Source organism: Gaetbulibacter sp. PBL-D1, from assembly GCF_050509525.1.
In the GTDB taxonomy this organism is placed as follows: Bacteria; Bacteroidota; Bacteroidia; order Flavobacteriales; family Flavobacteriaceae; genus Gaetbulibacter_B; species Gaetbulibacter_B jejuensis.
Map to the genome: position 1 here is coordinate 1 of NZ_JBNWKB010000015.1, position 57,671 is coordinate 57,671.

The window sequence follows — 57,671 nt, forward strand, 5'->3', positions numbered from 1 at the left end:
GGTTGTATGTATGAAAACTGCAATTTGGTATAGTCAAAATCGCTACCAAAAACAGTACGATCTCCTTTGCTTAATTGAGCAAATAAACTTGCATAATTATCATTAGCATTTCTGCGTTCTACACCAAAACCTGTCATTTTTCGTTTTGGAAAATACGATACCGAAAGCGTGCTTTCGTATTGTCTTATTTCAGATGAAATTCCTGTAGGAGATTCTTCATCAAAATAATCGAGACTAAAAGTTTCTGAAGCCGACTCTAAGGTTCGATAGTTAGCTCCTAGCCTAAACACAAGGTTTTTTACTGGCTCAATTTCCAGCGAAAGCGTTGTTAAATTAATACTAGATAGCTTATCGTTAGGACTTGTACCAACCACAGCTGATGAGGCAAAACTACGTCCTAAAACATCGGTTGAATTGGTTAAACTCGCTCCTATTTGCTCTACATCTCTTCGGTTTCCACCAGAGAGAATAATACGATTCTTTTTATCTACCAACCATTTTCCTGAGATACCATATTTAAACTTATCGTCTCTAAAACCGTAAGCCAAAAACCCTTCGAGCCTCCAAAGGTCATTTGGTCCAAAATAGGTACGACCTCCTGTTCTTACCCTTACACCTTCTACTTCATTATATCCAAACGTTGAAAAGATAGGTCCATAATCAAAATTAATACTCGGAAACTCAATGTAACCTGAAGCTAACACGCTACCAATATTGTAAAGTCGTTTAAACTTTTTTACGGTTTTTAAAGTGTCTAACATTTTGTAAACCCCTTTTTCGTCTTTGTTGAGCGACTCTAGTCGGTTCTCTTCCCAAAAGGAATCATCACGATTGTAAACGTCTTCATTGTAGTTGTAAACCTCTTCGCTATAGAACTTTTCGTTTTTTGGTTTATCAAACTCGTAATTATCATACAAGGTGGTACGCTTACCGTAAATTCCACGAGATTTTTCTTTTTTGTTCAGCGCAAAATCTGACATAAAATAATCGCGCTTTATCAAAAACAACGAGTCGTTAAGGACTTCAAACTCTTGCTCTATATAAATTTCTTTTACCCAGTTTATGTTAGCACTTTTAGAGGCTTGCAGATTAATTTCTTTGATAGCATAGGTAGTATCAGCAACCCAAAAATCGCCTTTAAAAGTAAGTTCGTTTTTTCTACGTGGATAGTAAATAATGTTGTAGCACCATTTGTTATCAATAAACGAACTATCAGAAAGCACGTAGTTGTAAGTGTTAATTCCTGTTTTAGAAATTGGGCTTACAAAGCTTTTATCAAAAAATTTAAGGTAGTTGTCGTAAATGTTATAATCGGAATACAGGTCGTCTACAAAATCGATAATCACTTGATTGTTGCTAAAACCAGAGTTTTTGTTTCCTTTTAAGTCTTCTTTCTCCTTGTCTAGCACATTATCGCCATATACTCTACTTACGGCTTCATTAATAAATATTGGCAAGTAGGTTTTTCCTGTTACTCTAGAGGTGTCTACTTCTTCAAAAACAAACTCCATACCTCTAAATAGCTTACTTTTTATAAGTGCACTATCAATAGTGTTTAAGTCAAACTCAACCTTTTCGTATTTATCGTACTCGTATTGCTTAAACTGATTGAGTCCGTTTTTACGTTTGTGTTCCCATATTTTCTTTAAAATGGCAATGGCTGGATTTTCTTCGGCTTTTTTAGATTGCTTTCCTGTAACAATTACAACCTCATCAAGTGCATCAGCCTCTTCTTTTAAAACCAAATTGAGTTCGTAGTTTACTCTTTTGGCAAGTGGTAACTCTAAGGTTTCGTAACCTAAAAAAGAAACGATGAGAGCATCCCAAGTAGTTTCAGATTCAAGATAAAATTTACCATTTTCGTTAGTGATTGTACCTTCGGTAGATCCTTTAAAAAGTACATTAGCAAAAGCAACAGGGTCGTTGTTTTCGTCTACTACATGACCGCTAACTTTGGTCTGTGCCAATACGTTAGCAATTCCTAAGCAAAAAAATAGGGCTATTAATTTTATCTTCATAAGCAAAAAACTTCATCAACAATACTGCCAATGAAGTTTATATAACGCAAAAAATTGCGATTTATTTATACATTACCTTTTTTACTGCTTTTATTACATCGTTACTGTTAGGTAACCATTCTTCCAGAAGTACTGGAGAGTAAGGAGCAGGTGTATCGGCTGTGTTAATTTTTACAATTGGAGCATCTAAATAATCAAACGCTTCAGACTGTACTAAATATGTAATTTCAGTAGACACATTACCAAAAGGCCATGCTTCTTCAAGAATTACCAGTCTGTTTGTTTTCTTTACAGAAGTTATAATTGCTGCTCTATCCATTGGACGTACAGTACGTAAATCGATAATTTCACAAGAAATCCCTTCTTTTTCTAATTCGTCAGCAGCTTTGTATGCTTCTTTGATGATTTTTCCGAAAGAAACGATAGTAACATCAGTTCCTTCGCGTTTAATATCTGCAACTCCTAACGGAATTAAATATTCGCCTTCAGGAACTTCACCTTTATCACCATACATTTGCTCACTTTCCATAAAAATTACTGGATCGTCATCACGAATAGCAGATTTCAATAATCCTTTTGCATCATAAGGGTTTGAAGGCACAACAACTTTTAAACCTGGCGTATTTGCAAACCAGCTTTCAAAAGCTTGAGAGTGTGTTGCAGCTAGCTGTCCTGCAGAAGCTGTAGGTCCACGAAATACAATTGGACACTTAAATTGTCCACCAGACATTTGTCTGATTTTTGCTGCGTTGTTTATAATTTGGTCAATACCAACTAAAGAGAAATTGAATGTCATATACTCTACAATTGGTCTATTACCAGTCATTGTTGAGCCTACTGCAATTCCTGCAAAACCAAGCTCAGCAATTGGTGTGTCAATAACACGTTTAGGACCAAACTCGTCCAACATACCTTTTGATGCTTTATATGCACCATTATATTCAGCAACTTCTTCACCCATTAAGTAAACGCTTTCATCACGACGCATTTCTTCGCTCATGGCTTCACAAACTGCTTCTCTAAATTGAATAGTTTTCATGTATTATCTCTTTAAATCGGAAAGCAAAAATAGGAATATTTCATAAAAAATACACCTTATAATAATACATTGTTTCTCATTGGGTCTTCATTTTTAAATTGATGCTATTTTAAAACACTCAAATCGTATTTTGTTTTAAAGAATTTTTAAAATTTGTGCATCTTTTTTCAAAAATTCATCAATCGATCTTGAAATTATCTTTAAAAAGGAAAAAATATTATGCACGCATAGTAAATATTCAAATTAAAATAATTAACTTCGTAACCTCAAAAATTTTTTAGTGTAAAACATAATAATAACGATATGAAAATATTAGTATGTATTAGTCATGTACCTGATACGACTTCAAAAATTAATTTTACGGATGGCGACACAAAATTTGACACAAATGGTGTACAATTCGTAATCAATCCTAATGACGAATTTGGATTAACTCGTGCTATGTGGTTTAAAGAAAAACAAGGTGCTAGCGTAGATGTTGTAAATGTTGGTGGTCCTGAAACTGAGCCTACACTTCGTAAGGCTTTAGCTATTGGAGCAGATACAGCTATAAGAGTTAACACTGAAGCTACAGACGGTTTTGCAGTCGCAAAGCAATTGGCAAATGTTGTAAAAAATGGTGGTTACGATTTAGTAATTGCTGGTCGTGAATCTATTGACTACAATGGTGGTATGGTTCCAGGTATGTTAGCTGGATTAACTAGCGCAAATTTTGTAAACAACTGTATTAGCCTTGAGGTTGATGGAACTTCGGCAAAAGCAGTAAGAGAAATTGATGGAGGAAAAGAAACTGTGTCTACAACTTTACCATTAGTAATTGGTGGTCAAAAAGGACTTGTTGAAGAAAGTGACTTACGTATTCCTAATATGAGAGGTATTATGATGGCTCGTAAAAAACCTCTTAACGTTGTAGAACCTGTTGATGCATCAGCTGAAACAGCTTCAGTTAAGTTTGAAAAACCAGCTCCAAAAGGTGCTGTTACTTTAGTAGATGCAGATAATGTTGGTGAATTAGTAAACCTACTTCACAACGAAGCAAAAGTCATTTAATTAACGTACAAAAAAGAAAAGATGTCAGTTTTAGTATATACAGAATCAGAACAAGGAAAATTTAAAAAAGTAGCGTTTGAAGTTGCTTCTTATGCAAAAGCTGTTGCAGACCAAATGGGAACAACAGTAACTGCAGTTACTATAAATGCCGATGACACATCAGCTTTAGGAAACTATGGTGTTGACAAAGTTTTAAAAGTTAACGATGCTAGTTTAGATAAATTTAATGCCAATGCCTATGCAAGCATTATAAAACAAGCTACAGAAAAAGAAGATGCCAAAGTTGTTATTGTAAGCTCAAGTGCAGACAGCAAGTATTTAGCACCTCTTTTAGCAGTAGATTTAAATGCAGGTTTTGCATCTAACGTGGTTGAAGCGCCTTCTAGCACATCACCATTTACAGTAAAACGTACTGCATTTACAAACAAAGCATTTAATATGACTACAATTAACTCTGATGTTAAATTAGTAGCAGTTTCAAAAAATGCTTTCGGATTAAAAGAAAATACTGCAAGTGCAGCTGCTGAAGATTTTTCAGCTTCAATTCCAGAAATAAAAGTACAAGTTGATGCTGTAGATAAAGTTACAGGTCAAGTTACTATTGCAGATGCTGAAGTTGTAGTATCTGGTGGACGTGGATTAAAAGGTCCAGAAAACTGGGGAATGATAGAAGAATTAGCAGATGTTCTTGGTGCTGCTACAGCATGCTCTAAACCTGTAAGTGATTTAGGTTGGAGACCACACAGTGAGCACGTAGGACAAACAGGAAAACCAGTAGCATCAAACTTATATATTGCGGTTGGAATTTCTGGAGCTATTCAGCATTTAGCAGGTATCAACGCATCAAAAGTAAAAGTAGTTATCAACACAGATCCTGAAGCACCTTTCTTTAAAGCTGCTGATTACGGAATTGTGGGTGACGCCTTTGAAGTTGTACCTAAACTAATAGAGAAATTAAAGGAATTTAAAGCTCAGCAATAAATAATTTTTTTATAAATTGTATTGTTAAAGGACTGTTTGAATTTGGTCTAAATCTCCAAATCTGTTAATTTCAGTTTGGTAAAGTCCTAATTTAAACAGTTCTTTGTGTTTTTAAATTTATGAGCTTAGTTCGTCTTAACATAAAGGGCATATCGTACAGCCAAACTCAAAATGGCGCTTACGCTTTGATTTTAAACGAAGTAGATGGTGACCGAAAACTTCCAATAGTTATTGGTGCTTTTGAAGCACAATCAATTGCCATTGCTTTAGAAAAAGAAATACGACCTCCTAGACCCTTAACACACGACCTTTTTAAAAATTTTGCTGACCGATTTGATATTGTTGTAAAGCAAGTTATCATTCATAAACTGGTTGACGGTGTGTTTTATTCAAGCTTAATTTGTGAACGTGATAAAATAGAGGAAATAATTGATGCAAGAACCAGTGATGCTATCGCTTTAGCTTTACGTTTTAACGCTCCTATTTTTACTTACAAAAACATTTTAGACAAAGCAGGAATTTACTTAAAAGTAAATCCTAAAAAAGACGAAGAAGAAGATAGTATCTTAATGGATGAATTAGTTGCTGAAGAAATTGAAGCTAGCGTTCATGAAAGCTACAAAGATAAATCTATTGAAGAATTACATTCACTTTTAGACGAAGCTGTAAATAATGAAGATTATGAAAAAGCAGCAAATATTCGTGACGAAATCTCAAAACGAGAGTAATACCTATTTTAAATTATGAGAAAGCAGTTTTTGTTTTTTGTTGCCCTATTTTTTCTTTTTACAACCCTAACCGTATCACAAAATCCAGAAACAACTACTCAATTAGATACTATTGAACAAGTTACAGAAATTGTAACAGACTCTATAAATTCAATTAATGAAATTACTGAAGTAGTAGATACTGAAAATACTGTTACTACAACTGAAGACGCTACACCTAAAAGTACAATTATTCCTAGCCAAGGGTTTTCTTTCAATAGTCTTTGGAGAGGTGCATTAGGTATGATAAGCCTAGTTTTTATTGCTTTTTTATTCAGTAGTAATAGAAAAGCTATTAACTGGAGAATCGTAGGCATTGGTCTAGCTTTTCAGCTACTAATTGCTGTTGGAGTATTAAAAGTGGAGTTCATCAAAACTATTTTTGAATTTATAGGCGGAATTTTTGTTCAAGTTCTTGAGTTTACAAGAGCAGGAAGTAAATTTTTATTTGAAGGCTTAGTGGTTGATATGGATACCTTTGGATTTATTTTTGCGTTCCAAGTACTACCAACAATTATTTTCTTTTCGGCACTTACATCGGTTTTATTTTACTTAGGAATTATTCAAAAAGTTGTTAAGGCTATGGCTTGGTTACTTTCAAAAGCTTTAAAAATTTCAGGAGCTGAAAGTTTAAGTGTTGCAGGAAATATCTTTTTAGGACAAACCGAAGCACCTTTATTAATTAAAGCCTACTTAGAAAAAATGAACAAGTCCGAAATGCTACTTGTCATGATTGGTGGTATGGCTACCGTTGCAGGAGCTGTACTTGCAGCTTACATTGGTTTTCTTGGTGGTGATGACCCTGAATTAAGACTATTTTACGCAAAACACCTTTTAGCGGCATCAGTAATGGCTGCTCCAGGTGCTATTGTCATTTCAAAAATACTCTACCCTCAAACTGAAGAGGTAAATACCGATGTTTCTGTATCTCAAGATAAAATTGGTTCAAATATACTAGACGCTATTGCTAATGGAACTACCGAAGGTTTAAAACTTGCCGTTAATGTTGGCGCTATGCTTTTGGTGTTTGTAGCGTTTATAGCTATGATTAACTATGGATTTGGAAAAGTAGGATACTATACTGGCTTAAACTCTTGGATTGTTGAAAATACTAGATATGAAAGTTTATCATTAGAGTTTATCTTGGGCTATATTTTCTCTCCTTTAATGTGGTTAATTGGTGTTGCCAAAGAAGACATGGCACTTATGGGACAGTTGCTAGGTATTAAATTAGCTGCAAGTGAATTTGTTGGATACATTCAATTAGCAGACCTTAAAAACGCAGGAAACTCAATTCATTTAACATACGAAAAATCAATAATCATGGCAACCTACATGCTATGTGGTTTTGCTAATTTTGCATCTATTGGTATTCAAATTGGAGGTATTGGTTCTTTAGCTCCAGGACAGCGTAAAACCTTATCTAAATTTGGGATGAAAGCTTTAATTGGAGGTACAATTGCATCATTGATTTCAGCAACTATTGCTGGTATGATTATAGGTTAAAAACAGTTAATAACTTTTAATATTATTTAAGGGTTGAGTCATCGTGATTTAACCCTTTTTTCTATTTTTATTTTTCGAAAAGTCACAGAAATTATGAAGCAGTATTTAGATTTAGTAAAACATGTTTTAGAACACGGAAACGAAAAAGGAGATAGAACAGGGACAGGAACAAAAAGTGTTTTTGGTTATCAAATGCGTTTTGATTTAAGTGAAGGTTTCCCAATGGTAACAACTAAAAAACTACATCTTAAGTCAATAATTCATGAGCTACTGTGGTTTTTAAAAGGAGATACAAACATTAACTATTTAACCGAAAATGGCGTTCGTATTTGGAACGAATGGGCTGACGAAAATGGAGACTTAGGACCTGTTTACGGTCATCAATGGCGCAACTGGAATAGTGACGAAATTGACCAAATAAAGGAAGTGATTGAAACACTTAAAACCAACCCAAATAGCCGAAGAATGTTAGTTTCAGCTTGGAATCCTTCAGTGCTACCTGACACTTCTAAAAGCTTTAGTGAAAATGTTGCAAACGGTAAAGCTGCATTACCTCCTTGCCATGCGTTTTTTCAATTTTACGTAGCAAACGGAAAGCTATCTTGTCAACTTTATCAACGTAGTGCTGACATATTTTTAGGCGTTCCTTTCAATATTGCGTCTTATGCATTGTTTACCATGATGATGGCTCAAGTGTGTGGTTATGAAGCTGGAGAATTTATACACACTTTTGGTGATGCTCATATTTATAGCAACCACTTCGAGCAACTAGAATTGCAACTTTCTAGAGACCCAAGACCATTACCTAAAATGATCTTGAATCCTGAAGTAAAGGATATTTTTAGCTTTACTTTTGATGATTTCACTTTAGTGGATTATAATCCGCATCCACATATTAAAGGTGCTGTTGCTGTATAAACATGCTTAAAACACTAGTCTTTTTTACTTGCTTTTTATTTTTTACCAGTCTAAGCAATGCTCAAGATTCAATCACTAAACCTGAGAGCGAAAACGAATCTGAAATTATAGTGCTTGATGAAATTCCTATTTATCCTGGTTGTGAGCGAAAACGAAGTAATAAAAAACTAAAAAAATGTATGTCAGATAAAATTTCAAAATTCATCACTAAAAACTACAATCTTGATGTATTTAAAAGCCTTGACCTGCCAGCAAGTGATTATACCGTTTATATTATTTTCAAATTAGATAAAGAAGGGGAAATTATAGAAGCTAAAGCAAGAGGTCCTCACCCAAAACTTGAAAAAGAAGCTGTAAGGGTTATTAATGGTTTACCAAAAATGACTCCTGGTAAAATTAAAGGGAAACCTGTTATTATTCCTTATTCAATACCTGTCTATCTTAGCAATAGATAAAACTATACAAAACAAAAAAAGCTTTCAATTTTTGAAAGCTTTTTTTTTAATCTGTTTTTTCAAAATTATAAATTTAAAACGCTGTTTTCAGCTCCTGCATAGTCATTCCATGCATAGGCATCAGCAGCTTCATCGTTGGTATATGTACCATCTACAATATATCTAAATTCATAAGAGTTGTCTTTTTCTAAATCTACAGTACCTTTAAAAGTCCCGTTCTTTAACTTTTTAAGCTGAAAATCTTTTTTCTCTTTCCACTCGTTAAAGGTTCCTACTACTGTTACTTTTTTAGCTTCTTCAGCAGGTACAGAAAAAGTGACTTTACATACTGGTTTGCTTTTTAAGTATTGTTTTTTAATAGCCATAATTAAATGTATTTAATTCTATTTCAAAGCTATAAAAGAAAATCCTAGCTACAAACTATTCTTTGCGTTTGAGATACGATTTATCATTTCGTTAAAAATGAGTTCATTTTAATTTAAAGTAAGAAAAAAAACATGTTCTTTTTTGGCAGATATTCAACATTGCTATCGTTTGATTTTCAGAGTGTTTACCACTACAACGTTTGCACTTTCAAATAACTCAATCACCTGCACTTATGTTACAACGATTTCGCGACTTTTTACATCAATTAAACTCTATTACTTTAAAAAAACAGACCTATAAAATCTTAAAAACTATATTATAAAAAAGACGTAAATTTACCTTTCAATTATTTCATGATTATGTTCGGAAAGAAAAAACAAAAACCTCAAATAGATAAAGAACAATTGGAGCTTATACAAAACGCTCAAAAACGCATTAAACAAAAAAAGCGCTTATATGCTCACTTTGTTGTGTTTTTAATTGGAGCTGTGTTTTTAATTGTTGCAAACACTGTTTTAGGTATTGGAAAAGACACTACCTTTTTTGGCATAGACTGGTTTGTATATGCAATACTTATTTGGTTGTTTCTTTTTATATATCACCTTTTCAATGTGTTTGTAACCCAAAAATTTATGGGAACAGCTTGGGAACAACAGCAATTGGACAAATTGGTTGCTAAACAACAAGAGCGTATTGAACAACTAAAACAAGGTTTTTTGAAAGAAGAAACACATATGGCAAAAACCCAAGCATATAATGAAGTTCAAAAACTTAAAAAAAGTAACAAGGCTAGTCAACTTACCATAATTGTTGCTGCTGGTGAAGATAATGCTATTGGTAAAGACAATGACCTTATTTGGCATTTAAGTAACGACCTTAAACGTTTTAAAAGTTTAACCTCTGGTCATCATATTATAATGGGTCGTAAGACTTTTGAAAGTTTTCCTAAACCGCTTCCTAACAGAACGCATATTGTAATTACAAGACAAGACAACTACAAAGTGCCTGACGGAGTAATTGTAGTTAATTCTTTAGAAGACGCTATTGATGCTGCTAAAAGTGACACACAACCGTTTATAATTGGTGGCGGAGAAATTTACAAACAATCCATTAATCTTGTTGATAAAATTGAACTTACAAGAGTACATGACACTTTTGAAGGTGCTGATACATTTTTTCCAGAAATAGATACTACCTCTTGGAAAGAAATAGATAGAGAACGCCATGAAAAAGATGAAAAGCACAATCATGCGTTTTCTTTTATAACCTATGTAAGACAGTAAAAAAGTATACCTATCTCAAAAATTAATGCTAATATCTTTTAAAGATATTATTCCTATTTTTGCAACATAAAATTTTAATACATGAAAGCATACATTTTTCCTGGTCAAGGTGCCCAATTTACTGGAATGGGATTAGACTTATATGAAAATTCACCTCTTGCTCAAGAACTTTTTGAACAAGCCAATGATATTCTTGGATTCTCTATAACTGATATAATGTTTGAAGGTTCTGCAGAAGACCTTAAAGAAACAAAAGTTACTCAACCTGCAATATTTTTACACTCAGTAATTTTAGCTAAAACCTTAGGTGATAGTTTTAAACCTGATATGGTTGCAGGACACTCTTTAGGAGAGTTTTCGGCCTTGGTAGCAAATGGCACTTTAACTTTTAAAGATGGTTTAAAACTGGTATCGCAACGTGCTTTGGCAATGCAAAAAGCTTGCGAATTACAACCAAGCACAATGGCTGCAGTATTAGGATTGGATGATGATGTAGTTGAAAAAGTATGTGCAATGACAGAAGGTGTTGTAGTTGCTGCTAATTATAACTGCCCTGGACAATTGGTAATTTCAGGGGAAGTTGAAGCTATTAACAAAGCTTGTGAAACTTTAAAAGAAGAAGGAGCTCGTCGTGCATTAGTATTGCCTGTAGGTGGAGCATTTCACTCACCTTTAATGGAACCAGCAAGAGAAGAACTTGCTGCTGCTATTGAAAATACAATGTTTGGAAAACCAAACTGCCCAATATACCAAAACGTTACAGCAAGTGCAGTAATTGATGAAGCTGCCATTAAAACCAATTTAATCTCTCAATTAACAGCTCCTGTAAGATGGACACAATCGGTACAACAAATGATTACTGATGGTGCAACATTATTTACTGAAGTTGGACCTGGAAAAGTATTACAAGGTTTAGTTAAAAAAATAAATAGAGAAGCTGAAACGGTTTCAGCAACTTTTGAGACTAACTCATAACTTATGAAACTATCTAGAAATTTAGCTATAATACTACTTATTGTAGTAAACATTGCTGTAGATCAAATATCTAAATTGATAGTTGATAGTAAAATGAATTTAGGTGAAACCATTGAAGTTTTTGGTAACACTTTTATTCTTCAATATGTAAAAAACTCAGGCGCCTTTTTAGGAATGGGTAGCGAACTAAACGACACATTACGTATTATACTTTTAATAGTATTACCCGTTTTAGTATTAAGCTATCTTGTTTTTTATATTTTCAAAAACAAACATTTAGATAAATTAGCAATTATTGGTCTAAGTTGTATTGCTGGCGGTGGAATTGCTAATATTTTTGACCGTATTGCTTATGGCAAAGTAATAGATTTTCTTCATTTAGATTTTGGTGGAGTATTTAGAACCGGAATCTTCAATCTTGCCGATGTATCAGTTACATCTGGGATGATATTATTACTTTTAGGAAGTTTTTTTACTAAGAAAAAAACAACAGTAGAATAAAAAAGTAAAAGCCTCTATTAAGAGGCTTTTTTTTACTTAGCTAAAATACAGTCTTCGCAATCTTTTACTTCACCATAGTATGTCTCTCTATATTTGTGAAGGGTTTTAAACGGAATACTTAAAAATTGCTTTTTAATATACGTTACATTTGTTTGTAATAAACCCATTTTTGGAGTGAATCGTGCTTCGGGTTTTGTCTGTCTTTTTATACTTATCAATTTCATTTTATTCATTTATCATTCAAGGCAAAGAAAGGCATCTTATATCCCAATTCAAAATAATTGAGGTTAAATCATTGTTAATCAATTTATTAAATACGAATATGATAATTTAATACGTATATCGTTATGATATTTGTAGGAAAAACCAGCATCTATTGAAAATTCAAAAAATACTGGTCTTTCATAAAAAGCCTCAAGGAAATTACTTAATCTTTCAGATTTTACCTAAAACTTATATTGAGTTAGACATGCTCAATAAAAGAACTTAACTCATTCCTAACTAACAGAAGTCAGGGTTAAGTTGGTACTTTTTCCTTGAGACGTTGATAACTATATTACTATTGAAATAATTAAAAATACAACTGCAAAAAGGTAGGTGATAAATATTTTTAAAGGCTAATTCAAATCTATTTTTTCACAATATGAATACAAAGCTTAATGAAACTATAGAATTTAGTTTTAGTTTGATGCACACAAACTACCTTTGCAATTGCATCATAAATGAAGCTATTTTGTCGTTAAAAAAAGGTAAAGCCTATAATAGTTTACTCATTTTTCATTTACTGATTTCAAAAACTGTGAAGGTGTTAGAGAAGTTTCTTTCTTGAATGCTTTATTAAATGTAACCTTATTATTATAACCAACAGCATAAGCAACATCAATAATTTGAGTATTCTTATCGCTTAGCTTAAGCATTTGGATAGCTTCTTCAACTCTAAATTTATTAACTAGCTCAAAAAAGTTCATGTTAAAATGCTCATTTATAATCTGAGATGTATTGTGACGAGATGTTTCGAGTTTCTCAGAAAGACTTTCTAGGTTCAGACTGTTATCCATAAATATTTTATGATCTACCATAAGCGTAATCAAATTTTGCTTCAATTCATTGGACAACGATTTTGTTAATCCTGATTTTTGATACTTTGAAAAAAACTCAGTATTCTTTAAAATTATTTCTTTACTAAATACTTTAGGTTGCACTTGAGCCATATAGGAAATATAAAGCACCATTAAAGTCATAGCTACCACTACAATTTGATAAATAAAACTATATGCATTAAAAAACAAACCACTAATTGATATACCATATATAAAATAAGACACTACAAAAAGCACATGCATTCTATACACTCCCTTCTTCCAAAAAGCGATTGCTTCTAAATTCTTGTATAGTTTAGACTTTGTACTCTTTAAATGATTTTTACTTATCAAAAATCCGTAGATAATTAACGACACTAACTTTGGGATAAAAACTATATAAAAAAACGAGCTTTCAGTGTACACACTACTTGTCCCTAATTGTATTTTCATTTTTTCTTCTAAAGGCAAACTATACAATGGAAATAAAAAGAAAAGTAATACCACTGTAGGTAAGAGATGTAAAGCATCTAATGCTTTAAACTTATGTTGATTATTAATTCTTTTAAAGTAAAAGTACAGTAATGGACCATAAAGTAAAGCTACAGAAGCAGACATTAAATAAGTATGCGCATATTTAAGCTGATAATTGGTATTATAAAGCACAAAATCCAATATAAAAAAAGCATGAACAAGAATAAAACCACTCATTAAACTTGTACTAACTCTATCAGTATTCTTTGTAAAATTGAGGATTATGGCAACATAAAAACCAATAAGTGCAACGTAGAAATATAAAAAATCTAAAACTCCATACTTTAAATTATAGGAGTCACTTAATTGTGCAACATCAATAGCAGTCATTGAAAAACAATTGGTTATAAACAAAGTAAAACCAATAGATAAAAGCAACCTTTTTATTTTTAAATGAAATTTCATTAGATTGAATTAGCCTTTTTAAAGTTATTCAATTTAATAATGAAATGCTCTTAAAAAATTGTTAATACACTGACTTAGTTACTGTTAAATCTTACAGCAATAACAACACACGTATTACAGGTTTCTTATCTTTTTTTCCCAATTCCATGCAGAACGCATAGCATCGTCTAAAGTTAGTTCAGCTTTCCAACCCAATTCATTATTAGACTTTGACGTGTCAGCATACGCTTTTGTAATATCACCTGCACGCCTTGGAGCAATCTTGTAATTAAGCTTTTCTCCAGACACCTTTTCAAAAGACTTAATAACTTCTAGCACTGAACTGCCTTTACCTGTTCCTATGTTAAAGACTTCGTAGTTAGAAGCATTGGTTTTATCAATTAAGCGTTGCAACGCAATAACATGAGCTTTTGCCAAATCAACCACATGAATATAGTCTCGTATACAGGTACCGTCAGGCGTTGGATAGTCATCTCCAAATACCGAAAGTTGCTCTCTAAGTCCAGCAGCTGTTTGAGTAATAAAAGGCACTAAATTTTGAGGAACACCAAGAGGTAATTCTCCTATTTTAGCACTCTCGTGCGCTCCAACTGGATTAAAATATCGCAAGGAAATTGCATTAAGACCATCATTAACCTTACAGGTATCTTTAATAATCTCCTCTCCTATTTGCTTTGTGTTTCCGTAAGGAGATTCAGCTGGTTTTACTGGTGCATTTTCAAGTATTGGCATAGTATCAGCTTGTCCGTATACTGTACATGAAGAACTAAAAATAAAGTTAGATGCTTGTAAACCTAAAACCGACTTAAGCATGTAAATAAGCGTATTTAAGTTGTTTTCATAATACAACAGAGGTTTCTCAACACTTTCGCCTACCGCTTTACTTGCTGCAAAATGAATTACACCTACAATATCTTTGTGAGCATTAAAAAATGTTTCAACTTTTAATTTATCTTTTAAATCTAGTTTTTCAAAGATTGGTGTTTTACCTGTAATTGCTGTAATGCCTTCAAGCACATCTATTGAGGAATTTGAAAGATCATCAATTATTACAACCTCAAAACCTTTGTTTTGTAATTCAACGACAGTATGTGAGCCTATAAATCCTAGCCCTCCAGTAACTAATACTTTCATTAATTGTTGTTTATGAAATTTATAACTGTATTTGTAATAAAACTTATTTGTTCATCATCAAGCTCAGTGTGCATTGGTAACGAAATCACTTCTTTCACCAATTGATTGGTAACTTTAAAATCAGCTTCATTATATCTAGAATCCTTATACGCTTTTTGTAAATGCAACGGAATTGGATAATACACACCACATGGAATTCCGTTTTCATTCAAATGTTTAACCAAAGCGTCTCTATCAGTATCTAAAACTCTCAATGTATATTGATGAAACACGTGATTATCTTCTGCTCCATCTCTATGAGGAGTAACAATTTTTTCTTGACCTTCAAATGCTTTGTCATAAGCATTAGCTGCCTTTATTCTTGCAGAATTATATGTATCTAAGTTTGGTAATTTAGCATTTAAAACTGCAGCTTGAACAGAGTCTAAACGCGAGTTAACACCTACAACATCATGATGGTAACGCTCATACATACCATGATTTACAATTCCTCTAATAGTATGCGCTAAATCATCGTCATTAGTGAAAATTGCACCTCCATCTCCATAACACCCTAAATTTTTAGATGGAAAAAATGAAGTTGAAGCCACATGACCTATTGTACCAACCTTGGCTTTTTTACCATTACTGTAAGTATAAGTTGCACCAATAGCTTGAGCATTATCTTCTATTACATAAAGGTTATGTTCTTGAGCAATTTCCATAATCGCTTCCATATTTGCACATTGCCCAAACAAATGCACAGGAACAATAGCTTTGGTTTTAGGAGTAATCGCTTTTTTAATAGCTTCAATATCGATATTAAAATTTTTCTCATCAACATCTACCAAAACAGGTGTCAACTGCAATAACGCAATAACCTCAACTGTTGCCGCAAATGTAAAATCAGCTGTTATAACCTCATCTCCTGGTTGTAATCCTAATCCCATCATTGCAATTTGCAAAGCATCTGTTCCATTAGCACAAGGAATTACATGTTTTACGCCTAAATAATTTTCTAAATTACTTTGAAACTCATGAACCTTTGGCCCATTAATATATGCTGTAGAATCTAAAACTTCTAATATAGATTGATCTACTGTAGTTTTAATTTTTTCATATTGACCCTTAAGGTCAACCATTTGTATTTTTTTCATTCGAAATTTGTAATGAGTTGTAGAAAGTGTCAAAAAACATTTGACGAGTAGCGAATTTACAAAATTCAATAACGACAGCCAATGAATTTAGTGTAAAGTAATGTATTTTAGCAAAAACATAATTTACGTGGGAATATTGTACAATCTTGGTATTTATTTTTTAGGTTTTATATTACAAATTGTAGCTTTATTTAATGAAAAAATAAGGCTAGGTGTTAAAGGTCGAAATGAAACATTTAAAAAACTAAACCAACACCTTAAAAAAGAAGACAATACACTTTGGTTTCATTGTGCTTCGTTAGGTGAATTTGAACAAGGCTTACCAGTTTTTAAAGAACTAAGAATACTTTACCCCAACCATAAAATCGTATTATCTTTTTTTTCTCCTTCAGGTTATGAAATAAGAAAAAATACCGACGTTGCTGATCTTGTTGTGTACTTACCTTTAGACACAAAAAGTAATGCAAAACGGTTTATAGATTTAGTAAAACCTGAACTGACCATTTTTGTAAAATACGACATTTGGCCGAATATGTTGAATGCTCTAAACAAACGTAAATTAAGAGCTATTTTAATTTCGGCTACATTTAGAAAAAACCAATCTTACTTTAAGTTTTATGGTTCAAAAACTAAAAAAGCTTTACATACATTTGAACACATTTTTGTTCAAAACAAAAGTTCAAAAACTCTAGCAAACACTCTTGGTTTAAAAAATGTAACAGTTGCAGGTGATACTCGCTTTGATCGTGTTAACAATCAACTTAATCAAGATAACACTTTAGACTTTATCTCAAACTTTAAACAAGACAAACTCTGCGTAGTTATTGGCAGCTCATGGCCAGAAGATGAAGAGTTACTCATTAAGTTCATAAATAACAATCAAAACCTCGATGTTAAATATATTATTGCACCTCATAATATCAAAGCTGCTCAAATTCAAAATATTACTAAAAAACTAAATGTTGAAACCGTTTTATTCTCACAAAAAGAGGGTAAATTACTTTCTAACTATTCAGTATTTGTGATAGACACTATTGGACTATTAAGTAAAATTTATGCTTATGCTGATATTGCTTATGTTGGTGGTGCAATGGGTAACACAGGCCTTCATAATATTTTAGAACCTGCGGTTTTTGGTGTCCCTATAATTATTGGAAGTAACTATAAAAATTTCCCAGAAGCATATGAAATGATTGACAATGGAGGGTTGATTTCTATCAAAAATTTCAATGAATTAGAAGATAAATTACAGTTGCTAATAGAAAATAAAGACAAAAGACTACAACAAGGCACACTAAATCTCAACTTTATTAAAAAAAATAAAGGTGCTGTAATCCAAATAATCAATTACATACGTAAATAGACTAATATTTTGAATAATCTTAATAAAAATGTTAATATTTGTTAAAATTTTTCATTGATTATTCATTATAAGTTATTAATTTCGTGTAACATATTTAACACTTAAAACTATTTTAAACAATGAAAAAATTATTATTACTTGTTTTGGCACTTGGATTGTCATTCACAGCATGTAGAGAAACAAAAGAGAAAGCAGATGAAGCTGGAGATGCAATAGAAAACGCAGCTGAAGCTACAGGTGACGCAGTTGAAGAAGCTGTTGAAGAGGCTGGAGAAGCTATGGACGATGCAGCTGATGCAACAGAAGAAGCTATTGATGATGCTGTTGACGCAGTAGAAGAAGCAGCTGATTCAGTTAAAGAAGGTGCTAAAGACGCTGTGAACGATGCAGCAGACAAAGCAAAAGAAGCAGTTAAAGGACACTAATTCTTTTAATGTCTTTAAAAATAAAAGCCTTACAGAAATGTAAGGCTTTTTTTATTTGTCATTATTTAAAGAACTACTATCAATATAAAATTTACAACTCATATAATTCAATAGGTAAGTTGTCTGGATCATTAAAGAACGTAAATTTCTTGTTGGTAAACGGATCTATTCTAACACCTTCATGTGTAATTTTTTTTGAATCTAAGTATTGTAAACTTTCTTCTAAATTATTTACACCAAAAGCAATATGGCGCAATCCTGTCGCTTCTGGTTGCGATACGCGTTTTGGCGGATTAGGAAACGAAAACAACTCTATTACATATTGATTGTTTAATGCTAAATCTAACTTGTAGGAATCTCGGTCTTTGCGATAGACTTCATTTTTTATGCTAAAACCAAGAATGTCTGTATAAAATGCTTTTGACATTTCGTAATTTGAACAGATTATGGCAATATGATGAACGGACTGTAACTGCATTATTTTATTTGCTTAATATTACCTGTTATAGTACAAACAGCTTTTATTGTATTGTAAATAGTGCCAAATTTTTCAATATTTTTTTTAAGTAAATTTAAGTTTAGATCATCATCTTTACTGTAAATTTTTAGCTCATAAAAAATATTATCCATTCGAGGTGGTTTTTCTAAGCGCGTCGCTGTAATTTCAATTTCGGCTCGTTCATATTTAAAATGCATAAACTGAGAAAAACGTTCTACATTTTTTAAAATGCAAGCAGATAATGATGATAAAAATAATTCTGCCGGATTTGGTAAAGAAAGATCAGTTTCTGAGGTTATCCCAAAATCTATAGATGAAGATTTTACAGCAATAGTAGCTTTTTGATTAGCTATTGATGATGCTTGACTTTTATATTCCATAAGTAAAATTAAAAAACGGTTTAAGAACTTTCTTAAACCGCTATGAAATTAATGTATAAATTCTGGAAGCACAACTTTTTCAATTTTTGAAATCGCCTCATCTAAAGGTGTATCTGATTTTCGTAAATGTAATGCCATGTGGTTTACACCTGCCTCTTCGTAGGTTTTTAATAATTCGGTTAAATGATTAATACCAATTGCACCACCAAATCGATGTGGTTTAAACGTGGCATTATCATCTTGTAACAGATTTAAATGAAATGCCGAAATATAAGGTTTGCAAGCTTGATCTGTGTCGTATAACGCTTCGCACCATCGTTTACGATTTAAATAGGTTTCTTCTGGTGTTCTTGGATAATTAAACCAACCATTAGCATTTTTAGCAATCCACTCGAGACTTTGTCCGGAATGTCCTGCAACAACTAGCGGAATCTGATGTTTTGGTTTTGGGTACACGGCAACACCTTTATTTAAAAATGGATATATGGTAGATAAATCGCTGTTGGTTTTCCAAGCCTCTCGCATAATGTTGAGATGATCTCTAAACAATTTTGGTCGCTCTTGATAATCTATGCCATACATAGGAAACTCAATAGGTCTATCACCCAAACCTAAACCTAAAACAAGCCTGCTATCACTTAGATGTTCTATAGTAGCAGTTGCTTTTGCTAATTTTATAGGTTGATGTAATGGTGAAACTATTGCTGCTGTACCTAACAACACATTTTTAGTTGCGGCAGATAAATATCCTAAATAACTTAAGGTGTCAAATAACTGTGCGCCATCACCAAAATTAGGATCGTAAACGGGTACTTCTCTTATCCAAACTGCAGCAAAACCAGCCTTATCAATTTGTTTAACGTACTGTAAATGTTTGTTTATATCTGGTACGCCAAATGGTCTGTCGTCTTTCTTTCGTTTTTTATCGCCTTCTAAAGACCAATCGTTATCTAAAGGAAACTCAATACCAAGTGTCATTTTACCTGGTGTATATAGTTTATCAAAATTTTTCATAGCAATTTTTTGAATTCAATAACATCAGGTAACTATACAGCTACCTGATGTTGTTTTATTAAGCATTCCAAATACTGTCTGCGGTATACGGACCGTTTTCAACTTCCCAAAATGTACCATCTATAAAACGATGATGTTTATCTAAAGCTTCAATACGTTTCATATCGTCTTCTTTCAATTCAAAATGAATGGTGTCAAAGTTTTCTTGAAGACGTTTTGGGTTAACCGATTTTGGTATGACCGAAACACCACGTTGTATATCCCAAGCTAGAAGTACTTGTGCTGCTGTCATGTTATTAGCGGTTGCGATGTCGTTAATTGTCTTGTTTTTCAACAGATTTAATTCGTCATCATCATTTGCACCAGAACCAATTGGCGCATAAGCCGTCATGTGAATGCGATGTGCTTTAGCGAATTCTAACAGTTCGTTTTGTTGTAAAAATGGATGCACTTCTACCTGAAGCATTTCTGGTAAATGTTTAGCATGATCAATAATATCTGTTAAATCATTTTGGTTGAAATTACTCATCCCAATATGCTTAGTTAAGCCTTGCTCTAAAGCATCTTCCATACCTTTCCAAGTGTCTGTAAGTGGTTTGTCTTCAAGCGGAATAAATTCTTCTGCTGTTTTAGGAAACTCGACACCTTTTTTAAAGGCAACTGGCCAATGAATGAGGTATAAATCTAAATAGTCTAACTGTAAATCATTTAAGCTGTTTTGTAACGCCGGAATAACGTTTGCTCTTCCGTGTGCATCGCTCCAAAGTTTTGAAGTAATCCACAAGTCTTCACGCGTAACAATACCTTCTTTAATGGCATCTGCAATAGCGTTTCCTACTTCTTTTTCGTTACCATACACCGATGCACAATCAATATGTCTGTAACCAATTTTAATAGCTTTGTAAACGGCATTGTACACTTCGTTAGGTGCCGATCTAAAGGTGCCTAAACCTAGTATAGGCATTTTGTCGTTGTTTCTAAATGTTAGTGTTTTCATTGTTTATAATTTTTCTTTTTTAAATAATATTAAGGTGAGTACAAAGCCCACAACCACTAAAATACTACCTACCCAAGGGGTTGCACCTACACCAAATGTAGATTCCACTATAAGTCCGCCAACATAAGCGCCAATTGCAATACCTACATTAAAGGCTGCTATATTTAAAGCAGATGAAACATCTTCGGTACCTGGTAAATATTTTTCAGACATTTTTACCACATACAATTGTAATGCTGGCACGTTAGAAAAGGCTAATATGCCCATAAAAAATAGTGTAACAACCGACCATATTTGACTAGATGCTGTAAAGTAAAGTATAAATAATACTATAGCTTGTAAGGCAAACATCACCATTAAGGCTTTTCCTGGTTTTTTATTAGATACTTTACCACCAATAACATTTCCTAACGCTATTGCGATACCGTAAACTAGTAATAAAATACTTGTCATATTTGCTGAAAAGCCAGTAACTTCTTCTAATAATGGTGCTAAATAAGTAAAGGTTACAAAAGTACCACCATAGCCTAAAGCTGTAATAGCAAGCACCAGTAAAATAGAACGGTTTTTAAGGACTTTTAACTGATCTACAATACGCAGTGGTTTTGATGTTTTAATTGATGCTGGTACCAAAACGTAACTTGCGACTGCACCAATAATTCCTAAGATAGCAACACCTATGAAGGTGGCACGCCATCCAAAATTTTGTCCTATATAGGTTCCTAATGGTACACCAGTAACAATTGCTACAGTTAAACCTGCAAACATTATAGAAATGGCAGAAGCGCGTTTATCTTCTGGCACTAAACTAGCCGCAATTGTTGAGCCTATTGAAAAGAACACACCATGCGCAAAACCAGTTAATATTCTAGCTAAAATTAGTAAGATAAAACTTGGCGCGATAGCTGCTAATCCGTTACCAATTATAAACAATAGCATTATTGCAATTAGCAGTCGTTTTCTTGCGATCTGGCTTGTTAAAGCTGTTAATACTGGCGCACCAATTGCAACACCAACAGCGTACAGACTGACTAATAAACCTGCAGAGGATATTGAGGTGTTTAAATCGTTTGCTACTGTTGGCAGTAAGCCAACAATAACAAACTCTGTAGTTCCTATACCAAATGCACTTATGGTTAATGCCAATAATGCAGCTGGTAAACTTTTACGTTTAGATTTAGTTTTTAGAGTTGCTGTTTGCGTTTCCATTTTTAGTGTTTATCCTCTAAAAGTTCTACAATTTTTTCTGCTGCTAATTTTGCAGAAGCAGGATTTTGACCTGTTACTAAACGCTCATCAACGCTTACTTTTTCTTGCCACATAGCTGCTTTATCTAAAGTTGCACCACGTTCAATAAGTTTGTCTTCTAATGAAAATGGTACCACGTTTTCTAATTTTACATTAGCTTCTTCTTCATTTGTAAATACGCTTACCGTTTTACCATCGACTAAATAATTACCATTAGATAATTTAATATTTACTAAAGCCGAAGGACCATGACAAACAGCTGCTACAACACCGTTATTTTCGTAAATTTTTGCAGCAATTTTCGCTAGCTTTTTATTGTTTGGAAAATCCCACATTGTACCATGTCCACCTGCATAATAAATAGCGTCGTAATCTTTAGCGTTTACTTTTGAAACTTTAAATGTGTTTTTCAGTTTATTCTGAAATGTTGCATCATTCCAATATTTATTATTCACTTCATCTTTAAGATCAAAACCATCTACTGGTGGATTGCCGCCTTCTGGACTTACTAAGGTAATTTCATAATTATTAGCTTCAAAAACCTCGTAAGCATGGGTAACTTCACTTAAATAATAACCTGTGTCTTTACCTGTATCACCTAATTCTTGATGACTAGAAAGCACCATTAATACGCTTGGTTTGTCTTGTTTTGTTTGTGCTATTAAGGCAATGCTAAAAAGCAAAGCGATTGCTGAGAAATAAAATCTTGTTTTCATTGTTTTGTTTTTAGTTTAAAATTCTGGTACAAAATTCAATGAAAAGCACTACTTGTGCGAGGATGTATATCACGATTTTTAAGTGATGTATCTCAACCCAAAAGTGTGATGTATATCACTTTTTTAACCTTTAAAGCGACTTAAGGTTTCTCTGGATACACCTAAATAGGCTGCAATCAGTTTTTTAGGTACACGCTGTACTAATTTTGGAAGTTTAAATAATAAAGCGTCGTAACGTTCTTCGGCAGTTTGTGTTAATAAAGACAGAATACGTTGCTGCAAACCGATAAATCCGTAATTAGATTTTATTCGGAAGAAATTTGCCATAGCGGGAATTTTTTGACAAATGGTTTCACGACTTTCTAAAGACAGACAGAAAAATTCAGAATCTTCAATACAATCTACAAAAATTGTTGCAGGTATTTGATGCTGAAATGCGTAGTAGTCGCTAACCCAATAGTCTTCCATAGCAAACTGAAGAATGTGCTTACTACCTTTTTCATCTACAGCATAAGATTTTATAAGTCCGTTGATAATCCAAAATTCGCAATCTACGGGTTGTCCTGTTTGTATTAAAAACTGATGCTTTTTAAGTTTTTTATGTTCAAAATGAGGTGCAATAATTTTCCACTCTTCATCAGTAAATGTTACAATTTCTTCAAAGTGTTGCCTTAAGAGTTGGTATTTGTCTTGCATGCTGCAAAAATAGAAATTATAAAGTTACAATTCTGCATGCCTCAAACTCTATTTCATTATAGCTGTCTTGAGTCCATTGGCTCAAACTTTTAAGAATTGGTAGTAAAGCTTTGCCTTTTTCAGATAAAGAATATTCTACACGTGGTGGTATTTCGGCATATTTTTTTCTGATAATAATGCCATCTTCTTCAAGCTCTCGTAATTGTTCTGTCAATACTTTTTTTGATATGGTAGGTGTAAACATTAACAACTTACCAAAGCGTAAACTTCCGTTAGCTAATAAGTAAATTAAAATTGGTTTCCACTTATTTCCTATAACATTCATGGCATGAACTAAAGAACATACATTTGGATTATCAATAACCTTTCTTCCCATTAGTTACCGTTTTGTAACCACTTTTTAATGTGGTTTATTTTATATTGGTTTCAAAAATAAACTATTATTAGTTTCTTTGCAATACTAATTTAAAATTTTATAAAAAATGAAAAACATATTAATTATTAATGGTCATCAATATTATCCCTTTGCAGAAGGAAAATTAAATCAATCTTTTGTTGAAAAACTATCAGCTCAATTAAAAGAGGCTAACTTAAATATCAAAACTACCGTAACTCAAAATGAATACAATGTAGATGAGGAAGTAGAAAAATTTCTTTGGGCAGATGTGGTATTTTTACAAACACCTTTAAACTGGATGGGTATTACGTGGTCGTTTAAAAAATATATGGATGATGTATTTACTGCAGGTATGATGGGAAAACTATCGCAAGGTGATGGTCGTACTTCTGAAGCGCCAAAAAAGAATTATGGTTTAGGTGGTTTGTTAAACGGAAAATACATGATGTCTGTAACAGCAAATGCACCAAAAGAGGCTTTTAATAATCCTGACGAAGCTTTTTTTGCTGGTAAAAGTGAAGACGATTTGTTATTACCAATGCACCTTAACTTTAAATGGTTTGGTCTAGAGCCTTTAAAAACTTTTTTTGCTTATGACGTGATGAAAAATCCAGATATTGAAAATGACTTTGCAAGATTTGAAAAACATATAAATGAAGAGTTACTTCAAAAACTATAGTCTACTAAGAGTTTTCACGTTTAATAAATCATAACTAATACATATATAAAATGAACAGACCAACACCAAAACATACAGCACCAAATTTAACTTTTCCAGTATTAGATGGTAACGAATGGCAGATTAACAATCAGCAACCAGAAAATTTTACTTTAGTTGTTTTTTATAGAGGTTTACATTGCCCATTGTGCAAAAAATACCTACAACAGTTAGAAGATTTGTTACCAGAATTTAAAGAAAGAGGTGTCAACGTTATTGCTGTAAGTATGGATTCTGAGTCTAGAGCACGCTTATCACGTCAAAAATGGGAACTATCAGAATTACAATTAGGTTATAACTTAGATTTAGAAACTGCTAAAAACTGGGGATTATATTTAAGTAAAGCTGTAAAAGATGGTGAACCAGACACATTTAGTGAACCAGGACTATTTTTAATAGATAATAACAATCAAGTCTATTATTCTGCCATAAATAGTAATCCTTGGGGAAGACCTTATTTACCGTCATTTGTAAAAGCTGTAGATTATATTGTGTCTTCAGGTTATCCTGCAAGAGGCGAAGTGTTATAAATTTGTAATATGAATTATACCGAAAAAACCTATTATTTCGATTACGATAATCCTGTTATTAAGGACATTGTAAAAGAGGTTGAGCACTTAACTTCTCAACAAGATATTATAGAACAATTATATCTAAAAGTTAGAGATGGTTGGCGGTATTTACCTTTTAATATTGGTTTAACGAAAGCACATTTTAAAGCTAGTAATATTGCAAAAAAGCCAGATGGACATTGCATTGACAAAGCCATTTTATACATTGCTTGTTTACGCGCCTTTAATATTCCTGCAAGATTACATTTAGCTAAAGTATCTAACCACATTGCTACAGAACGTTTAGAAAAAGTGATTGCACTAACGAGCTGGCACCTCACGGTTTGGTTGATGTGTTTTATAATAATAAATGGGTAAAATGTTCACCTGCGTTTAATAAAGAACTATGTGCCATTTACAATGTAGATGTTTTAGATTTTAATGGTACCGAAGATGCAGTGTTGCAAGAATACAATAGAGACGATCATAAATTTATGACCTACATTGAAGATTATGGCCATTTTGAAGATATGCCATTAGAATTTATAAAGGACACATTTAAATCTAATTACCCTAGTCTTTATGAAAGATTTAAAGATCAGGATCATATTACAGTTTAAAAGAAGAACTGTTTTTTAAAATACAAAAAGCCTTACATTTCTGTAAGGCTTTTTTTGTACACTACATTGATCTATTCTCGAACCATACTATCAAATTGTTCCTAGGAATAATTGATTGTTAATAAAAATGTTAACCTATCCATTTTGTTAACACTTATTAGGTTTAACTTATCTCCTTTTAACGTCTTTGTTGAATCTAGGTAATTTATACATGTAACTTTTTAATGAATTTTTTCGTACCTCGATTTCGCCAAAGGGTAAATATTGCCTCCTGTTAGTCGGCGAATCTTTTATTTGACAATGCTCTGCATTGAAGACATTTATTTCGATTTCCATATGCTGGGTTACATAACCATCTCTATTGCTAATATACGAAGAAGATCCTAAATGGTCGCTATGGTACCAATAGGCATCGTAGCAATCGGCATCATGTGCATAGCGTTGCAGGTTGCCTTCGCCATAACCTCCTACATAAGGGCAAGTGCCCAAGCTTATGCTTTGGCTTAAGGCTGTATAGGTAGCTCCAAGCCCTGTGTTGGCTACCTGTACACTAGTATCGGCTTTAGTGCGTATACCCTCAAACAGCCCTTCAATTTTTGGTGGGTACAAGCCCAAGTCCCTTACCGTGCCCAAGGTACTCTGTATGCGCTCTGCTCCTATATAGTAATGCTTGGTATAACTGCTTATGAGGTCTCCTTGCTCTGCCTGTTGGTTAGGGTTGCAATGTATTTACCACACGATACAATCGTGCGGGAGCGAGGAAATTTACAATTCCTGCTCATAATTATAAAGTTACTTATTTTTTCAACAATAGTAATTAATCAAAACTATAAGCAACTCAACATACCTAATTTACCATACTCCCTATTTGATTCATTACCCCTTCAATTAATTTTCTTTTAGGTTTTTTGAGCCATGTGATATGCACTGGCAAAGTCAACTTATTTATTTCTTCGAGTTCATTAGCATTAATATTATTGGATAGAGATGGAATTTCGATAATATCTTTATTACATTCTAAAAACGAACCTGTAACTTCTGTAATATTAATAAAAACATTACTACCATTTTTTAATACAATTCTGATTTCTCTTGATTTATTAGAAATTAAAGTCATAAGATGTTGTCCACTTTTCATTTCATTTAGTTTTTGGCATTGATTAACTACATCATCATATACTAAAAAATCTGGAGTAAAATCAGCAACTTTGTAAAAAGTTTTTATAAAAGAATCATCATCATTTTTTGATATTTTTCTAAAGTCAAGATTTTTCATTAATCCTGCCATAAATATTGGATGATTAGTTTCACTTCTAATATCAATATCTATATAAAACATCGTTCTTTCATTATCAGATAATTTATCTAAACTTTTGTTACTAGAACAACTAAAAATTACTAATAAAAATAAAACTATTTTTTTCATCACTATAACTTTATTTCGGGTAAAAATGGAGTATTAATTAATTGATTTGCATCATTTTGATTTGGTTTTTCGGGAGGATATTTCATTATTCCAGATTTTCCCCCTATACCTTTAGGATGTTCAAATCCGAAAGTGTGAAATATCTCATGTACTCTGTTCATAATATTATCTTCCGATATATTCATTGTAATATCTTTATTATTAGCAGTTACCCCTCCTACTGCAGAAGAACTTGTTGTTCCATCTTTATTTTTTATTTCTTTAGATTTAAACCGTTCATAAATATTTTCATTCCCCCTCGAAATACTATTACCTATAAGATTCCCATCAAACTTTTCATTTCTTGCTTTATCTTCACTTTGCCCAACAGTTCCACCTTCCTTAAATTCTAAATCAAACTTTATGGAATATCCTTTATATTTTCCTTCAGACACATTTAAGTCCAATTTGTTTAATTTATTATTTATTCTGTCATTCATCTTTTGTATTTGCTTAACTGAATACCCTTTTAATTGCCTTACTTTTCCATTACTTGTATAATATTGTCTACTCTTGGTTTGAACATAATATACAGCTTTAATTGTTATTGTTTTATTTTTGCTATCAATAACTCTAACACCCTCTTCTCCATTTGGGTCAATAAAATTCAAGGGACTATTAAAGGTATAATTATATGCTGATCTATCTGGGTATTTCTCCGCCAGCGGGTCAACACTCAACCATACACTCCATTTTGGATTATAATACCTTGCTCCATAATAATAATTACCTGTCTCTTCATCCAGCTCTTTGCCGTTAAACTTAAATGGTGTGTTGTAGGAGTTTTGATGCTCGTCTACAAGGGTCTCACCAAAAGGTAAATATTCTATATGTTGTGTAACTGTACCCACTAAGTTAGTAATATAACTTGAGCTACCCAAATGGTCGCTATGGTACCAGTAGGCATCATAGCTATCGGCATCATGTGCATAGCGTTGCAGGTTGCCTTCGCCATAATCTCCTACATATGGGCAAGTGCCCAAGCTTATGCTTTGGTTTAAGGCTGTATAGGTAGCGCTCAACCCTGTGTTGGCTACCTGTACACTAGTATCGGCTTTAGTGCGTATGCCCTCAAACAGTCCTTCAATTTTTGGTGGGTACAAGCCCAAGTCCCTTACCGTGCCCAAGGTACTCTGTATGCGCTCTGCTCCTATATAGTAATGCTTGGTATAACTGCTTATGAGGTCTCCTTGCTCTGCCTGTTGGTTAGGGTTGCTCAATGCCTTGGCGGTTACCAATGGGCTTGGATAGAGCATAATCTCATCATGGGCGTTTTGGGAGACTGCGTAGGCATTACTACGTACATCTAACCTAGTAGGTACATAGCGTACCACACGCTGCCCAGAGGCATCATAGGTATATACTGCTATAGGGTGTTGTTTTGTATCCTCAGGGTTTAAATCCACAGCGCGCAAGCGGTCTTCTTCATCCCAAAGGTTGCGCTGTAAGGTTGTTATGTCTTGCTCTACAACACCTTCATAAGCAGGTCCTTGTGAGGCCTCGACAATTACTTGTTTAATGCTGGTTTGGTTGCCATTGGCATCGTAGTCTATCAGTTTCTTTTTATACTCTGGGTCGCCAATGGTTAAACTCCCATTATCTGGTGTTTCCACTATTTCCCTTGGGGCATGGGGCTGTACATAGCCATATTCATCTCCTTGTCCTTGTATAACGTTTACTCCTGTAGCATAGCCAGCATAGTCCAGGTGGTAATTGGTCTTTATCATAGTTTCTGGTGTGTCTATGGCACTGCCATATCCTGCAACAGCACCTTGTACGTGAGTTTGGGTTTTGCTAACAATGTTGTGCGCCAAGTCGTAGCTCATATCCAAACTGTACTCCTGCGCCAGCAATGGCGTAGTAAAGTCGTTGGGGCCTGTATAACGTCCGTCGGCATGTACCAATCGGTTATAATCATCATACTTGTAAGTATGGCTTATTGGTCCTCCCAACTGCCCTGTACTAGGAATACTGTTTTGAGGGTTTAGGGTCGCTACACTGGTTACATTACTTAAGGCATCATAGCCATAACTATTGGTAAGTTCAAAACCAGTAAACTGGTGGCTTAGGTCTTTAAGACGCCTTCTATTGTCATAGGTATAGCTAGTAATAGTTTCGTTACCATAGGTAATTTGAGTACGCTCTCCTAAGGCATTGTACTGTATGTTGCTTACTATTTGGTCGTTGGCAACACCGCCATCAATGGTTCGATTAATATGGTCTAGTGCGCCTCCCAAATTATAATTGTAGTCCACACGTTCACCATCAGGGTAGATAATACTTTTTACTCGATTGTGGCTGTCATAGGTCCATTGGGTGTTGTACCAATAGGTATGTCGTCCTGCTACTGCTACACCACGTAAATGGTGGTTAAGGTTACCTAGTTTATCATAGCCAAAACCTTGCACTCCAGAGGCATCTTCTTGCATGTACAATCGGCCTACGACATTTCTTAATTCAACATCTGTATCAGTACCAGGATCAAGATCTGGGTAACCATAAGTATAGGTAATATTATTTTCGGGGTGTTGTGGGTATTTTACTTTTATAAGTCTATTTTTTAAATCATACTCATAGGCTATGGGTAGCTGCTGTCCATTTGCCAATAGGTTGGAGGTATAGCGTTCTTTTAGGTTACCCATAACATCATAAGTAAAGGTTTGCAACCCGTGGTCTGGGTGGCGTTCTTCAGTACGTCGTCCTGCCAAATCATACTTGTAAAATGTTTCATACCCTTGGTGGTTTTTAACCTTTATCTTTTCGCCTATTACATTGTAATAAAACTGAGTGGTCAATTCACCATTTTGTACGGTTTTTCGTTGTCTGCCTCTTACATCGGTATGGGTTTCAAAAGTTTGGTCCAGCTCATTGGTTACGGTGGTTAAAAACATTCCATCGGCAATACTGTACACAGTGGTTGTAGTATCATTTGGACTAGGGTCTTGATTGTCATCTTCTTCAGGCTGTTTAATACTAATAGTTCGGTCTCTACTATCATAGGTCATTTCGGTAGGAGAAATTGTGTTTTGGTCTGTAACATAATCGGCAATACTCCCTAGGTAATTAGCACTAGTAAAGGTAGGCAAATAAGCTGCAACTACACGACCATAAGCGTCCTTGTGTTCTTTACCGCTTACTAGCCAACCTAACTGGTTGGTACCATTATCATTAACAAGCTGTGTTTTTTTAAGCTGTATGGCACTCCCCATACCATCTACCAAACTCACGGTCAACAATTGGTCGTTTTGGGCATCGTCCACAAAATGTCTGGTTACCGCATGATGTTTGGCTGCTCCAGTTGGCGTAGTTCCAGGTTCAAAACTTCCTATAGCTTGGTAGTAGTCGCCATTAAGCTGTGGTTGGGCAACCTCACCTTCATACTGCATGCGCAGGGTCCAGCCGTTAGGCATTTCGTTGGGTGCAGTCACCTCAACAAGGCGTCCCCTATTATCAATACGTGTGCGTAGCTGTTGGCCATTTATATCTGTAGCCAATAAAGGTACTCCAAAACGATACTCATAACTACTTGTGGACACCTCGTTATATGAATTTGATACCTGTGTAGGGTAGGTGTGTACCGCTGGGTCATAGGCTATATTGGTAACAAAGCCATTTTGCTGGGTATAGCTTATTGGATTACCATAAAGATCATCATAGCCTATGGTAACGGTATTGGTTTCAGTAGCATTAAGCGTAGTGATCACTTTAATTAGTTTCCCTTTGTTATTGTATTCGGCATTACGCTGGCGAAACAACTGTCCGTCACTATCGCGTTTCACTTTAATACTTTTAACAAATCCGATACTGTTTCTATTGTACATACCTACTAAATAGTCATAATATTCCATTTCGGCACGATAGGCATCCTCACCAAGTTGTTTGTAAGTTAATAGATTACCTCTGCCATCATAAGCCATAAAGTGTTGCTCTATACTTAGCCCTACAGCGTTCTCAAAAGTGGTAGCCACGGTTTTTACAGGTGCCACAAAAAGTCGTGAATAATCCAACAAGTCTGTACTCAATCCTGATTGTAAATAGTGTTGCGTTGGCGAAGCACTAACATTAACCTGTGGAACTACAGGATCCATAATGTTGTACAATGTAGTCTGCTCACTTAAGAGTTCTTCATTGGCATCAAATACTTGAGTACGTTTCGTCAAACCTTTTAAATACACATTATCAGTATGGTACTCAGCTACTGAATAACGAAAAGTACTATCGGTATCTGGGTCTAGTTGCGAGGTAGTGACCTTACCAAAACCTAAAAACTCACGTTCCCTACGGTCGTGCTTGGGGTGTTCATAGCTTACACTTGTTAATGTTTCGTCAGTTGCTGTAAACCCTTGTTCAGTATCATTAACAAATCCATCGTTAGTGCTTATGGTGTGCATCACCCACTTGTTATGTGGCAAATCATAGGTGTTTCCTGCCCTGGCATAGTCTATTGTCCAACTACCTCCTAATGGAGTGTTAACCGTTTTAAGCAAATTGGTTTTACCAATTTTGTTTAATTTGGCAATGACATCACCGTTATTACTACCTGCTTGCAACACATCAGGATAGCCATCGCCATCTATATCCTGAACCGTAATGCGTTTTTGGTTAACGCCTCCACTTACACCACCTGTAGCAGTGCCTGTTATTTTTAAGGGAATGGTAATGAACCCTAAGGGTATTGGGATAACAACACCACCTGTAGCTGAACCATAAAGGTTTCCTGTAGTTGAGCGGTTTTGGTCAATAGTCGTGTTATTGTAAAAATCAAGGGCATCAGCCTCATCAGCCTCAAAACTAGCTCCAGTGTTTAGATACACTTTAAAGTGTGTTTCTGTTTTCTTGACTAAGTCAGGTAATCCATCGGCATTAACATCCAATAGTGTGGTAGTAACATTTGCAGTACTTGTACCTACCCCAAAGCCACCACCAAAGGATGAGGTTACCACGCCAGTATCGGTTAAAATGCTCACTTCCGATCCAGTTCCACCACCACCTGAAGCATTACTACGTTTGCTAACGTTTAAATCTGTAAGGTTAAGACCTGTACTCCAGTTCACAGTATTGGCGCTAAACTCATACCCCAAATTAAGGCGGACACTAACTCCTGAGTCTTCAGTAATCGTAACTTGGTCAGCCAACCCATCACCATTAATGTCAACCCACATTTTAGAGTTGCGTGTTGTACCACTACTGGCATTTATACCAGAATTGATGTTTGTTCTGGTAGGGTTTGAAGTGCTTGGGTTATCAGCAGAAGTAGAATTGGGGAGTACACCCACAATGGTTACACCTGCGGTGTTATCTTCATTTTCAGCACCAGATACAAAAGTGTTTTCTAGCGTATGTTCTATTAAGCCACCCTTCATTGAGGTAAACTGTATATTGCCATCGGTAATCATATCTGGGTAACGGTCTCCATTCACATCTATATATTGGTTCAACACCTTGGACCAGCCATCGCTCTTTGTGCCTGAGCCTCCTATTTCACCAGATCCTTCATTAAGTGAAATAGATACTTCATGGTCAGTTGCGGTTCCTTTTGAAAACGACCGTTGCCTAAGACCTATAAAGTTTGAGGTACTACCACCTACATCGGTCAACTCACCTTCACTAATATGGATATCTTGTAAATTAGGCTCGCCAAAACGCCCCAACTTACTAACCAAGGTTGTATTGTCAAATCCATATGTGGCTGGTGCCCTTTCGCCTGTAGTATCATCCACATCCACTATAATTGCCATTGCATCATAGCTCAAATCGGCATTGTCCTGATGGTATAACAAATATCGTATGGCTTCAATAGCAGTAGAGCTTGCTTCCTCATTCTCTACCTGATCATTTAAATCTTGAGCATTGGCACTATTAGAAGCAAATACTGACATGTCTATATTGCCATCAAATACATCCATAACAATGTTGTCATTAACAACTATAAGATCACCATTTTCCTGATTATAATGATAATTAATACCTCCATTGTATAAAAATTGTCCCCAACCTCTATAAGTCATTCCAAAAAAAGTGGATTGTTGTGTAAAAAATGGCTTGCTGAGTGTTTTTGGGGTAAAAGAAGGATAGTTATTTTGTTCGCCAGAAATCAATTCAAAAGTTATAGACGTAGGGTTATTTAAAGCAAAATCCTGATGTTCCATATAAAATGCCGAATATAGCATTCCATCAGGCGCATTAACTATAGCTTCTACCTCTCCTTTTGTTAATGTAAAATTATCAAAAGAGTTAGATCCGTTTAAATTGGCTGAGTTAGGATTGGCTCCAATCTTAAAAACATAGTTATAAAGAATCCCAGGGTTGCCATTAGGTTCTCTATGCACATAAAACGTATCATGGTCTATAGTTGTAGCTACTCCATTTATCCTTGTTTTACTTACCCAATTGATTTTTATAGGAAAAGCATTTTCATGTATATTGTCAAACTGTGAGTAATCAAGGTTTTGGTCAAACATATTATGGCTTACCTTTAATAAATCGTTATGACTATCATTTGCAGTATTTGGGTCTATTATTGGTGTAGGTAAATCAGTACCCGCAACAGCATATTGTGTTTCATTAACATTGTTATCGTAAGTAAAATAGCTCACCCCTGGATAATGGAATTCAGTGCCGTTTACAAATATTATAGGTTGCCAGCCAATGGTATTCCACTGCACATTGGAGTCGCTTTCTACATAAAATCTAAAAGCATAACTATACGCTCCTGCATTAGCAAACTGGTTAGGGATAGCTGCTATTTGAGATATTGATGCCCCACTTGGTGTAACCGATTGGTCATCATGACTATAAGTATACACTATAGTATCAACTTGAATGTTGGTTTCATCTATTTGTCCATAATTTGGATTTGGTTCCCCACCAATTGTTTCATCAGTATCATGTTGATAGGTCGTTTTTTCAATAACAAACCGTGTATCATCCGATAGGGTCAATCCGTTTAGAAAACCCAAATTGGTGTTAAAAGAAATGGTGTTATCTTCAGGACTAGGGCTCCAACTCCCTCCGTTGTTTATCATATAATCTGTGGTTGCATCAAACTCTAAAAAATTTGTATTATGCTCGTCATTAGTGGTGTTGAATGTAGTAGCACTTGTACTACTATAGCTTATCGCTGGATTCCATGCTACTGTGCCTCCACAACCGTATTCTTCATTATGAATCCTAAAAAACAACTTATCCCTTTTTTCAATCTGCAACCCCAATTTATTGATGTTTTCAGAACTATTTGATGAAGACAAGTACCACGAATTATCAGCTCCAATTGCAATGCTTTGAGTGTTTCCCGTGTCTTGGTTAGAGCTGGCTTTTTCTATAGTAAGCCTAAAACTATTGGTGTAATCATCACAAGTATTGGATTGTAACAAAGTAGCTACACTTGCTATATTTATAGAACCACTATAGGGTGCTACCCATACTTTTACATGGTCAAATTGCGAATAGTCTGAACGCAACTGCTCAATAGATTCAAGTTCTAAAGAGTTAATCACTTCTTGGGTTAAAGTTCCTGTAGTGATTTCATTTGCAGTTAACGAAGAATTGGTATTAAAACTTACTGTTGGGCTATCACTATCCCAAGGAGTTGTATTGTTAAAGTTGACTATGTTGTTAGAGGCTATGTCTATAAGTCCATCTCCATTAAAATCGGTAAAATACTCGTCTGTTTCAGTTCTTGTTCTACTAGTGCTTCTCCCTGCACCAACACCCAACGGGCCAACACCTAGGTTAGCATCAAACCCAAAGGTATTAGTTCTAGACTTTGTGTTGTCAAGTTCAGTTATATTTGCAATAGAGGTTTCAGTTCCAAAACCATTAAGCGCACCAAGGTTAGGTTGGTATTTAAGTCCTAAATCTGTTTTATAAACCTTATCAGGAAGTCCATCTCCATTAATATCTATAAAACTAATCTTGGTATTTTCTTTGCTTTGGCTGTAATTATAAGATGAGCCTATAGTACTGGTAACCGTTGTAGGGTTGGTTCCTATTCCAGCACCACCTCTTACCCCTAAAGAAAAACCCGAAGTAGTCCCTGTACCCAGTGCCGAACCACTTGTAACTATATTAGCAACCCCGTTAAAATCTACAGAACTGCCTCCCCAAGTAACAGGAGTAACACCATTAATTATTTGGTCTGTTCCCAACTCATCATAATATTCCATAGTATTGGAATAAAAAAGATTTCCTTCAGTATCATATTCTGAAATTTTGCTCAATTGCATTTTTTTAAATGTAGACTCAATATAATCAAACTCATAGCTTCTAACAACCTTCCACCCATCATCATCTTTATAACGAATCAATATTTTGGTCAATAGATCCTGGGTTGCCATCATAGTTCCTGTTCGTGCATTTAATTGGATATCATCCCTTATAATATTAACAGAACCATTATTAGTAATAAATTTGACTTCATAAAAATTATCAACCCCAGCTTTTTTAGTATATTGAATCCATCTAGGTTGAAATGATTGGGCTGACACCCCATTAATACTTATACTCTCATCTTTATCATAGTAATAATCTACCCAGTTCCCATAAGTATCTGATGAACTATTTAATGCCCAATGAGTTATATTATCGTTTTCATCCCTAACTACAGAGTTCTCATCAACCTCATATATACCATTATATTTAGAGCCACCATACCAATTCATGTTACCATACTTATCCCAAACTTGCCATATATAATTTTTAGGGGAATTACCCCAACGTATAATTTTAAAATAGCTCCCTTCTTTTCTTAAATAAAATAACTTTTCGCCATTAGAACTGGTATTATCATTTCTCAGCATAATACCATCATAACGATGAGGGTTAGTATAGTCACTACCTACTTTCTGCACCAAAGTTTCCCCATTCAATTGGTAAATCTCAGACTCGTTATAAGTGTCAAATCGTGGTGTTCCCCAACGCGTATCCAAGGTTATGGCTGGTAATTGAAGGTTCCAACCAACTCCCATCCAACCATTTCCAGCCTCGCTATTATAATTGACACTCAAGCTAGGCATCATACCATTACGACCAGTTGGTAACTTTATAGGAAAATAAGTTGAGGCTATCCCATTTGAATTTGGTGCTGGAGGCGCAATACTCACCACACCTGCACTTGGGTTGGCATATTCCATATCGGTGATGGTAGTTGGTGTAAAACTAGAGGTCTCAGCCATTTCTGGTACCTTTATTACACCATTAATATAATCGGTATCCCCACTGTATTCCGAAACCACCATAGAATTGGCATAGTCCAATTCTGTTACAGGTAAGGCTATCCATTCTCTCTTTTTTCGGTCAAAAGCAAAAGTGCGCACATCTTTGTCACTATAACCTACAGGTATTTTGGTCTTGTCGTACTTTAAATGTAATTCAAAATTAGTACTATCAGTAATACCTGACGTTTTTATGCTATAACCTAGAAACACTCCTGAAGTAACATTAACAACATCAGAGTTTACTGGGCGTAATGCTTCAAAGTTAACACCTCCAATCTGCAATTGGCTTTCAGTAACTGTGGGTATGTTCGAAAAATTCTTAACAGTTAAGGCTTCTAGAGATATAGGCGCTTGCATTGGATGCTTAATAAGATAGGGACCTTTATGGGGTTCGTCAGTAAAGACATACTCCATAACCGCATCGTTATAAACAACTTCAAAACTCCCCTCAAGACTCAACCCTTCACCATAACGTATTGATAAATGTTTCAAGTCTTTAGGAACCTCATCCAAAATTGTTTCAAAAACACCATCTTTAACTGGTATTGATCTACCCAACGCCTCAACAAGTGTGCTGCCATCTTCAACAAAACCCAATAAATGGATTTTCCCACTATAATTTACAAGTCGCTCTGTGCTAATATGAATACGTTTAGAGCGTTTTTCTACAAGCTTAACTTGTAAGTTTTTAACCTTATACAAATAAGGAACATCGGCTCTTCTATTAAAAAATATTTCATTATTACCTGCTTTTAGTTGTCCTTTTAAAAGATGCTCTTCCACTCTTGTCCATGTGTTGTTAAGTTTTAGGGTTTGGCCTCCATAAACACTAAAGCTATTGATGCTTTTTGTAGTTTGTTCTGCTGCGGAAACACCATATAGATCATATGTTAAAACCATGTCATAATGATCAAAATCAATACTTTCAGGAAGATGTAATGTAAAAAAGTTGTCTCGTGGATTTTCCTTTTCTATCGCTTTACTTATACCTATTATAGCTTGAGACTCCAAGGCATGGAAAACTGAAGAAGCACTGTCATTTACAGAATTACTGGTTGTCGTTTTAACATTAGATTTTATATATGCTACCTTGCCTCCAGTATGGTACTTATTAATATAATCATACTGCGAAGAACGATTAATGTTAGGCTGAAAACGATGGGTCCTTGACAATATTTGCTCAATAGGCTGCCCAAAAACAAGCACATTACTCAATAGTGACGTTAATAATGTACCAACAAAATAGGATGTTCTAAGTGATTTAAAAAATGGTTTATGCATAACAAAAGCTAGGTTATTTAATTATAATTTTGTCTGTTTTTACACCTAATGAAGATGTAGTCCTTATAAAGTACATACCGGCAGATTGAAGATTAAAAGGTAGCCTATAAGCCGATTTTCCATTAATAACCGTATGTGACAATTTTGCCCCTGTAACTGTAAACACTTCCACTGTAGCTTCAAACACCTCTGTAGCTGTTGCCTCATAGGTAAAAGTAGCATTAGGCTCTGACGGGTTTGGATACACCGCTGTTCTTAAAGCACTATTATTTTGACTTGGCGGAGTCAATTGAGGGGTTTCATTATCTCTATTTGGACAATTGCCTTTAAATAAAAAGGACTCGGTAAGAAAACAATTACTATTGTCAATACCTGAGATCTCAACTCTTAAAACTCTAATATCAAATGTATCATAAATAGGGTCATCATAACAATAGCCACTATTTATATTATCAAAAGTAATACTTGGCTCTTCACTTATCAAAATATCGTTTAAAAACCATTTATAAGTAGCAGTTGTTCCAGAAATTAAAACACTAGCATCAATAGTAAACTCTAACTCCAAATTATTAAAAAATGGAATTTCATATCCTGAATTTGGATACTCAAAATCTCCAGGGTAATAAAGACAGCTACTGCAAATGGTTTCCAGTTGTGAAACTAAATCCAATTCAAATTGGGGAGCCACAAAATCAACGACTTCTACAAAAGTCTGCCCTTCGCTATCAGTCACTGTTACTATATAAGAACCATAGGGTATATCGGTAAGTGTTGTTGTTCCACTATGCGCATAATTAACAACACCATCAATTCCTTCTAAACTAGTTACATAATTAGGGAATCCCCCATTAATGTTAACTGTCAAACTATTATGCAATGGGTCGCATCCATTGATTGAGGTTAATGTTACTTTATAATATTTAAAAAGCACTTGTATACTGTCCGAAATTACACATGACAAATCACCGTTTGTCACAACAACCTCATATTCACCGACCTCATCTACAGTTAATGTACTTTCAGTTTCTGGTAACAATACGCCATCATGATACCACTCATAGGTTGCATCTGGATCATTAATACCTTGCCCTGCATCGAGCGTTACCTCTGGTGATCCTGAGGTTAAATATTTATCTGATCCTAAATACAGATTATAACTCCATAACTCAGGGGTTATTTCAACCTCAGTCACAACCCCCTGAGAGTCATGAACAACAATATTGTATGTAATATTAGGTTGTACAGAAAAAGTATATGTATTATTACTAGTAGTATCTACTATATTTCCCTGACTGGATTCAACCGCAATATGATAATTTGGGCTGCCTCCGGTAATATCAAGCACTATTTTCAACTGACTTGTTTTACAACCCTGTACTTGAGCTTGCACAATCATTTGAGGTCCTACTCCAAAAGTAAATTGATCGTAAGTACTTCGATCGGAATCGAAAAAAACGTCTTTGAAGTAAGCTGTTTTGTTCTGCCAATCAATTTCACCTGCATAAAATTCAATATGTTCACTATCAAATTCAGATACTTCATCATTTCCTACGTGCTTATCCTGTAAAAACCAGAGGGTCTCTTCTGGATTAGAAGTTAAATAATCCACTAACTCATCTGTTAAAAACAACTTAAAATGTATAGGTAACTGGTCAACTATTCTCCCAGTACGCTGCGCTAACCATACCTTATCCCAAAACTTAATTCCATATTCATTTTCATTAATCAAACTAGGACTACGATCATTATCTCCAAACACTAGAAAATGGTCGTTGGGCATCCTTATTCTTTCTTGTTGCTTTTCCATATTGGTCTCAGCAATAGCTTCAATAGCAGAAACCAAATGGTCTTTTAAATGCGTACTTTCACTTTGCAACTGAGTAAGTCCAGAAATAACGTCCTTACCGAAACCAAAAATCCTTTCAGGAAATAAATGGTTATTGGCTTCATCCCAAAAAACAATATTCTTTGAACTTAAATATGATATATTCCTATTAAGTGTTAATCCATATTTTAGTGCTAAATAACTTTCAACTCGGTTACGTTCATTATCGCTAATCTCTCTAGGAAAAGAGATAAACTCGGGAAAGCTTCCATTAAAGTAATTGTCTTCATAACTTTGATTAGAGTCTATTTGTGTGGGTTCTCCAATAGAGAAAGTCGTTTCACCTTCTTGTCCATAACTTTTGAATTTTTTATCAATAGTATAGTTGTTGGTGTGGTAAAAGTTTACGTTGGCATTTTTGTTACTTGTGTAATCAGCATAAATTTCATTTGTAAAAACATTTTTGTTATTAAAATCAAAAAAGTTTCTGATTATAGATTCTGTCTCAAAAATTGGCACAAAATTTTCTCGCCATAAGGTTCCTAAATGAGAAAAAGAATTTGGTTTTTCAGGTTCACCTACAAAAAACACATTCCTTCCGGTAGTATTTTCCAAGGAAGCTATATATTCCAAACAGAGCTTCTCAACAAAGATTGAAGGATTGAAGTTAAAAAGACTTTTTTCCGTTTCACCACATTTATTGATCGTAATATCTGTTTGTGCTGAGTTGGGAAATACTCCATTTTCAATATTATCCCAATTTGATATATACCAAACTTCGGCTCCAGGAACACCTCCTGGTTGGTTTTGGGCATTGATAAAATAAAGATTAAATACTATAGAAAGAAAAAAAAGAAGTTTTGATTTCATAGATACAGTGTGCTATCATTAAAAATTTCATTTATCAAGAAACTAAAAATAACACACAATGCGCAAAATAAAAGCACCTAAAAAGTAAGCAAAAGCACAGTATTAAAACAACAAAAAGTAACATGAAAAATCATAAATATAAAAGCAAAAATCTATACCTAATTAAAAGTACTTTTATGCTTCATCTTATTGGTTTAGATTAATAAGACTTACTTTTTGCTATTTAAACAATTTTAACGGATACTATATAAATCCTTTTGTTTTTGCAGCAATTATCATATCGCGATCGCTCATAAATTTGTTACCAAATTTAACCTTAACATGTGCACGTCTCTTTTCTAAACCAGATTTTGTGAGAGGTAACAATGCTATCAAATCTTTCATCTTAGCTCCATTGGACATTTCATGTAGAATTTTAAGATCAAGGTCGTCCAATACAATAGCTGAATTCAATTGTTTTCTCATTAAATCAATAACGGTTTTGCTATAATAAGAATCGTTTTCAACAAGTTTAGTTATTGAAACTACCAAATCTAAAAAAACAATATCAGATTTTATCAAAAAGGCATTAGGATTCAACGAGGTCAAAATATTTTTTAACCTATGATTATCAGTATAACTTGTACAAACCAATAACTTACAACTTGGGTTTTTTTTAATAATCACCTGACCAAGCACTTCTCCATTTAAAATATCATATGATTTACTCGAGGGAAGATTAATATCTAAAAAAGCTATGTCAAATTTGTTATTATTTAATTCAATAGCTCTAATTTTATCTATAGCTTGACCACAATCTAACGCTTCAGTAATATTAAATTTAATATTCACTAAGTCTTCTTCTACAAATCTCAATGCTCGTCTATAACTATCAATAATTAACGATTCATCTTCAACAATCAATACTTGGTATTTTTTTTTCATATTCAGAAGTGATCAATTATTAGACTATGACAAAAAAAGTGCATTAAACGATTTAGTTATTAAAATTCTACGAATTCAGCTAGGTTGAAACGAATCCTATAAAATCTGATATTTTTTAGACCCTATTTAAAAAACCACTCATCTCTCTTATTTTTCCCTTTAAATTATAACTCAATTCCAGTGACTCAACCACAATTGTTATCAAAACAAAAAAAACACTCTTTAAAAGAATATAATTAAACTAAATAAGGTTTTTATTTAGAACATATTGCAAAGTAAATATAATAATTTATTTAACTTTTCAAACATCATGAAATAACTCTTAAAAGTTCTTCTATCACTTAATAAGTAGTTTTACTTATTAAGAGAGATTGTACAAAACTAAAAATCAACCAAATCCATTGTTCCTATCAGCTATTAATCTTTGATATAATTCACATACGCTACGCTCTACCCAACATTCAGCAAGTTTATTATCTTTAATACCCCAAATAGCAATCCCAGAAAACGATACAAATTTCTGGTCGGGTTGTAAACAAAAAAGTCAGATGGACATTGCATTGATAAAGCCATTTTATACATTGCTTGTTTACGCGCCTTCAATATTCCTGCAAGGTTACATTTAGCTAAAGTATCTAACCATATTGCTACAGAGCGTTTAGAAAAAGTGATTGGCACTAACGAGCTGGCACCTCATGGTTTGGTAGATGTATTTTATAATGGCAAATGGGTTAAATGTTCGCCTGCGTTTAATAAAGAACTATGTGCTATTTACAATGTAGATGTTTTAGATTTTAATGGTACCGAAGATGCAGTGTTACAAGAATACAATAAAGACGACCATAAATTTATGACCTACATTGAAGATTATGGTCATTTTGAAGATCTGCCTTTGGAATTTATAAAGGACACATTTAAATCAAATTATCCTAGTCTTTATGAAAGATTTGAAGGTCAGGATCATATTACAGTTTAAAAGAAGAACTGTTTTTTTAAAATACAAAAAGCCTTACATTTCTGTAAGGCTTTTTTTTGTACACAATATTGATCTATTTTTTGAACCAATCAGTAACTTATTTTAAAACTTTATCTTTTATCCCACAACTCATTACCTAGATATAGCTTTTGGGTGAGTAAATATTCGTAAATATTATTGACATTGTCTCCATTGAGAAATACGATATATCCGTTCTTGGATTGAGGAAACATGATTGCCAAAGTACTTACCCCGGGATCTTTACCTGTATGTAACATAGCAAACTCACCATCACTAAAACCTGTTAGGATTTCCCAACCAAAACCAAAGAAGTCGTTTTCGCGCAATTTTACTTGATGCTTTTTCATTTCTTGAAATAGCTCTTGATTAAGTTCTGCTCCATTAATTACATAAGCCACAAACCTTCCATAATCTTCGACAGTGGTTAATAGATTAGCTGCTGCATTAGCCTCGTAATACTTAACCGTTTCAATATTATTTCCGTTTTCGTCAAAGTTTTGTGCATATCTCGATTCATCCATGAAATCGTCCCACCAGAACCTTGTATCATTCATTCCTGCAGGTTTAAAAAGAAATTCTTGAGCCAACTCTTCTATAGACCTTTCCAACTTTTTCTCAACTGCTTTTCGTAAATATTCAAAACCTTCACCAGAATATTGGTATTTCTCACCAGGATTAAACTGAAAGTGCAACTTATTTGAATCGGTCATATACCTCCAATTAGGAAATCCTGTTTGGTGGGTCAATACCAAAAAAGGGGTTAACTTTTTGTGTCTTTTGTCATTTTTTAAGTCTGGGTCTATCCAATACTTGTGTAAAGGTTCATTCATATCCAAGAGTCCATTATCCACTAGTTTCAACACCGTTAATGCAAATACAGGCTTTGTTAATGACGCTACTTTAAAAATGGTATTATAAGGCGCTTTTTGGTTTTTATCTAACGTGCCATATACTTCAACCTTTGTAAGTTTTCCATTCTCAATAATACCCAAACCCAATGCTGGAATATGATTATCTTTGAGTAACTGTTCTATCTCATTTATTCTTACAGTACTTTTTGAAGGGTCTTGATGGTCATAACTCAATGCTTCACTCAATACCCAATCATCCCCTTTTAATAACCAAACATGGGTAAACATTGCGATGCTTGTTAATACATCTTCTTTGCCGTTTTCTCTAATATAAAAACTGTGTTCTCCTTTTTGAATGGCCCCATATAGTTTTCCATTATTGAATAAAGGAAAGGCTTCCAAACTGCTTGCATTGACTTTACGAATTGGCTTTACATCCGGATTGGAACAGATGTATTTTTTAGTATTATTAAAGAATGAGTTTCTGTCTTGAAATCCACTTTGGTCGTGATAAAATTTTAAGTCTTCTGCAATATGATTGTCTAAATATTCTAAATCACATTGGTTAAAACCCTTCTCAAAAAAGATACTATCTTGTTTTTTTAAAGTTTTAAAGAGGTCTGAATTTTTGTCTACTTGCGCTTTGCTTTGTAGTGCACTACATACTGTTGCAACGACAGCGAAAATGATTGTTTTAATTTTCTTCATTTTTTGATAATCTTTGATTGATGATAATTTTTTGCAAATGTTCAATAAAATACATTATTGCATGAAAAAAGCACCTGACAATAGCACGACAAACACCCGCCAATGCTATATTATACTGAACTTGAGCTGAAAAAAGAGTTTTCCGTTTTTATCAATCTCAAATGCATTTCTAATAACAATGAATAGGTTTGAAAGCAGTAAGAAAATCATAACCACAAGTATAGACTTACTATTAAGGTCTAACCAATTTTTTAATAATGATGCCGTCATAAAAATAATCACCGCTATGATGGTCCATAATATCTGAATTGTAACCAGTTGTTTTGTTATTGCATTGAACTCTTTTTTTACAAACATGACTATGAGTGGCACAATAATATTTAGAGGTGGTATTACTGTAAAAGGTAAAGCAGAAAAATTAATTAGTTTAAGTACTCCTAAATCTGATTCTATTGTTTCATCTTGTTCTGGAAGTAAGGATTTCTCTTCTATTTCTAAAGCCTTTGCAAGCGATTTTAAGGTATACCCTTTTGGTTCAGTTCCTGCTTCAATACGCTGAATGGTTCTTACAGAAACACCAGATTTTTCGGCTAATTCTTCTTGTGTTATGTTTAATTTCTCTCTTATTGTTTTTAATCTAGACATGGTATCTTCCTTATTAACTCTTGTTAAATTAAGAAAATAGTTTGAGACGTTCATTGTTGACACTTGCAATTGCTATATATAGTTTAAGATTAGTTTTTAATAACTTTTATTGGTTTTTCATCATCTAACTGCAGTATATATAGACCGGCATCAACATCTTTTAGACTCATCACATTGTTATTTTGATCTATACTACCTTGCTTAATCATAGCTCCCTGTATATCAGTAATTTTATAATGAATCATGTTTTTAACACCTCTTAAGATTAAGACATCTGTTGTTGGGTTTGGAAAGATTGAAACATTATTCTGATTAGGGGTTATTGTTTCGCTTGAGAGTGTTGCAGTACTGATTGTTACTTCGTCAATTATAGCAGTTATATTGCTATTACTAAAACCGGTCATTCTAATCTCATCAATGTTTTTAAAATCGTCGTTATTAGATAGGTCATAATCTGAAAAGCTACTTGATGCACTTAATACCACAGCACCAATACTATTTCCATCTCTATAGCTTGTCATTGTAAAATTACCTGAAAAGCTAAACCACTGTATTATAATACTATCTAAATTAAATTCACTACCATCGTCTGATGCCATATTTAAAGTGGTAGCTTGTTGCGCAAAAATGGCTACGGTACTTGGTGAATTGGCTCCATTATGATTTATGGATCCAGAACCTTCACCATCCACAAAAAAAGACCAGCCCTGTATCGCACCACTACGTGGTAGAATGTTATAGCCGGCTATATTAGTATTTGAACCATCAAAGGATGTAGTCCCTATAGTTGGTTGCGCTGAAAGGATTGTTACCGAAAAGAAAACTACTAATAGCCCAATTATAGGTTTTGATTGATTTTTAAAGTAAAATTTATTCATAATTTAATTATTTGATTGCTTTTTATTTAAGTTTTAACCTTATATAAAATGCGATTTGATTATAATTTTAATACTTTAATAGATTGTTGATTGTCTATTTTTAAAAAATACAAACCTAAAGGCAGCTTTGTTAAATTGATTTCACTGTCATTTTGATTTATTTTTCCTTGTACAATAACTGCACCCTGTATATCTATTATTTGATAGTCAACTTTATCATAAACATTTTTCACATTTATATAATCGGTTGTTGGATTGGGATAAACGGCAAAGCCATTTCTATTAATATCAAACTCATCTATTGATAATGATGAGGCGCTGATTGTTATTTCGTCTATTTTAACATTCATATTGCTTACCCCACCAAACCCCAAAAATCTTATTTGATCTATGTTATCAAAATTGGTGTTGCTTGATACATCGTAATTGTTATAACCTTGTGTAGCAGAAATAGTGAGTTGGCCAACAAAGTTACCATCTCGATAGCTTCTCAAGCTTACATCGCCTGTAAAGTCTCCCCACTCTATAACTATGTTATCTAGGTCAAACTCACTGCCTTCTTCGGATGAAATGCGTATGCTAGATAAATATTGTTGGGTAAAAAGACTAACATAACTAGGACTGGTTGTTCCGCTGTGATATATAGCTCCTGCACCTGGTCCACCTGTATCATATCCATCCATGTAAAAATCCCAACCTTGTACCGAACCCGTTCTTGGAAATATGCTATAAGGTGCTATGTTAGCATCAGTACCATCAAAGGTTGTAGTTCCAATAGTTGGTTGTGCTGAAAGTGTTGCGACAAAAAAGAAAGTGGCTAAGAGCCATAAAATGTTTTTTGTTAATTTTTTTAAGTAGGTTGTTTTCATTGTTTTTGTAATTTAAATTAGTATTCTTTTTTTGATAGTTTTTTAAAATTTATTTCAGAATCGCTTTTTTTTTAGGGCCTTGGGAGTTAAAACCTTTAAAGATTAGCCGTATCCCCAATACAAGCTCGAAAAGTCCTGTAGGAACATTTAAAGCTAAATACTCAACAGTAATGACCTCAACTATGCCAAACAAAAGCAATACACTTGCTACTATTGATAATATGGTTCCTAATATCCCCCAAACAGAAAGCCATTTAGGGATTAATTTTGCTTTTAAAAACAGGATGTAGACCATTAGATTTCCTGCCCCAATGGTAAAGACCATAAAAATGTGGTTGATATAATCTCGTGTTGATTTTAGAACATTTCCAAAAGCTTCAAATGCCATTTGGTTTTCAGAAGTAATTTTTACAAATTCTTGACTTACTGCAAGAATCGACAACAAAATTACAGTGCCAATAATCAAAATGACTCCTGCTATTATTCTGAAACTTAAAAAGCCTAACGCTAACCTCTCGTTATGCTTTTTCACTATTGGATATAACAATATTGCAAAACCCAAGTATGTTAGGCATAAAACGAACTGGAACAAAGCAGCGGTTGATACTTGTGTTGCATTAGCAGCAGCTTCTGTTAAATAATTGGGAGAATCGACTGCTGAAGCTATACTTAAAATGCCAGTTATCATCCCTAAAATGATAAGAAATCCGGCTAATTTTATGTTGTTTTTTAATGTATTCATATGCTTATTCTTTATTTAATACATTTATTTTACCTCCTTGAGATATCTGCATTTGATTTTTTTCAATATCAAATATTATTGTAAGTCCCGCAGGTTCGTGTTTAAATTCTCCTTTTGCTGTAGCTTGTAGATTCATTACAGAATTGCCAGGTGCTTGAAGGTGTAATTGATTGCCCGATCTAGTTACTGTTAATTTTACTGGAAAGGTCTCGCTTGAATAGACTCCTAAATATTGATTCAACTCTTTAGATTTTGGTTCATAAATTCTAAAGTCTGGAATATCATAGTGCTTATCAAAAAGACTGTTGACGATGGTTACTTCAATTGAATTCATAGGATAGTCAAGACCGTTTGAAACAATTGCAAACCCAATATTTTCATCAGGAAAACATCTTAAAACCGAAATAAAGCCATCAATTTCTCCATTGTGACCATAACTTACCTTATCATAGTATTTTGTTTTGAAAAGTCCCATTCCAAACTTGTCCTGAATTGTTTTCATTTTTGCTATACTTTCCGGTAAAAGAATTTTGTTATTAAACAGCGCTTCTATGAAGTGCACTAAATCGGTAGGTGTGGATACAACTCCACCTGCTCCCATACTAATTGAAGGATGTGATTCATCGGTTTTCTTCCATTTTTTATCAAAACGATATGCATAAGCTTCGTTGTCCTCCGGATTTATTTTACTTCCAAAAAACGTATTATTTAGATTTAAAGGTTTGGTTATTTTATCCTCTAGAATCTGATTATAAGGTTTATTGTATAGCTTCTCCAAAATATAAGACAGTAATACATAGTTTGAATTACTATAAGCTGCTTTTTCATCTGGTTTAAAATCACTACCTCCTTTGGTAATAATATTAACCATTTCCGTTTCAGTTTTTGGTTGAGTGTGATAGCTTAAAAATTCTTCTTTGCTATCGGTGAAACTATGAATTCCACTTCTGTGATTTAAAAGATGGAAAATGGTGATAGTGTTTGCATTTTGTATTTCAGGGAAATACTTCTCTATTGTTTGATTAAGAGATATTTTTCCTTCTTCAATAGCTTTAAACATTAGTGTTGCTGTAAACACTTTAGAAACAGACCCTATTCTGTATTTTGTTTCTTTATTAGGTTTTTGTTTCGATGCCATATCAGAATAACCCACTTGTTTATTGTAGATTACTTTTCCGTCTTTTAAAATCGCTACACTACCCATGAATTTTTGATTTGCTTCTAGCGTATTGAAATAGCTATCTAGTTTTTGAGTATCTATGCTTTGTGCAAATCCTAAATGATTTATTATAAGTAGTATTAATACTATTTTTAACACTTTCATTTCTAATTTTTTATAAATTTTCTAATAATTATTAGTTAATCATATTAATAATGACATTCCCTTTTTTATTACCACCTTCAACATATCTGTGAGCCTCTATAATTTGTTCTAAACAATACCTTTTGTCAATGATGGTTTTTAACTTATTTTTCTCAAAAAGTTCAACAATCTGTTTTAAATATCCTTTTCGTATTGAAATTGATAAAAGTCCTGTAGCAGAAAACTTGACTTTCTTTTGGCTAAATATCCTTGTCCATAACATTTGTGCAAGTATAGAAGCTGAAAGAACAGGGTTTAGATATATGCCGTTTCTAGTTAATGAGTATTTTGATTGAGAAAATGTACTTTTGTTAGCTACATCGAAAATGATATCGTATAACTCATTATTTTCAGTAAAGCTATCTGTGGTATAATCAATGACCTGATCAGCCCCCAAGGATTTAACGACTTCAATATTAGTTGTACTGCAAACTCCCGTTACTATAGCCCCAAATGATTTAGCTATTTGAACAGCTGCAGAACCAACTGTCCCAGAAGCTCCATTGATAAGAACATTTTGATTAGGCTTCACATTAGCTAATACTACCATAAAATTCCATGCTGCCATGAATGTACAAACTGGCGCCACCTCTTCATCGTTCATATTTAGAGGTCTTTTTAAAATAAGACCGTTTTGTTTAACACATACATATTCTGCATAACAGCCTAAATTGGAACCTGAATGACCAAATACGCTATCGCCAATATCAAAAAGGGTGACATTCTTACCTATTGCTTCTATCCGACCCGAAAATTCGGCTCCTATTACTGATCTTTTGGGTTTTGTAAGGCCTAAAAACAATCTGGTAAAATATGGCTTGCCCTTTCTTTGTAATGGATCTTCAGTAGTAATAGGTATGGCCTTTATCTTTACTAATACCTCATCATCTTTAGGTTTAGGTTTTTCCAAACAGTCAAGCTTGAGTACATCAAGTGTGCCGTATTTGGTAATTTTAACTACTCTCATTAATATGTCATTTATGCGATAAAACCGTAACGAATAGGATATTTTATTAACTACTTTGTAGTTTTATAAGCCTTACACTCATTGCCCAACTAGAAAAGCTTTGTCCTTCACTAGCGACATTATCACTGATAGCATATATATAATTATAAGCATCATCAACAGCAGTTGAAGTCCAATAATAACCCCAAACGCCAGAATTGGTAAAAGTGCCATTATCTGTTCTTACTCCTCCGAACAATGAATGAAACTCACCATTTATAAGTTCTGTATGCGCCACATTTTCTCCTACCTGATTAATTAAAGCTTGCCAATGACCTTGAGTAGGCAATCCCCATCCTTCTGGTGCTACTTGTGAAGCTGCCTCCCAAGTATAAAGTCTACCATGAGTGTCACAGTTTGCAGCGACATCGTCATAACACCATGAGGTGGTTTCGGTTGCTGTGTTGGTATTGAAATTAAAGTTTTCTGCCAACCAAATTTGATTTCCTATTTTTACAATTTTGTAGCGTTGCCCGTCTCGTTCATCTAATAACGAATTTAAATGTGCTTCTGAAACACTTGTTGTGGATGTACAGTTATTGGCATCTCTAACTGTTAAGGTGTAATCACCTAATTCGACATCCTCAAAGGTATCGGCTGATTGAAATGTAGTACCATCTATAGAATACTCATAAGGCTCAACACCACCTGTGGCTGTAGCATTTATTGTATACTCTTCTGCTATAGCCGTTACAGCTAATGTGCTGGTTTCACAGGGATTATTGTCATCATCGCTAGAACACGATGTGATGATACTGATTGCAAAAATTGTAAGCATTGATTTGATTAAATTGAATGATTTTAGATTCATGATGTTTGTGTTTATTTAATAAATAGGTTAATTTTTTTTAGAGTTCATTTTATATTTTAAACAAAGGGTAAAACTCTTCTTCCATTCTTGAATTTATTTTATTTTTTTCCCTAAAAAGTATGAAAGAGCCTCCCCAAAGGGTATTGGGATAATCCAAAATTTGTTTAGTCATTTGCATTAAAGAGGGAACAGTGCTTTCAAGCTTATTAAGAGCCTCTTTTATTGGCATCCAGTAAATTTCTTCTTCACCTACTTTTGGTTTAAGTTGGCCACTTTTATAATTAGCAACATAAAGCTGACGCATATCAGAAGTAGACTTGAAATCATATTTATAGGTAAAGAGTCCTTTTAAATTGGGGTTAGAGATTGTTATACCATATACTCCTGAAATACTATCCAAAACTTCACTGATAGTTTGTCTCTCTTTGTAGTAAACAGCTGGTGTCATCCAACCAAACTTTGTTTTTCTCATTAAAATTTTATCATTATCCTTTACTATTGTTAATCTGATAATGGTTTGATTTGATTGCGGATTGTCTTGCGCGATTACATTGTCATTTAAACCAACGAGGATTAATAACAGTAGAAATATTACTTTTTTCATATTCGTGTTTTTACTTGTTTATTTGATTGTATAGTGCTTCTATTTTAGATATATCAGGCTCTTGTTTCATCCATTTTATGCGTTCTTCTTGTGTATCCATATATCGATATAGCCAACTGATTCCCCATTTTTTATAATAGGTATCCTTTTGCTTGTATATGGGGTCTTTTAATGATTCTTCAAAGCTTACAATGTTGAAGTTCTCTTGTTTTAATCTTGAAATGATTTCTACTAAATAATCGGCATTAATAGCATTGTCATGGCACAAATAAATGTGTTGAATTGGTCGCTTATAGATTGAAGTAGCCATCCTCTCATAAAAATGTACTAGTTCTATGGTCTTATCTACATATTGCTCACCAATGGATTTTGCCTTTTCGGTTTCTCCATTATCCAAATAGTATTTATACACGGTATCGAACATCCAATCTGAACTTTCAACCGTGAAAGGGGCTATGGTATATTTTTTTGATTTAAGATATTCTCTAATGTGTATATGCTGGGTCGAATCTTTACCCAGATCGTTAAATGGAAATCGGAAAAACTTGACCGCCTTATTATACTTGGAAGCATATGGTTTTGTTAGACTTTCACCTTTTTCTATATCTTTTACAAAACTTTCAAAACCGACTTCTGAATATCTGGAATGGCTAAAGGTATGGTTGCCGATAATAGCGTGCTCATTTTTAATCCACTCCTCCAATAACCCCTTGTTTCTATCTAACCATTCTGTTTTATAAATTTTATCCTCATTGATAAATATGGTAAAGGGTACTTTTAAAGAGTCTAGTACGTTTAACAGCATTGGACTGAAATTATCCTTTTGGTATTTGGTTGTATTGGGTACATCATCAATAGTGATGGATATGGACTTTTGTTGCGCAAAACCTAGATGTGCCAAAACAGAGAATAATATTATAAAAAGATGTTTTCTCATTTTTTATTTTTTCATGGTTTTTGAAATATTAATATCTCTCTTGTTTAGCCACCAATCCAATCTCGTTTCAGGTTTGAAATTTGTTGTTTTAGGTTTTGTTTCCGCTCTTTCTATTGTTAGGGAATTGAGATTTGAAACTACAGACCAAATCGTCCCAAATTGTTGTTTTTTTAAATCCAAACACACACATTTATCAGATAAAATTGCTTTGGCTTTCAGAAGGTCAATTTCTTCTAGATTTTTTAATTGTTTTTCCAATCCTTCATAACGTTCTTTACTTTTACTCCATTCGACACCATTTGCATCAAACTTTTTCATTTCGCTTAACTGGAATTGATTTGTTATGGTTATAAAATTCTCATCGTGATTTGGTTTTCTTACCATTGCTTTTTGAGGACAAGATTCCACTACTGTTAAATCGCCTGTCTTATCAGCAACCAAAAAGTTGTTTGCAGAAGATACTTTTGTGTTTAGAATTACATCCACAGCTTGTTCTGTAGATTCACATTCTTCTAAAACTTTTCTTATTATGAAGTGAAAACTTATTCCTGGTTGAATTTTTGTGCCATTTACAAACGACATGGCAACAGCTAAGCCTTTTTCATTTATTCCATCCGAGCGCCCAATAAAAACATCTGACTGACTGATATAAGCATATTTGTCTTTAGGGGCAATTAAGCTACTTTCTGTAAACTTTTTAAACTGGTAAAGCATATCATAATTTCTACCAAAGACAACAGCGTTATTATTCCTGAATGCAAACACACTACATTGCCCAGTAGTATTGAACACACCTAGGCTTAATAAAAAAGCACCTACATGTTCTGGTTTATCTTTAATCCCTTCGGCGAAACCTTTTATTTCTTCTATTACTTCAGGTGAAAAGTTTTTTAATTCTTTGTAAGACTCCATCCCGAAAGTGATTTTTTCTTTGCTAATTTTTGGTAAAGAGAATTTAGCCTTATCATGGAGCAAACTTCCATATTTCAATCCCATCTCGTAGAATTCTCCATAAAGTCTTGGGTGGTACATTACTTATAGTGTTTGAATTTTATTAATTGTTTTGATTTTTTAGTTGCTGAATTACATTCGCATCTACCCAGTAAATATCTTGATTACTTGTGTAGAACAAATATTTACCATCTTTGGTTACAAAGGGACAGAGTTCATGACCTGTTGTATTGATAACTGCTCCCATGTTTGTGGCTTTTGACCAATTATCATTATCATCCTTAAAACTGATGTACAAATCTCCCTGTCCATATCCCTCTTCTCTAATGCTACAAAATATAATATAAGATTCATCGGGAGAGACAAATACATCTGCTTCGTAAGCCCCTGTATTTATTGAATTACCAAGTAGTTTTGGCTTTTGGAATGCACCTTGTTTAAATACGGAAACATAGATGTTAAAATCATGTTTTCTGTTTATTGGAGCGTTTTTATTGGAAGAAAAATACATGCTTCCATTTTCTGCAAACGACATGTAGTATTCGTTTTTGTCGGTGTTGATATTCGGGCTAGCACGAATCAATTTTGGATTCCATTTGTTACCCTCTCTTTCAATATACCAGATATCATAATCTTCTTTTATATCGTCACCTTCTAAAGCATTATTGGATATAAAGTAGAGTCTGCTTTCATCGGGTGATAGAAAAGGGTCGTTTAAACTGTACGTATCTTGAGACAGCAATACTTTAGGTTTGCTCCAAATGCTACCTTCTAACTTAGTGTATCGTATTTCTGCCTTCCCGTTAACATCAACTCCAAAATAAAATTCGGTGGCATCTTTATTAAAAACCGAGCCGAATTCGGATTCATCCGCTTTTGAAATGAGTCCTGGCGCAAAAATCTTTGGTATTGATGTTGGTGGGGTCTGACCAAGATATATAAGTTGTTGTTGGTTGCTTTTTGGATTTCCCAACACCCAAAATGCCATTAAAAAGCAAAGCGTTATAATTCCATATAATTTCATTTTAATCTATTTAATTTATCGTTATACGTACTATGCATAAAACCATTTATCGTCCAAATATTCAAGAATATTCTGCGCACAATTTGAGGAGAAAAAGTTATCGCTATTACTAAACATAACCAGGCCATAGCCTTTATCCTTATAAAATTGGCAATAGGCCCTAAAATCTCCATTGTTACCAGAATGGAAATAGCGCAATGAGCTATCCACTTGCTTTACGGGAAATGCTATGCTACGGTGCCGTTCACCATCTTCATTGGGCATGCTCTCTTGCAACGAAAGCATCTCCTCAACGATTTCTTTATTATCGGATTTGGGATTCATCATATGGATCAAGAATTTAGCATAATCTTTGGAAGTCGTATGAAGGCTATATGCAGCTCCAAACTCATTTCTTCCTTTTCTCAAAAATTTTGGGCCATTTTGGGTAGGTTTACCATTTCTATGTCCATAAGACTTTTTTAAAGAGAAATTTTCCTGCCAAGTAAACTGCATAAAATCAAGATTCAACGGTTTTACAACTTGTTCCTGAAATAGCTTATTTAAACCTTTATCATCAAGGTTTAAAAGGTGTTTCAGAACATCTTTCAAGTATTGGTAGCCTTCGCCAGAATACCCAAATTTGGTTCCAGGCTCGAACAATAATTTTAACTCTCCATCAGTTTGATCACGCCAATTGGGCAGACCCGACGTATGGCACAATACCATTCGAGCCGTCATTTTTTTATAACGTTCATCAGCTGCCAGATCAGCATTTGGCAAATACTCGTAAAGGGGTCTATCTAAATCGATGGTACCGTTTTTTACTTGTAGCATTACGAAGTATGCAAACACAGGTTTAGAGAGGGAACAGGCTTCAAAGAGTGTGTTTTGGGTGCATTTTTCTTGTGTAACCAGATTTTTAAACCCAAAAGCATTGTTATATACGACTTTATTGTTATGTATGATCGCAATGGACAAGCCTGCAACGTTGAGTGAATCTAATTGATGTTGAATAAAACGATTAAGTTCTGTTGGGTTTACTTGATTCGCTTTAACCGTTAGTATCGTTTTATCGTTAGTGTTACATGAGGTAAACCCGATACTGATAAGTAGGAAACAAATTAGAATATTCTTTTTCATTTGATTTTTTATTGTTTCAGATAATCGCTATTGTATCCATCTGCCTTGGTCATACGTACATACCTTATTTCGCCATCCTTATTCTTTAAAAATTCATAAAGTGTGTTGTTGTTTGGTTGAATGAATATGTTTTCTGCCACAGGCACCAATTTTGATGAAGCGCCTGTTTCATTTAAAAAATTAAGCTCTTCTTCAATAACTTCAAATTCCAATATCTCTTCGCCTCCTTTAAACTTTCCTTTGAACTTGTTCATTTCCACTTCGTTCATTAAAAACCTATTATATATCTTTGGCTGTAAAAAGTCCCAATTATTTGCAGCCGCAACAGCTCTAGCGATATAGCTCATCAAGGACATTCCGTTATCGCTATTGGTCATAATAACCACACCTTGTTTATGATTAAGTGAACCTACCATATAGCAGGTAAAGCCTGAATTACTTCCCCAGTGTTCAAAGACTAAATCTGTGCTTTTATCATTGTAAATTTTTGCGAATCCTAGCCTTTCAGTGGTTTTAGCGAACACACTATCCGTCATTCTTTTTGATAAAATGGTATTGGTATTTGCATGATGGTCATCCAAAACGGTCACTAAAAAATTTGCCAAATCGGTAGGGGTGGTCCAAATGCCTCCTGCTGCTTTATAAGGAAACAATTTATAAGGGTAGGGTTCTAAATCATTAGTATATCCTGTAGCCATTTGCTGTGAAATGTGTTTTGGAACAGGCTGTTCGAATGAGCTATTGTTCATATCACACGGCTCAAATATCAATTCAGTCATGACATCATTAAATTCCTTGTTAGTGATATCCTCAATGAGTTTTTCAATGACTGAATAGCCTGGATTAGAATACACTTGCTTTTGGCCAGGAACATAGACTACTGAAACAGGTGGATCCACAGACGGTTTTTCTCCTGTCAACATCTGGGTTATCGTTGGAAATTCTTCATTTGGGAAATAAGATGACTGTACATATCTTTCGAAACCTGCCCGATGACCAATAAGACGTTTTAGGGTAACTTTTTCTTGTTCTGTAAATTCATTTTCAGGGATTTTCCATCCTTCAAGATACTTGTTGACGTCAGCGTTTAATGATAAAACGCCTTTTTCCACTAAATTTAAGGCTGCTAATGCGGTAACAGGCTTACTTAAAGAAGCACCATTAAAGACGGTATTGGGGGTAACCTTTATAGAATCTGAAAGATTGGAATATCCATAGGTTTTTTGCCAAGAGATCTTACCATTATCAAAAAAGGCGATACTTACCCCTGCAATATCGTCTTCCCGCATAATTTGAGGTATTGACTTTTTATGGTCCATACCCTTTAAGTAATGAACTGGTACAAGATTTTTTTCAATACATTCTATTTGTGCGATAGAATCTTTATTTACATCTGTCGATGTCGTTACTTTTTTCTTTTTTTCCTTACAAGCTGAAAGGATAATCAGAGCGATTAGAAGTGATTTTTTCATTTTTTTGATTGATAATTTGTTAAATACTAAACGGAATACATATAATACGTTAGGATGATTGCAGACATATTATAAACTCCATGCGCCACAATAGATGCAGTAAGTCTTTTTGTTAAAATAAATAACAAGGTGTACATAATTGTCGGTACCAGGATATCAAACCAATCCAGTGCTGTAACCGGCATATGACCAAATGAAAATATAACAATGGACAGGATGGCAGATATCCACAAACCTGTTTTTGGGTTCTTAAAAACATCTTTGAGGATATTGATAAAATAGCCTCTATTGAAAAACTCTTCGGTAATACCACCACCAATCACACCAAGAGCGATAAATGATAGAAGCCCTAGGATGCTACCATCATACATCTCCAGCATGCCCTTGATATCCTCGCGATTTGCTCCTCCTGTGTTGGGAATCAATAGAGTAAACTGTAAGACGGTCCATAACGCTCCAAAACCAATACCCAAAAGCAAATCCTTTTTAAGGTTTACGAATTGGAAACCGATATATTTAAAGTCTTTTTTCAAAAGTTTTAGCGACCCATACAGTAATGCCGTAATGGAAAAAAGCTGAAATAGGGCCATAAACAATAAATTGATACCTTTTTTACCACCGTTGATTTTTGTTACTCCAAAGAATACATCCGGAATGATAAAAAGTGCATAGCCAAAAATGATGGACAGGATAAAAACGGTTAACGTTTTTGCTTTGCTCACGGTTCTTGTATTATTATTTGTCATATCTACTATTTGAATTTTTTTGTTGTAATTCTTATTCTTTGCCAAACTGCTCTTCTATAGTTTCCAAAATTGATTCAGGGTTATAACCAATCCCTTTTTTGAATACGGTTTCCACATTTTTAATTAGAGTAGCATCTTTTTCCAAATTTCCGTTCAGGATTACAAAATCGGCTCTTTTACCTACTTGAATGGTTCCAACGTCTTGACGTTCCAATGCTTTTGCTCCGTTGCCCGTCATAATCTGAATGGCTTCTTCTGTTTTAAAACCAGCTTCAATAAGTAGTTCGTAATTTCTTTGGTCACCAAAACCTGGAAGCACATGTCTGCCCGCATCTACACCCGCACATAATAAACCGCCCATTTTGTAATACTGATATTCGAACTGCATGATTCTTTTTAATCTGTTGTTTCTTATACTATCATTCATTTGTTTATCAAAACTTGCTCTTCGTTCCTTGTATTGGTCTTGTAAAAAAGGCGACATTGCTTTTATAGTTCTTTTATCTGCAAAGGCTCTGTTGGGTATGCTGGCTTCATAAATAGATACTGTTGAGGTTAAAAAGACCTTATTATCTATCATTAACTGTTGTAGTC

The 57,671-nt window shown here is 34.0% G+C and carries 51 protein-coding genes and 1 pseudogene (1 of these 52 running past the window's edge); 16 read left to right on the forward strand and 36 right to left on the reverse strand.

Annotated features, from left to right (window positions below):
- On the reverse strand, positions 1 to 2,018 hold a 2,018-nt coding region (locus tag ACQ0RB_RS12475), incomplete at its 3' end, for a DUF5686 family protein (protein WP_430498817.1).
- Between the two features lie 61 nt (positions 2,019 to 2,079).
- Positions 2,080 to 3,057: a pyruvate dehydrogenase complex E1 component subunit beta gene (locus ACQ0RB_RS12480; protein ID WP_131508880.1), complete on the reverse strand. Its 978-nt coding sequence runs from the start codon at positions 3,055 to 3,057 to the stop codon at positions 2,080 to 2,082.
- 303 nt (positions 3,058 to 3,360) lie between these two features.
- Here ACQ0RB_RS12480 and ACQ0RB_RS12485 point away from each other — a divergent pair, with 303 nt between their 5' ends.
- The 6 genes from ACQ0RB_RS12485 (at position 3,361) to ACQ0RB_RS12510 (ending at position 8,734) form a co-directional block, all read left to right on the forward strand.
- Entirely contained in the window at positions 3,361 to 4,107 is a 747-nt protein-coding gene (locus tag ACQ0RB_RS12485) for an electron transfer flavoprotein subunit beta/FixA family protein (RefSeq protein WP_134200813.1), read from the forward strand.
- Positions 4,108 to 4,128: 21 nt separating this feature from the next.
- Positions 4,129 to 5,088 carry an electron transfer flavoprotein subunit alpha/FixB family protein gene (locus ACQ0RB_RS12490; protein WP_129761137.1) on the forward strand — a complete coding sequence of 320 codons (960 nt, stop codon included), beginning with the start codon at positions 4,129 to 4,131 and terminating at the stop codon, positions 5,086 to 5,088.
- 119 nt (positions 5,089 to 5,207) lie between these two features.
- Positions 5,208 to 5,816, forward strand: coding sequence for a bifunctional nuclease family protein (locus ACQ0RB_RS12495; protein ID WP_129761138.1), 609 nt, complete (start codon positions 5,208 to 5,210; stop codon positions 5,814 to 5,816).
- A 15-nt stretch (positions 5,817 to 5,831) separates the two neighbouring features.
- The gene (locus ACQ0RB_RS12500) at positions 5,832 to 7,361 is read left to right on the forward strand and encodes a NupC/NupG family nucleoside CNT transporter (RefSeq protein WP_430498820.1); all 1,530 of its coding nucleotides are present in this window, start codon (positions 5,832 to 5,834) and stop codon (positions 7,359 to 7,361) included.
- Between the two features lie 93 nt (positions 7,362 to 7,454).
- Complete coding sequence (locus ACQ0RB_RS12505; protein WP_134200811.1) at positions 7,455 to 8,279, forward strand: thymidylate synthase; 825 nt, start codon at positions 7,455 to 7,457, stop codon at positions 8,277 to 8,279.
- A 2-nt stretch (positions 8,280 to 8,281) separates the two neighbouring features.
- Positions 8,282 to 8,734: an energy transducer TonB gene (locus ACQ0RB_RS12510; protein WP_430498822.1), complete on the forward strand. Its 453-nt coding sequence runs from the start codon at positions 8,282 to 8,284 to the stop codon at positions 8,732 to 8,734.
- Between the two features lie 65 nt (positions 8,735 to 8,799).
- Here ACQ0RB_RS12510 and ACQ0RB_RS12515 read toward each other — a convergent pair whose 3' ends face one another.
- Positions 8,800 to 9,099, reverse strand: coding sequence for an isoamylase early set domain-containing protein (locus ACQ0RB_RS12515; protein ID WP_129761141.1), 300 nt, complete (start codon positions 9,097 to 9,099; stop codon positions 8,800 to 8,802).
- A 360-nt stretch (positions 9,100 to 9,459) separates the two neighbouring features.
- Between ACQ0RB_RS12515 and ACQ0RB_RS12520 the strand changes: the two genes are divergently transcribed.
- From ACQ0RB_RS12520 to lspA, 3 genes are all read left to right on the forward strand, one after another.
- Positions 9,460 to 10,383 (forward strand): dihydrofolate reductase, encoded by a 924-nt coding sequence (locus ACQ0RB_RS12520; RefSeq protein ID WP_430498825.1) that lies wholly within the window; start codon positions 9,460 to 9,462, stop codon positions 10,381 to 10,383.
- Between the two features lie 81 nt (positions 10,384 to 10,464).
- Positions 10,465 to 11,358 carry an ACP S-malonyltransferase gene (fabD, locus tag ACQ0RB_RS12525; protein WP_129761143.1) on the forward strand — a complete coding sequence of 298 codons (894 nt, stop codon included), beginning with the start codon at positions 10,465 to 10,467 and terminating at the stop codon, positions 11,356 to 11,358.
- A gap of 3 nt (positions 11,359 to 11,361) precedes the next feature.
- Entirely contained in the window at positions 11,362 to 11,859 is a 498-nt protein-coding gene (gene lspA, locus ACQ0RB_RS12530; RefSeq protein WP_430498827.1) for a signal peptidase II, read from the forward strand.
- 32 nt (positions 11,860 to 11,891) lie between these two features.
- Here lspA and ACQ0RB_RS12535 read toward each other — a convergent pair whose 3' ends face one another.
- From ACQ0RB_RS12535 to ACQ0RB_RS12550, 4 genes are all read right to left on the reverse strand, one after another.
- Entirely contained in the window at positions 11,892 to 12,083 is a 192-nt protein-coding gene (locus ACQ0RB_RS12535; protein ID WP_129761145.1) for a hypothetical protein, read from the reverse strand.
- Positions 12,084 to 12,629: 546 nt separating this feature from the next.
- The gene (locus ACQ0RB_RS12540; protein ID WP_430498829.1) at positions 12,630 to 13,877 is read right to left on the reverse strand and encodes a helix-turn-helix domain-containing protein; all 1,248 of its coding nucleotides are present in this window, start codon (positions 13,875 to 13,877) and stop codon (positions 12,630 to 12,632) included.
- 114 nt (positions 13,878 to 13,991) lie between these two features.
- A complete protein-coding gene (galE, locus tag ACQ0RB_RS12545) occupies positions 13,992 to 15,011 on the reverse strand; it encodes a UDP-glucose 4-epimerase GalE (protein WP_262733517.1) in 1,020 nt (339 codons plus the stop codon).
- Positions 15,011 to 16,147 (reverse strand): DegT/DnrJ/EryC1/StrS family aminotransferase, encoded by a 1,137-nt coding sequence (locus ACQ0RB_RS12550; RefSeq protein ID WP_134200795.1) that lies wholly within the window; start codon positions 16,145 to 16,147, stop codon positions 15,011 to 15,013. Before ACQ0RB_RS12550 ends, galE begins: the two co-directional genes overlap by 1 nt.
- Positions 16,148 to 16,274: 127 nt before the next feature.
- Between ACQ0RB_RS12550 and ACQ0RB_RS12555 the strand changes: the two genes are divergently transcribed.
- Together ACQ0RB_RS12555 and ACQ0RB_RS12560 are read left to right on the forward strand one after the other, a co-directional pair.
- A complete protein-coding gene (locus ACQ0RB_RS12555) occupies positions 16,275 to 17,510 on the forward strand; it encodes a 3-deoxy-D-manno-octulosonic acid transferase (RefSeq protein ID WP_430498832.1) in 1,236 nt (411 codons plus the stop codon).
- A 119-nt stretch (positions 17,511 to 17,629) separates the two neighbouring features.
- The gene (locus tag ACQ0RB_RS12560) at positions 17,630 to 17,935 is read left to right on the forward strand and encodes a hypothetical protein (RefSeq protein ID WP_129761150.1); all 306 of its coding nucleotides are present in this window, start codon (positions 17,630 to 17,632) and stop codon (positions 17,933 to 17,935) included.
- Between the two features lie 91 nt (positions 17,936 to 18,026).
- Here ACQ0RB_RS12560 and gloA2 read toward each other — a convergent pair whose 3' ends face one another.
- The 8 genes from gloA2 to ACQ0RB_RS12600 form a co-directional block, all read right to left on the reverse strand.
- The gene (gene gloA2, locus ACQ0RB_RS12565; protein WP_430498834.1) at positions 18,027 to 18,413 is read right to left on the reverse strand and encodes an SMU1112c/YaeR family gloxylase I-like metalloprotein; all 387 of its coding nucleotides are present in this window, start codon (positions 18,411 to 18,413) and stop codon (positions 18,027 to 18,029) included.
- The gene (locus tag ACQ0RB_RS12570; protein ID WP_430498836.1) at positions 18,413 to 18,814 is read right to left on the reverse strand and encodes an OsmC family protein; all 402 of its coding nucleotides are present in this window, start codon (positions 18,812 to 18,814) and stop codon (positions 18,413 to 18,415) included. Before ACQ0RB_RS12570 ends, gloA2 begins: the two co-directional genes overlap by 1 nt.
- A gap of 48 nt (positions 18,815 to 18,862) precedes the next feature.
- Complete coding sequence (locus tag ACQ0RB_RS12575; RefSeq protein WP_430498838.1) at positions 18,863 to 19,828, reverse strand: TIGR03571 family LLM class oxidoreductase; 966 nt, start codon at positions 19,826 to 19,828, stop codon at positions 18,863 to 18,865.
- A gap of 58 nt (positions 19,829 to 19,886) precedes the next feature.
- Positions 19,887 to 20,825 carry an aldo/keto reductase gene (locus tag ACQ0RB_RS12580; RefSeq protein WP_430498840.1) on the reverse strand — a complete coding sequence of 313 codons (939 nt, stop codon included), beginning with the start codon at positions 20,823 to 20,825 and terminating at the stop codon, positions 19,887 to 19,889.
- 3 nt (positions 20,826 to 20,828) lie between these two features.
- Positions 20,829 to 22,034, reverse strand: coding sequence for an MFS transporter (locus tag ACQ0RB_RS12585; protein ID WP_430498841.1), 1,206 nt, complete (start codon positions 22,032 to 22,034; stop codon positions 20,829 to 20,831).
- A gap of 2 nt (positions 22,035 to 22,036) precedes the next feature.
- A complete protein-coding gene (locus tag ACQ0RB_RS12590; protein WP_430498843.1) occupies positions 22,037 to 22,789 on the reverse strand; it encodes a type 1 glutamine amidotransferase domain-containing protein in 753 nt (250 codons plus the stop codon).
- A 123-nt stretch (positions 22,790 to 22,912) separates the two neighbouring features.
- Positions 22,913 to 23,485 carry a Crp/Fnr family transcriptional regulator gene (locus ACQ0RB_RS12595; protein ID WP_430498845.1) on the reverse strand — a complete coding sequence of 191 codons (573 nt, stop codon included), beginning with the start codon at positions 23,483 to 23,485 and terminating at the stop codon, positions 22,913 to 22,915.
- Between the two features lie 16 nt (positions 23,486 to 23,501).
- Positions 23,502 to 23,861 (reverse strand): winged helix-turn-helix transcriptional regulator, encoded by a 360-nt coding sequence (locus tag ACQ0RB_RS12600; protein WP_027880631.1) that lies wholly within the window; start codon positions 23,859 to 23,861, stop codon positions 23,502 to 23,504.
- 106 nt (positions 23,862 to 23,967) lie between these two features.
- Here ACQ0RB_RS12600 and ACQ0RB_RS12605 point away from each other — a divergent pair, with 106 nt between their 5' ends.
- Genes ACQ0RB_RS12605 through ACQ0RB_RS12620 form a run of 4 tightly spaced genes read left to right on the forward strand, consistent with a single transcriptional unit; the run spans position 23,968 to position 25,771 of the window.
- Positions 23,968 to 24,561, forward strand: a complete 594-nt coding sequence (locus tag ACQ0RB_RS12605; protein ID WP_430498848.1) for an NAD(P)H-dependent oxidoreductase — start codon at positions 23,968 to 23,970, stop codon at positions 24,559 to 24,561.
- 50 nt (positions 24,562 to 24,611) lie between these two features.
- Positions 24,612 to 25,130, forward strand: coding sequence for a peroxiredoxin-like family protein (locus tag ACQ0RB_RS12610; protein ID WP_430498850.1), 519 nt, complete (start codon positions 24,612 to 24,614; stop codon positions 25,128 to 25,130).
- Positions 25,131 to 25,139: 9 nt separating this feature from the next.
- Complete coding sequence (locus ACQ0RB_RS12615; RefSeq protein WP_430498852.1) at positions 25,140 to 25,529, forward strand: transglutaminase-like domain-containing protein; 390 nt, start codon at positions 25,140 to 25,142, stop codon at positions 25,527 to 25,529.
- Positions 25,505 to 25,771 (forward strand): hypothetical protein, encoded by a 267-nt coding sequence (locus tag ACQ0RB_RS12620; protein ID WP_430498854.1) that lies wholly within the window; start codon positions 25,505 to 25,507, stop codon positions 25,769 to 25,771. Before ACQ0RB_RS12615 ends, ACQ0RB_RS12620 begins: the two co-directional genes overlap by 25 nt.
- Before the next feature lie 168 nt (positions 25,772 to 25,939).
- Here the strand turns inward: ACQ0RB_RS12620 and ACQ0RB_RS12625 are convergent, their stop codons facing one another.
- From ACQ0RB_RS12625 to ACQ0RB_RS12645, 5 genes are all read right to left on the reverse strand, one after another.
- Entirely contained in the window at positions 25,940 to 26,404 is a 465-nt protein-coding gene (locus ACQ0RB_RS12625) for a hypothetical protein (protein WP_430498855.1), read from the reverse strand.
- Positions 26,405 to 26,618: 214 nt separating this feature from the next.
- Positions 26,619 to 27,197: a hypothetical protein gene (locus tag ACQ0RB_RS12630; protein WP_430498857.1), complete on the reverse strand. Its 579-nt coding sequence runs from the start codon at positions 27,195 to 27,197 to the stop codon at positions 26,619 to 26,621.
- A 2-nt stretch (positions 27,198 to 27,199) separates the two neighbouring features.
- Entirely contained in the window at positions 27,200 to 37,732 is a 10,533-nt protein-coding gene (locus ACQ0RB_RS12635; protein WP_430498859.1) for a SpvB/TcaC N-terminal domain-containing protein, read from the reverse strand.
- A gap of 13 nt (positions 37,733 to 37,745) precedes the next feature.
- Complete coding sequence (locus tag ACQ0RB_RS12640; RefSeq protein ID WP_430498861.1) at positions 37,746 to 40,427, reverse strand: T9SS type A sorting domain-containing protein; 2,682 nt, start codon at positions 40,425 to 40,427, stop codon at positions 37,746 to 37,748.
- Between the two features lie 243 nt (positions 40,428 to 40,670).
- Positions 40,671 to 41,351, reverse strand: a complete 681-nt coding sequence (locus ACQ0RB_RS12645) for a response regulator transcription factor (protein WP_430498863.1) — start codon at positions 41,349 to 41,351, stop codon at positions 40,671 to 40,673.
- Between the two features lie 556 nt (positions 41,352 to 41,907).
- Here ACQ0RB_RS12645 and ACQ0RB_RS12650 point away from each other — a divergent pair.
- Positions 41,908 to 42,327: pseudogene (locus tag ACQ0RB_RS12650) on the forward strand (transglutaminase); the annotation flags it as partial.
- Between the two features lie 110 nt (positions 42,328 to 42,437).
- On the opposite strand, the gene ACQ0RB_RS12655 reads toward ACQ0RB_RS12650, so the two are convergent.
- The 16 genes from ACQ0RB_RS12655 to ACQ0RB_RS12730 form a co-directional block, all read right to left on the reverse strand.
- Positions 42,438 to 43,907, reverse strand: a complete 1,470-nt coding sequence (locus ACQ0RB_RS12655) for a serine hydrolase domain-containing protein (protein ID WP_430498865.1) — start codon at positions 43,905 to 43,907, stop codon at positions 42,438 to 42,440.
- A 105-nt stretch (positions 43,908 to 44,012) separates the two neighbouring features.
- Positions 44,013 to 44,552 (reverse strand): helix-turn-helix domain-containing protein, encoded by a 540-nt coding sequence (locus ACQ0RB_RS12660; protein ID WP_430498867.1) that lies wholly within the window; start codon positions 44,550 to 44,552, stop codon positions 44,013 to 44,015.
- 89 nt (positions 44,553 to 44,641) lie between these two features.
- Positions 44,642 to 45,430 (reverse strand): T9SS type A sorting domain-containing protein, encoded by a 789-nt coding sequence (locus ACQ0RB_RS12665; protein ID WP_430498869.1) that lies wholly within the window; start codon positions 45,428 to 45,430, stop codon positions 44,642 to 44,644.
- Between the two features lie 59 nt (positions 45,431 to 45,489).
- Positions 45,490 to 46,299: a T9SS type A sorting domain-containing protein gene (locus ACQ0RB_RS12670; RefSeq protein WP_430498870.1), complete on the reverse strand. Its 810-nt coding sequence runs from the start codon at positions 46,297 to 46,299 to the stop codon at positions 45,490 to 45,492.
- A 49-nt stretch (positions 46,300 to 46,348) separates the two neighbouring features.
- Positions 46,349 to 47,041 carry a DUF4386 domain-containing protein gene (locus ACQ0RB_RS12675; RefSeq protein WP_430498872.1) on the reverse strand — a complete coding sequence of 231 codons (693 nt, stop codon included), beginning with the start codon at positions 47,039 to 47,041 and terminating at the stop codon, positions 46,349 to 46,351.
- A 4-nt stretch (positions 47,042 to 47,045) separates the two neighbouring features.
- A complete protein-coding gene (locus tag ACQ0RB_RS12680; RefSeq protein WP_430498874.1) occupies positions 47,046 to 48,365 on the reverse strand; it encodes a serine hydrolase domain-containing protein in 1,320 nt (439 codons plus the stop codon).
- Between the two features lie 31 nt (positions 48,366 to 48,396).
- Positions 48,397 to 49,371, reverse strand: coding sequence for an NAD(P)-dependent alcohol dehydrogenase (locus tag ACQ0RB_RS12685; RefSeq protein WP_430498875.1), 975 nt, complete (start codon positions 49,369 to 49,371; stop codon positions 48,397 to 48,399).
- A gap of 46 nt (positions 49,372 to 49,417) precedes the next feature.
- Positions 49,418 to 50,221, reverse strand: coding sequence for an FISUMP domain-containing protein (locus ACQ0RB_RS12690; protein ID WP_430498877.1), 804 nt, complete (start codon positions 50,219 to 50,221; stop codon positions 49,418 to 49,420).
- 49 nt (positions 50,222 to 50,270) lie between these two features.
- Positions 50,271 to 50,825, reverse strand: a complete 555-nt coding sequence (locus tag ACQ0RB_RS12695; protein ID WP_430498878.1) for a hypothetical protein — start codon at positions 50,823 to 50,825, stop codon at positions 50,271 to 50,273.
- A 10-nt stretch (positions 50,826 to 50,835) separates the two neighbouring features.
- Positions 50,836 to 51,762 carry a polysaccharide deacetylase family protein gene (locus ACQ0RB_RS12700; protein ID WP_430498880.1) on the reverse strand — a complete coding sequence of 309 codons (927 nt, stop codon included), beginning with the start codon at positions 51,760 to 51,762 and terminating at the stop codon, positions 50,836 to 50,838.
- 3 nt (positions 51,763 to 51,765) lie between these two features.
- Positions 51,766 to 52,794: a C45 family autoproteolytic acyltransferase/hydolase gene (locus ACQ0RB_RS12705; RefSeq protein WP_430498882.1), complete on the reverse strand. Its 1,029-nt coding sequence runs from the start codon at positions 52,792 to 52,794 to the stop codon at positions 51,766 to 51,768.
- Between the two features lie 22 nt (positions 52,795 to 52,816).
- Entirely contained in the window at positions 52,817 to 53,737 is a 921-nt protein-coding gene (locus ACQ0RB_RS12710; RefSeq protein ID WP_430498884.1) for a hypothetical protein, read from the reverse strand.
- Between the two features lie 30 nt (positions 53,738 to 53,767).
- The gene (locus ACQ0RB_RS12715) at positions 53,768 to 54,859 is read right to left on the reverse strand and encodes a serine hydrolase domain-containing protein (protein WP_430498886.1); all 1,092 of its coding nucleotides are present in this window, start codon (positions 54,857 to 54,859) and stop codon (positions 53,768 to 53,770) included.
- An 8-nt stretch (positions 54,860 to 54,867) separates the two neighbouring features.
- Entirely contained in the window at positions 54,868 to 56,331 is a 1,464-nt protein-coding gene (locus tag ACQ0RB_RS12720; RefSeq protein ID WP_430498888.1) for a serine hydrolase domain-containing protein, read from the reverse strand.
- Between the two features lie 26 nt (positions 56,332 to 56,357).
- Positions 56,358 to 57,122, reverse strand: a complete 765-nt coding sequence (locus tag ACQ0RB_RS12725) for a CPBP family intramembrane glutamic endopeptidase (protein ID WP_430498890.1) — start codon at positions 57,120 to 57,122, stop codon at positions 56,358 to 56,360.
- Positions 57,109 to 57,671: the end of an amidohydrolase family protein gene (locus ACQ0RB_RS12730; protein ID WP_430498892.1), read on the reverse strand. 892 nt of this gene lie beyond the right edge of the window; only the last 563 of its 1,455 coding nucleotides appear in the window; its start codon lies off the right edge, out of view — the gene reads right to left on this strand; the stop codon is at positions 57,109 to 57,111. The genes ACQ0RB_RS12725 and ACQ0RB_RS12730 overlap by 14 nt, the downstream gene beginning before the upstream one ends.

Coding starts and splice junctions, on each gene's coding strand:
- ACQ0RB_RS12605 (WP_430498848.1), top strand. CDS start 23,968: ATGAAAAACATATTAATTATTAATGGTCATCAATATTATCCCTTTGCA.
- ACQ0RB_RS12635 (WP_430498859.1), bottom strand. CDS start 37,732: ATGCATAAACCATTTTTTAAATCACTTAGAACATCCTATTTTGTTGGT.
- ACQ0RB_RS12590 (WP_430498843.1), bottom strand. CDS start 22,789: ATGAAAACAAGATTTTATTTCTCAGCAATCGCTTTGCTTTTTAGCATT.
- ACQ0RB_RS12685 (WP_430498875.1), bottom strand. CDS start 49,371: ATGAGAGTAGTTAAAATTACCAAATACGGCACACTTGATGTACTCAAG.
- ACQ0RB_RS12570 (WP_430498836.1), bottom strand. CDS start 18,814: ATGGAATATAAAAGTCAAGCATCATCAATAGCTAATCAAAAAGCTACT.
- ACQ0RB_RS12615 (WP_430498852.1), top strand. CDS start 25,140: ATGAATTATACCGAAAAAACCTATTATTTCGATTACGATAATCCTGTT.
- ACQ0RB_RS12485 (WP_134200813.1), top strand. CDS start 3,361: ATGAAAATATTAGTATGTATTAGTCATGTACCTGATACGACTTCAAAA.
- ACQ0RB_RS12680 (WP_430498874.1), bottom strand. CDS start 48,365: ATGAAAGTGTTAAAAATAGTATTAATACTACTTATAATAAATCATTTA.
- ACQ0RB_RS12640 (WP_430498861.1), bottom strand. CDS start 40,427: ATGAAATCAAAACTTCTTTTTTTTCTTTCTATAGTATTTAATCTTTAT.
- ACQ0RB_RS12710 (WP_430498884.1), bottom strand. CDS start 53,737: ATGAAATTATATGGAATTATAACGCTTTGCTTTTTAATGGCATTTTGG.
- ACQ0RB_RS12715 (WP_430498886.1), bottom strand. CDS start 54,859: ATGAAAAAGAATATTCTAATTTGTTTCCTACTTATCAGTATCGGGTTT.
- ACQ0RB_RS12510 (WP_430498822.1), top strand. CDS start 8,282: ATGCTTAAAACACTAGTCTTTTTTACTTGCTTTTTATTTTTTACCAGT.
- ACQ0RB_RS12490 (WP_129761137.1), top strand. CDS start 4,129: ATGTCAGTTTTAGTATATACAGAATCAGAACAAGGAAAATTTAAAAAA.
- ACQ0RB_RS12520 (WP_430498825.1), top strand. CDS start 9,460: ATGTTCGGAAAGAAAAAACAAAAACCTCAAATAGATAAAGAACAATTG.
- ACQ0RB_RS12505 (WP_134200811.1), top strand. CDS start 7,455: ATGAAGCAGTATTTAGATTTAGTAAAACATGTTTTAGAACACGGAAAC.
- ACQ0RB_RS12655 (WP_430498865.1), bottom strand. CDS start 43,907: ATGAAGAAAATTAAAACAATCATTTTCGCTGTCGTTGCAACAGTATGT.
- fabD (WP_129761143.1), top strand. CDS start 10,465: ATGAAAGCATACATTTTTCCTGGTCAAGGTGCCCAATTTACTGGAATG.
- ACQ0RB_RS12550 (WP_134200795.1), bottom strand. CDS start 16,147: ATGAAAAAAATACAAATGGTTGACCTTAAGGGTCAATATGAAAAAATT.
- ACQ0RB_RS12645 (WP_430498863.1), bottom strand. CDS start 41,351: ATGAAAAAAAAATACCAAGTATTGATTGTTGAAGATGAATCGTTAATT.
- ACQ0RB_RS12480 (WP_131508880.1), bottom strand. CDS start 3,057: ATGAAAACTATTCAATTTAGAGAAGCAGTTTGTGAAGCCATGAGCGAA.
- ACQ0RB_RS12705 (WP_430498882.1), bottom strand. CDS start 52,794: ATGTACCACCCAAGACTTTATGGAGAATTCTACGAGATGGGATTGAAA.
- ACQ0RB_RS12700 (WP_430498880.1), bottom strand. CDS start 51,762: ATGAGAAAACATCTTTTTATAATATTATTCTCTGTTTTGGCACATCTA.
- lspA (WP_430498827.1), top strand. CDS start 11,362: ATGAAACTATCTAGAAATTTAGCTATAATACTACTTATTGTAGTAAAC.
- ACQ0RB_RS12720 (WP_430498888.1), bottom strand. CDS start 56,331: ATGAAAAAATCACTTCTAATCGCTCTGATTATCCTTTCAGCTTGTAAG.
- ACQ0RB_RS12560 (WP_129761150.1), top strand. CDS start 17,630: ATGAAAAAATTATTATTACTTGTTTTGGCACTTGGATTGTCATTCACA.
- ACQ0RB_RS12690 (WP_430498877.1), bottom strand. CDS start 50,221: ATGAATCTAAAATCATTCAATTTAATCAAATCAATGCTTACAATTTTT.
- ACQ0RB_RS12535 (WP_129761145.1), bottom strand. CDS start 12,083: ATGAAATTGATAAGTATAAAAAGACAGACAAAACCCGAAGCACGATTC.
- ACQ0RB_RS12600 (WP_027880631.1), bottom strand. CDS start 23,861: ATGGGAAGAAAGGTTATTGATAATCCAAATGTATGTTCTTTAGTTCAT.
- ACQ0RB_RS12675 (WP_430498872.1), bottom strand. CDS start 47,041: ATGAATACATTAAAAAACAACATAAAATTAGCCGGATTTCTTATCATT.
- ACQ0RB_RS12660 (WP_430498867.1), bottom strand. CDS start 44,552: ATGTCTAGATTAAAAACAATAAGAGAGAAATTAAACATAACACAAGAA.
- ACQ0RB_RS12575 (WP_430498838.1), bottom strand. CDS start 19,828: ATGAAAAATTTTGATAAACTATATACACCAGGTAAAATGACACTTGGT.
- ACQ0RB_RS12695 (WP_430498878.1), bottom strand. CDS start 50,825: ATGAAAAAAGTAATATTTCTACTGTTATTAATCCTCGTTGGTTTAAAT.
- ACQ0RB_RS12585 (WP_430498841.1), bottom strand. CDS start 22,034: ATGGAAACGCAAACAGCAACTCTAAAAACTAAATCTAAACGTAAAAGT.
- ACQ0RB_RS12595 (WP_430498845.1), bottom strand. CDS start 23,485: ATGCAAGACAAATACCAACTCTTAAGGCAACACTTTGAAGAAATTGTA.
- ACQ0RB_RS12495 (WP_129761138.1), top strand. CDS start 5,208: ATGAGCTTAGTTCGTCTTAACATAAAGGGCATATCGTACAGCCAAACT.
- ACQ0RB_RS12630 (WP_430498857.1), bottom strand. CDS start 27,197: ATGAAAAAAATAGTTTTATTTTTATTAGTAATTTTTAGTTGTTCTAGT.
- ACQ0RB_RS12540 (WP_430498829.1), bottom strand. CDS start 13,877: ATGAAATTTCATTTAAAAATAAAAAGGTTGCTTTTATCTATTGGTTTT.
- ACQ0RB_RS12500 (WP_430498820.1), top strand. CDS start 5,832: ATGAGAAAGCAGTTTTTGTTTTTTGTTGCCCTATTTTTTCTTTTTACA.
- gloA2 (WP_430498834.1), bottom strand. CDS start 18,413: ATGCAGTTACAGTCCGTTCATCATATTGCCATAATCTGTTCAAATTAC.
- ACQ0RB_RS12580 (WP_430498840.1), bottom strand. CDS start 20,825: ATGAAAACACTAACATTTAGAAACAACGACAAAATGCCTATACTAGGT.
- ACQ0RB_RS12670 (WP_430498870.1), bottom strand. CDS start 46,299: ATGAAAACAACCTACTTAAAAAAATTAACAAAAAACATTTTATGGCTC.
- ACQ0RB_RS12665 (WP_430498869.1), bottom strand. CDS start 45,430: ATGAATAAATTTTACTTTAAAAATCAATCAAAACCTATAATTGGGCTA.
- ACQ0RB_RS12515 (WP_129761141.1), bottom strand. CDS start 9,099: ATGGCTATTAAAAAACAATACTTAAAAAGCAAACCAGTATGTAAAGTC.
- ACQ0RB_RS12610 (WP_430498850.1), top strand. CDS start 24,612: ATGAACAGACCAACACCAAAACATACAGCACCAAATTTAACTTTTCCA.
- galE (WP_262733517.1), bottom strand. CDS start 15,011: ATGAAAGTATTAGTTACTGGAGGGCTAGGATTTATAGGCTCACATACT.